This is a genomic window from Moritella viscosa, assembly GCF_900120065.1.
GTDB classification, from domain to species: Bacteria; Pseudomonadota; Gammaproteobacteria; order Enterobacterales; family Moritellaceae; genus Moritella; species Moritella viscosa.
This window is the reverse complement of the sequence record NZ_FPLG01000023.1, coordinates 1-44,113: the sequence shown is the minus strand read 5'-3', so window position 1 is coordinate 44,113 and position 44,113 is coordinate 1. Positions and strand designations below refer to the sequence as shown.

At 39.2% G+C, this 44,113-nt stretch carries 36 protein-coding genes and 1 tRNA gene; 21 read left to right on the top strand and 16 right to left on the bottom strand.

All coding sequences use genetic code 11. The features are described 5' to 3' along the window. The first annotated feature begins 522 nt into the window (after window positions 1–522). The 4 genes from BT797_RS03990 to BT797_RS03975 all read left to right on the top strand — a co-directional run bounded on the left by BT797_RS03990 (window position 523) and on the right by BT797_RS03975 (window position 4,379). Window positions 523–1,674, top strand: coding sequence for an iron-containing alcohol dehydrogenase (locus BT797_RS03990; RefSeq protein ID WP_045111234.1), 1,152 nt, complete (start codon window positions 523–525; stop codon window positions 1,672–1,674). A 222-nt stretch (window positions 1,675–1,896) separates the two neighbouring features. Then, on the top strand, window positions 1,897–2,289 hold the full coding sequence (locus tag BT797_RS03985; protein WP_075471141.1) for a cupin domain-containing protein: 393 nt from the start codon (window positions 1,897–1,899) through the stop codon (window positions 2,287–2,289). A 226-nt stretch (window positions 2,290–2,515) separates the two neighbouring features. Beyond that, entirely contained in the window at window positions 2,516–3,076 is a 561-nt protein-coding gene (locus tag BT797_RS23555; RefSeq protein WP_075471140.1) for a hypothetical protein, read from the top strand. Next, window positions 3,057–4,379: an RCC1 domain-containing protein gene (locus BT797_RS03975; RefSeq protein ID WP_075471139.1), complete on the top strand. Its 1,323-nt coding sequence runs from the start codon at window positions 3,057–3,059 to the stop codon at window positions 4,377–4,379. The genes BT797_RS23555 and BT797_RS03975 overlap by 20 nt, the downstream gene beginning before the upstream one ends. A 453-nt stretch (window positions 4,380–4,832) precedes the next feature. On the opposite strand, the gene malT is transcribed toward BT797_RS03975, so the two are convergent. Next, complete coding sequence (gene malT / locus BT797_RS03970; RefSeq protein WP_045111232.1) at window positions 4,833–7,544, bottom strand: HTH-type transcriptional regulator MalT; 2,712 nt, start codon at window positions 7,542–7,544, stop codon at window positions 4,833–4,835. 387 nt (window positions 7,545–7,931) lie between these two features. Here malT and BT797_RS03965 point away from each other — a divergent pair, with 387 nt between their 5' ends. From BT797_RS03965 to BT797_RS03935, 7 genes are all read left to right on the top strand, one after another. Next, entirely contained in the window at window positions 7,932–10,388 is a 2,457-nt protein-coding gene (locus BT797_RS03965) for a glycogen/starch/alpha-glucan phosphorylase (protein WP_075471138.1), read from the top strand. Window positions 10,389–10,406: 18 nt separating this feature from the next. Further along, the gene (malQ, locus tag BT797_RS03960) at window positions 10,407–12,614 is read left to right on the top strand and encodes a 4-alpha-glucanotransferase (protein WP_075471137.1); all 2,208 of its coding nucleotides are present in this window, start codon (window positions 10,407–10,409) and stop codon (window positions 12,612–12,614) included. Window positions 12,615–12,636: 22 nt separating this feature from the next. Then, window positions 12,637–14,571 (top strand): 1,4-alpha-glucan branching protein GlgB, encoded by a 1,935-nt coding sequence (gene glgB / locus BT797_RS03955; RefSeq protein ID WP_075471136.1) that lies wholly within the window; start codon window positions 12,637–12,639, stop codon window positions 14,569–14,571. Window positions 14,572–15,257: 686 nt separating this feature from the next. Then, entirely contained in the window at window positions 15,258–16,361 is a 1,104-nt protein-coding gene (locus BT797_RS03950) for an OmpA family protein (RefSeq protein WP_075471135.1), read from the top strand. Window positions 16,362–16,600: 239 nt separating this feature from the next. Beyond that, complete coding sequence (locus BT797_RS03945; protein WP_244534129.1) at window positions 16,601–18,250, top strand: response regulator; 1,650 nt, start codon at window positions 16,601–16,603, stop codon at window positions 18,248–18,250. A 171-nt stretch (window positions 18,251–18,421) separates the two neighbouring features. Continuing rightward, window positions 18,422–19,822 carry a methyl-accepting chemotaxis protein gene (locus tag BT797_RS03940; protein ID WP_075471133.1) on the top strand — a complete coding sequence of 467 codons (1,401 nt, stop codon included), beginning with the start codon at window positions 18,422–18,424 and terminating at the stop codon, window positions 19,820–19,822. 89 nt (window positions 19,823–19,911) lie between these two features. Beyond that, window positions 19,912–19,988, top strand: a tRNA-Arg gene (locus tag BT797_RS03935). 114 nt (window positions 19,989–20,102) lie between these two features. Here the strand turns inward: BT797_RS03935 and BT797_RS03930 are convergent. Together BT797_RS03930 and BT797_RS03925 are read right to left on the bottom strand one after the other, a co-directional pair. After that, on the bottom strand, window positions 20,103–20,759 hold the full coding sequence (locus tag BT797_RS03930; protein ID WP_075471132.1) for a nitroreductase family protein: 657 nt from the start codon (window positions 20,757–20,759) through the stop codon (window positions 20,103–20,105). An 82-nt stretch (window positions 20,760–20,841) separates the two neighbouring features. Next, entirely contained in the window at window positions 20,842–21,135 is a 294-nt protein-coding gene (locus BT797_RS03925) for a putative quinol monooxygenase (RefSeq protein ID WP_075471131.1), read from the bottom strand. A 113-nt stretch (window positions 21,136–21,248) separates the two neighbouring features. Here BT797_RS03925 and BT797_RS03920 point away from each other — a divergent pair, with 113 nt between their 5' ends. Next, window positions 21,249–22,166: a LysR family transcriptional regulator gene (locus BT797_RS03920; protein ID WP_075471130.1), complete on the top strand. Its 918-nt coding sequence runs from the start codon at window positions 21,249–21,251 to the stop codon at window positions 22,164–22,166. Window positions 22,167–22,254: 88 nt separating this feature from the next. After that, entirely contained in the window at window positions 22,255–23,472 is a 1,218-nt protein-coding gene (locus BT797_RS03915) for a M24 family metallopeptidase (protein ID WP_075471129.1), read from the top strand. A gap of 107 nt (window positions 23,473–23,579) precedes the next feature. Here BT797_RS03915 and gfa read toward each other — a convergent pair whose 3' ends face one another. From gfa to BT797_RS03895, 4 genes are all read right to left on the bottom strand, one after another. After that, a complete protein-coding gene (gene gfa / locus BT797_RS03910; protein ID WP_075471128.1) occupies window positions 23,580–24,185 on the bottom strand; it encodes an S-(hydroxymethyl)glutathione synthase in 606 nt (201 codons plus the stop codon). A 12-nt stretch (window positions 24,186–24,197) separates the two neighbouring features. Continuing rightward, window positions 24,198–24,593, bottom strand: coding sequence for a hypothetical protein (locus tag BT797_RS03905; protein ID WP_045111220.1), 396 nt, complete (start codon window positions 24,591–24,593; stop codon window positions 24,198–24,200). Window positions 24,594–24,928: 335 nt separating this feature from the next. Beyond that, entirely contained in the window at window positions 24,929–25,663 is a 735-nt protein-coding gene (locus BT797_RS03900) for a glutathione peroxidase (protein WP_075471127.1), read from the bottom strand. 275 nt (window positions 25,664–25,938) lie between these two features. Beyond that, window positions 25,939–26,373: a carboxymuconolactone decarboxylase family protein gene (locus BT797_RS03895; RefSeq protein ID WP_075471126.1), complete on the bottom strand. Its 435-nt coding sequence runs from the start codon at window positions 26,371–26,373 to the stop codon at window positions 25,939–25,941. Between the two features lie 143 nt (window positions 26,374–26,516). Between BT797_RS03895 and BT797_RS03890 the strand changes: the two genes are divergently transcribed. Then, window positions 26,517–27,407: a LysR family transcriptional regulator gene (locus BT797_RS03890; protein WP_075471125.1), complete on the top strand. Its 891-nt coding sequence runs from the start codon at window positions 26,517–26,519 to the stop codon at window positions 27,405–27,407. Between the two features lie 21 nt (window positions 27,408–27,428). Here the strand turns inward: BT797_RS03890 and BT797_RS03885 are convergent, their stop codons facing one another. From BT797_RS03885 to BT797_RS03875, 3 genes are all read right to left on the bottom strand, one after another. Continuing rightward, a complete protein-coding gene (locus BT797_RS03885; RefSeq protein WP_170860713.1) occupies window positions 27,429–28,148 on the bottom strand; it encodes a molybdopterin-dependent oxidoreductase in 720 nt (239 codons plus the stop codon). A gap of 240 nt (window positions 28,149–28,388) precedes the next feature. After that, window positions 28,389–28,772, bottom strand: coding sequence for a cytochrome b/b6 domain-containing protein (locus BT797_RS24780; protein WP_082293668.1), 384 nt, complete (start codon window positions 28,770–28,772; stop codon window positions 28,389–28,391). 90 nt (window positions 28,773–28,862) lie between these two features. Next, entirely contained in the window at window positions 28,863–29,483 is a 621-nt protein-coding gene (locus BT797_RS03875; RefSeq protein WP_075471123.1) for a hypothetical protein, read from the bottom strand. Window positions 29,484–29,598: 115 nt separating this feature from the next. Here BT797_RS03875 and BT797_RS03870 point away from each other — a divergent pair, with 115 nt between their 5' ends. Next, complete coding sequence (locus tag BT797_RS03870) at window positions 29,599–31,053, top strand: HD domain-containing phosphohydrolase (RefSeq protein WP_075471122.1); 1,455 nt, start codon at window positions 29,599–29,601, stop codon at window positions 31,051–31,053. Window positions 31,054–31,217: 164 nt separating this feature from the next. On the opposite strand, the gene BT797_RS24685 is transcribed toward BT797_RS03870, so the two are convergent. The 6 genes from BT797_RS24685 to gndA form a co-directional block, all read right to left on the bottom strand. Next, window positions 31,218–31,367, bottom strand: coding sequence for an IS3 family transposase (locus BT797_RS24685; protein WP_075471121.1), 150 nt, complete (start codon window positions 31,365–31,367; stop codon window positions 31,218–31,220). Further along, window positions 31,349–31,624, bottom strand: coding sequence for a DDE-type integrase/transposase/recombinase (locus BT797_RS03860; RefSeq protein ID WP_075471120.1), 276 nt, complete (start codon window positions 31,622–31,624; stop codon window positions 31,349–31,351). The genes BT797_RS24685 and BT797_RS03860 overlap by 19 nt, the downstream gene beginning before the upstream one ends. Before the next feature lie 178 nt (window positions 31,625–31,802). After that, the gene (gene glmS / locus BT797_RS03855; protein WP_075471119.1) at window positions 31,803–33,635 is read right to left on the bottom strand and encodes a glutamine--fructose-6-phosphate transaminase (isomerizing); all 1,833 of its coding nucleotides are present in this window, start codon (window positions 33,633–33,635) and stop codon (window positions 31,803–31,805) included. Window positions 33,636–33,987: 352 nt separating this feature from the next. Then, a complete protein-coding gene (locus tag BT797_RS03850) occupies window positions 33,988–34,290 on the bottom strand; it encodes an AzlD domain-containing protein (protein WP_075471118.1) in 303 nt (100 codons plus the stop codon). After that, a complete protein-coding gene (locus tag BT797_RS03845) occupies window positions 34,287–35,048 on the bottom strand; it encodes an AzlC family ABC transporter permease (protein WP_045111216.1) in 762 nt (253 codons plus the stop codon). The genes BT797_RS03850 and BT797_RS03845 overlap by 4 nt, the downstream gene beginning before the upstream one ends. A gap of 137 nt (window positions 35,049–35,185) precedes the next feature. Then, window positions 35,186–36,688 carry an NADP-dependent phosphogluconate dehydrogenase gene (gndA, locus tag BT797_RS03840; protein ID WP_045111215.1) on the bottom strand — a complete coding sequence of 501 codons (1,503 nt, stop codon included), beginning with the start codon at window positions 36,686–36,688 and terminating at the stop codon, window positions 35,186–35,188. Between the two features lie 402 nt (window positions 36,689–37,090). On the opposite strand from gndA, the gene BT797_RS03835 reads away from it, so the two are divergent. The 6 genes from BT797_RS03835 to BT797_RS03810 all read left to right on the top strand — a co-directional run. Then, window positions 37,091–38,104, top strand: a complete 1,014-nt coding sequence (locus BT797_RS03835; protein ID WP_075471117.1) for a LacI family DNA-binding transcriptional regulator — start codon at window positions 37,091–37,093, stop codon at window positions 38,102–38,104. 84 nt (window positions 38,105–38,188) lie between these two features. Beyond that, on the top strand, window positions 38,189–38,701 hold the full coding sequence (locus BT797_RS03830; protein ID WP_045111213.1) for a gluconokinase: 513 nt from the start codon (window positions 38,189–38,191) through the stop codon (window positions 38,699–38,701). A gap of 306 nt (window positions 38,702–39,007) precedes the next feature. Beyond that, window positions 39,008–40,024, top strand: coding sequence for a TRAP transporter substrate-binding protein (locus BT797_RS03825; protein WP_075471116.1), 1,017 nt, complete (start codon window positions 39,008–39,010; stop codon window positions 40,022–40,024). A gap of 66 nt (window positions 40,025–40,090) precedes the next feature. Continuing rightward, complete coding sequence (locus BT797_RS03820) at window positions 40,091–40,624, top strand: TRAP transporter small permease subunit (RefSeq protein WP_045111211.1); 534 nt, start codon at window positions 40,091–40,093, stop codon at window positions 40,622–40,624. 1 nt (window position 40,625) lies between these two features. After that, window positions 40,626–41,948, top strand: coding sequence for a TRAP transporter large permease (locus BT797_RS03815; protein ID WP_075471115.1), 1,323 nt, complete (start codon window positions 40,626–40,628; stop codon window positions 41,946–41,948). Window positions 41,949–42,438: 490 nt separating this feature from the next. Then, on the top strand, window positions 42,439–44,113 hold a 1,675-nt coding region (locus tag BT797_RS03810; RefSeq protein WP_175545647.1), incomplete at its 3' end, for an Ig-like domain-containing protein.

Sequence of the window (44,113 nt, the reverse complement as noted above, 5' to 3'; positions counted from 1 at the left end):
AGCATTTGACTAAAATCGAGGAGGTCTTGTTGAGATTTCAAGCCTTTTGCGGCTTCCTTTGCAAAGGCTTCAAGTTCTTGCTTTGTCATAATTACCTATCCTTAATATGATTAAGTTAATGATAGGCAATTACACAGATTTCGGGACAGGATCTTTACCTTATTCAGTCAAAACATCCTTAACTGAATGTTGTTATCCAACTAAGAGGCCAAATTAACTGTACCACTACACATCGCCATCCTATTATTACCTATTTTGTAATAGTCTTTTACCGTTTGCCCTAATTGTTCCTCCAACCCAAAGTAGTAAACTACCCACCAACAAGAAATACTTATTCATTTAAACATCCAAGTATCTCTTTGAGACAAAGCTAAACCCAAGTGGCTGACAGCAATAATTAAATATCACCCATTATGGACTGACACAGGTTCTTACTGAACCATTCCTATTGACTCAAACATCTGCATTGAGCGGTCAGATTTTTGAAATAACATTATTTAACTTTATAAATGGAGAATCATTATGAGCAATGTATTTTACATGCCACCAGTCACCCTAATGGGTCCTAATGCTATTCAATCTTTAGGTGCTGAATTAGCATCAAAAGAATTTAAGAAAGCACTCATCGTTACCGATAGCGTGCTAGTTAAAATTGGTTTGATAAGTGCTTTAACGAATGAACTAAAAGCCCATAACTTAGACTTTGTTATTTATGATGACGTCAAACCAAATCCAACGGAAAAAAACATCGAAGATGGCCTTGGATTACTCGCTAAAAGCCAATGTGACTTTGTAATCTCCTTTGGTGGCGGTTCTTCTCACGATGCTGCGAAAGGTATTGCACTTGTTGCGACTAATGGTGGTCATATCCGTGATTACTCAAAAGGTGTTCACTTATCTAAGAAGCCTCAACTGCCTTTAGTTACCGTTAATACAACTGCAGGTACAGCCTCTGAAATGACTATATTTGCCATTGTGACAATACCTGAAGATGAAACTAAATACCCAGTAGTTGATAAGCACTTTACGCCTATCATTGCGGTAAACGATTCTGAATTAATGGTTGCAATGCCTAAGTCATTAACTGCCGCTACTGGTATGGACGCATTAACTCACGCAGTTGAAGCCTATGTATCAACGGCCGCTACGCCAATTACCGATGCTTCGGCTATTAAAGCGATTGAGTTAATTGTTCAACACCTTGAAACAGCGGTAAACGATGGTGAAAACCGTCCAGCCCGTGACGCAATGCAATACGGTGAATACCTCGCAGGCATGGCGTTCTCAAATGCTTCTTTAGGTTATGTTCACTCAATGGCACATCAGTTAGGCGGTGCTTATGACCTACCACACGGTCTGTGTAATGCGATCCTATTAGCTGAAGTTTCACGCTTTAATGCTCAAATTGTTCCTGAACGCTTTGTTGATATTACTAAAGCAATGGGAATTGATACTACGGGAATGAGTCAACAACAAGCTGTTGATGCCGGTCTTGTTGCAATTGATGCACTGTCTGAAAAAGTGGGGACAAAACAACGTTTAGCAGACCTTGGTGTGACAGAAGATAAACTTGAATTTATGGCTCAAAATGCCTTGAATGACGCTTGTTCTCTGACTAATCCTCGCCAAGCAAGTCTTGCTGAAATTGTTGACATATTTAAAGCTCGCATGTAATGAATATCGACCTAAGGGAACATCACCTTAGGTCTTACGCTATCAAGTAAATGTACGCGACTAAATAGTGTGGAATATTTCAGATATTTACCTTTTAACCACATTGTTTACTTTCAGTAATTGATACTACATTTCAACAAATTCATCCAAGTGAGTGAAAATATCATAACTTGATATTAAAGTATTCACTTGGCTTCATACTAAAATAGAACGGATAATATAATGACAACATTAACGAGTAAGCCAAGCATAACCTTGATTAAAGCAGGTTCTTTTAAGTTAAATGATCTCAGTAAATTACTTGAAATTAAAGACTTAAAAAGTGACATGGCTGAAGTAGCTGTAACAAATAACTGCGCTGCATTGACGGTTGGTCATTTCACCATGTCACCAGGCGTAGAATTCGAATATTGTTACGACGCTGTTGAATATAAAGTAGTGACAAAAGGTAAGATTGTTATGCGTGATATGGATGGTAATAAGTATGTCGCTGAAGTAGGAGATGTTATTTTATTCTCTCCTGACGTGAAAGTAATTTTTGACGCTGAAAGTGATGGTGAAGCTATTTACACTGCACACCGCGAAGCATCTGCAGACTTCGCTCCGGTCAAATAGACTTTTCATCGAATAATTTATTTTAAAGCCTTGAACAAATGTGAAGTGACCCCCTTAATATCCAATTTGGTTGTTAAGGTGGTGATTAATGCTGCGATTTGGTTTTGTGTAGTGTTATAATCTTCACGCAATTGAGTGTGTTAACAACAACCTGAATAGTGAACATGATAGCAATACATACAACAACAGCCTTCATTTTGACTTAATTTCAATTTATGAGTAAGTTATGAATAAATACCTATATGTTTTACTCCCTCTGCTATTAATCGGTTGCGGTGATGGTAGTGGTAGTGGTAGTGGTAGTGGTAGTGGTTCAGGAAAGCCTGTCGTCACAACCTCTAATAACAAAATCCTTCTTACGGACTTTAGACTACAATCTCAGATTTATTTGTCTAACCCAGAGAATGATTATGCCAACAAAGACACCCTAAAAATCCTACCATCAACTAATGCTCTCGATGGTTCAGAAATCGTAGCGTGTTCTTGGGAAATTGGAAATATAAACGTTTCAGATAATTGTGAATATAAACTTGCTGAAAATGAGCACCTTTCGCCAATTACGGTTTCGGTGAAGCTCACTTACAATGGCATGACATCAAAAACATTAACTAAGACCTTTAATAAAGCATTTCCAATTGAGCAAGTATCTAATAGTTATAGTAAAGTGACGTTGTTCAACAATGGCGAAGTGCTTGAATGGGATCATATACTTGATGATAGTGAACTTGCTTATCATGCAGAACATAGATTTGAGAAAATTCCAGTCAATGAAAATATTTGCTACTAACTTTGCATTTGCAGGTATTAAAGAAGATGGCAGTTTTTATCTTTGGGGTCCCAAAACTAAAAATGATGCTCAAATAACTTCTATTAACTCGGAGGGAATCAATAAAGTCCATGCTCTGAATAAAAGTTTCATCATATTAACCAATGTTGGCAATGTGTACCTCATAGGAAAAGACAGTCATGTTGAACAATTGAACATAAGCAACATCATTAATATATTCGGAGTCAATAATAGCATCGCAACGGAATCAAGCAGTGGTGATACGTGCATTCTTAACATCGATAAAGGCACGACAACATGTGCGAGTTTGATTGGCAATATTCGCAGCTTTTCTGAGCTCAACGACTACTATTTAGGTAACTACGCAATCTTAACGGATCTGGGGTACCTCTACCGATGGGGTTCTCTTGCGAAAGAGCCAGCAGAATTAGTTGAACAAAATATAAAGAAACTGATTAATAACGATAACGCATATGCTTACTTAACACTGGATAATAGCGTTGGTGCATGGGGTAATTCGTCTTATGGTGGCTCTTTCGTCTACGATTATTATACGTTCGAGAAAAAACACTTCGAAAAGTCAAAGGTTTGCGTCAGTAAACTTTATGGCGATGATCCGGTTTGCGGATGGGGTAAAAAACAAATCACTGTACCTGCCCATTATAAACCGGTTAAGAAAGTAACCCATTATAACTTAGTTGATGCGTTAATTAATGTTAAAACTATCGTCGCTGCGTCACAATCTTTTGCAGCTTTAACACTAGATGGTAAAGTCATTACTTGGGGTAGTGTGTTTAGCGGTGGAAATATTTATTCCGATACGGTGAATCATACGAATGAACTAAACAATATTGTTGATATTACAGCTAATGTAGCCGGTTACTCGGCAATAGGTGAAGACGGAAAAGTAATATCATGGCAAGGTATATGGGATCTTGATGTCGAAATAGTGTTTGGCGAATACAATAAATATTATTACTACGATAGTAACAGGCCTAGTCACGTTAATTTTTTAGACCTTTACAGTGTGGGAGTAGTGGACGGAGTGAATCAATTCAAGAGCAATGACGGCGCATACTTATTTGCAAAAGAATACCAGTCAACTAAGAACTCTTATTCCATGGTGAACACATGGGGTTATAAAGACTTTGGTGGTGGTTTTAATTTAAAAAAGAAAAAAATTGCCGGTAAAATAGATCGTGTGATTTCTAGGAAAAAGGGGTTCACCATATATACTGACAATGGCAGCATATATGATATCGAGAATGAACGTGGTTTCAGACAGATCGCGACTTCTAGGTAGGAGACTAATATCACTGCACATAACGTAGGTTATTAAGATTCAGAACAAGATTGTGGTTCGCTAAGTGAAATCTAGCGAACTAATTTCCACCAAAAATTATTGCAGGCCCGTAGCTAACGACCATCAAACATCTCAATTAGGAATTCCGTTGTCATACACAACCCTACTTAAACTAGGCTCGTGCCGTTTATTCCGTAACCAGAGAAGGCGTTAACCCGGTTGTTGTTGTTGTTGTTGTTGTTGAACTTGTAGTCCTTTCTGTACAGTTCATAACTTTTTAAAAGTTTACTGAAATCACGCTCGAATGCCGAATTCAAAGCTTCTAATGATTGACACGCGGCCAGATAAACCCGCTATGCTGGCGATGGCAAACATGAATATTTATTCATTATCCTTGTATCTATGCCTTGGCGGATCCTGAATTGATGGGCGATATTAACCGCTCGCTCTCAATTAATAGCCAATCATCTTCAATAAATTCTCAGCAGTTTCAATCGCTTCTCTACGATTAGCAATATTCAACTTTTGATACAGATTACGAATATGAGTTTTGATGGTCGTGGACGCGACATCTAACTCTATCGAGATCTGTTCATTGCTGTAACGAGAATAAATCAAGCCAAGTACTTGCCATTCACGATGTGTCAGCGGGCTGGTGCGGATCAGTTCTGGCAGGTTGTGATTATTCAATAGCTTATGCACAAAGTCTTTATCAAAATAAATCGCGCGGTTGTGACGTTTTATCGACATTTCAGCAAGTAGCTTTTCAGCACGATAACGTTCTAACTCGGCCATATTACCTTGTTTTAATAAGCCGTTAAGTAATTCTGCAATCATTTTGGCATCAATCAAGAAATCGCAAATTGAGCTGGTGGTATTTGCCAATGTCAGTGCGGTTTTTAACTTGTCTAACGCTTGTGTTTGGTCATCGGATTGACTGTAGAACACGGCTTCCAAGGTAGCATTTTTTTGCTGTTCGAAAATCAGTTGATGACGCGTTGCTGCTTGTTGTAAATGATCGAGGATCTGGAGTGCTTGGCTATAGTTCTCCGTTAACATATAAGCGCGTGCCAGATTACGACCGTGACTCTGCGTAAAGTGATTACAGGCATTGTCTGCGACGGGTTGGCTTTGTTGCAACCACTGCTCAACTTGGCTGTTCAGCCCTTTAGCTTGCCAGTATAACAATTGAGAAAAGTTAGCATTGGCTATCCAGTCTGCATGGTAATCTGACTGATCGATAAGCTCGCCACATAAGTCGATATAACGACCTGCTTTATCCAGTTCTCCACGCGATATATGTACGCGCGCTAAGATAGCATACGATTGTAAATATTTAGATTGGCAATATTTAGGCAATACATTTAACCCTTTATGGGCGAACTCTTCTGCTAGATCTAAATGATTCCAACGCCAATAGATCTGACTACGAATACGTTGTAAAAATTCATACAAGGGCAGTTGCTGTAGATGTTGTTTGTCAGCGAGTTGGTCAGCACTGTCGAGTAATTCAAACGCGGATTGGATATGACCTTGGGCAATTAAAATCTCACTTTGTTGTAACAGCGACCATAATGCTTGCGGGTAAACATGGTACTGGCGCGCCATGCGTTCTGCTTGTTGCATCATGGCCAGTGCTCGATCTAAATGGCCGAGTACATGATTTACTTCACCAATTACCGACGTCGCTACAATTCGGCTGCGATAATTACGGGGATCTAATTGTTCTAGGGCATTTTCAGCCAGTTGTAATGCCAGTTCTGGGTTGTTTTGGTTAATTGCTACTTGCGCACGCAGGGCATTAAACTCACCTTGCTCGGCTAAGGTTAACTCGATATTACGCTGTTTTAATTCGATTAATGCTTGCGCGAGTAAATCACCAACTTGATCATAACTGTGTTGACTTTGGGCTAACCAAGCACGTAATAACGGCAGGCGGGGACTTTGGTATAAGGTATCGGGTTGCAGTTGACTAATGGTCGTTTCTAAATTGGCTAATTCACCCTGATTAAACATGTGCCAACCGTGTGCTAATAAGATCTCGGCGGTTAAGGTGCTGTCTTTGGCGCGTTGGGCATGAAACAGTGCTTGTTGGGGATTATCATGTTTTAACCAAGCGCGCGCTGCGTCTTTATGTAATTGCTTGCTACTCTGTGCAAGCTTGGTATGGCGTTGGTGTTTCAAGAAATCAGCAAATAAATTGTGGAATCGATACCAATTCTGTTCACCTTCGAGGGAGTGTAAAAATAACCCGTGTTTATCTAATGACTCTAATAAGTTATTTGCTGCTTCATTATCAAAAAACTCAGTGATTAAACTAGTATTGAAAATGGTAAAAACTGAGCATTGCATTAAAAATACTTGTAAGGATTTATCTAGTAAATCAAATACTTCTTCAGCTAAATAGTCCCACAGGTGGGATTGCTTGATTTGTGAGATCCACTCCGTCGATTCGGCCACACTGTGTTGCTTCTGTTTTACTTGCAGGGCGATTAATTGTAATGCTGATGGCCAGCCTTCAATTTTCAGTTGTAATTTTTGGACTTCAGTATCGCTCATGTTAAAGCCAATACGTTGTTCAAAAAATTGTACAATTTCTTGGTCGTCAAACGCTAATAATTCACTGTCGAGTTCGATAAGTAGATCGCGAATACGCAAGTTTGCGGTATTCAGGGGTGGCAAAGTACGACTGGTGACGACTAACGTGCAGTTCGCTGGCATGTATTTAAGAAAGAAGCGTAAGCCTTCATGGATCTCATCATTATTAATACAGTGATAATCATCTAAGACCAGATAAAACTCACTTTGATAGTTCGCTAGTTCGGCAAACAGTTCACTAAATAAATTAGGCAGCGAGCTATATTGGCGACGTTCGGCCAATGCTTGCGAATTGATGCAGGCTTGTTCGGTGACTTTGTTAATCGCTTGAATAAAATAGTTCACAAAACGAAACGTATCGTTATCGGTTTCATCGATATTAAACCAACCTACTTGACTGTGGTCTTTGAGCCATTGCGCTGCCATGGTGGTTTTACCATAACCTGCAGGTGAACGAAATAAGACTAATTTATTAAATGCTGCGTCTTGAAGATGATCTAAAATCCGGGTACGAGAGATTGAATTATGTAAGCGAGTTGGGCGATTTAATTTTGATGTTATCCACATAAGCTGTTCTTATTTGTCTGAGTATAAAGGCGAGATCGCGACTTGCTGTTTTTGATTTATATTTTCACTACCAATATTTATATAATAACTAAATCAGATATTAAAAACGGTGACAGGACTATCACTTGTTTCATTTTGCTATCTTCATATGCAGTAATAATGAGACTGGAATCACTTAAATTCGTTCATCCTCCCCCATAAATTGCGAACTCTATCACGGTGACTTACATGCCAGCCTAGAAATAGACGAGTCTACGCCTAAACCACTCCTCCTTTAATTTGTCGACGCAGGAGGATGTTGCTGTTTACGGATTAAGGCAAGATTCATCTCATTGAAAATTTATTAGTTTTAACTTTGAACCAGTAGTATTAGCATTAGGATGTAAGATGAAATCGACAGTAAAAAAAAGCTTTGATAAAACAGCATTCCAAGCCGCCGTTAATAAATACTTAACGACAAAATTAGTGACATTACCAGCGCAAGCGAGTGCGCATACGTGGCGCTTAGCGATGGAGTATGCACTAGCTGAAACAACGACGATGAATTTGCTTGCGACAGAACAAGATACCAAGATAAAAAATGCCCGCAGTGTTAATTATCTCTCATTAGAATTCCTTATTGGCCGCCTTACTGGTAATAACCTTATTAGCATGGGCTTGTATGAACAAGTCACAGTCGCAATGGCTGAGTTTGGTCAAAACCTGACTGATTTATTAGAAGAAGAGCGTGACCCAGCATTAGGTAATGGTGGTTTAGGTCGTCTGGCCGCTTGTTTTATGGATTCATTGGCAGCGGAAGAATATCCTGCGGTAGGTTATGGATTACATTATGAATATGGCTTGTTTAAGCAAAGCTTTAATGATGGTCGTCAACAAGAAGCACCGGATGTATGGCGTGATGAAACGGGTTACCCTTGGGAAGTAATTCGTCCTGAACTGGCGCAAAACGTCGGTTTTTATGGCCATGTCGAAGAGTATTTAGATCGTGATGGTATCAGTCAACGTCGTTGGGTTCCGGGTTTACAAGTAGAAGGCATGGCGTGGGATTTACCGATTGTTGGTTATAATAATAATTCTGTTTATCCACTGCGTTTATGGGAATGTCGTGCACCAGCGCCGTTTAATTTGAACCGCTTCGATGAAGGTAATTATGCTGAAGCACAAGCAAACCATATTCAGGCGGGTAATTTGACCAAAGTGTTATACCCAAATGATAATCATGACAAAGGTAAAGAACTACGTTTGATGCAGCAGTACTTCCACTGCGCTTGTTCTGTGGCTGATATTTTACGTCGTCATAAAGCCGCAGGTCACTCGATTATGGATTTAGCTAAGTTAGAGTCTATTCAACTTAATGATACCCACCCAACGATTGCCATTCCTGAGTTATTACGCATTTTACTTGATGAACATAAGCTAAGTTGGGATGACGCATGGGCGATTAGCTCAAAAACATTTGCTTATACCAACCACACCTTATTGCCTGAAGCATTAGAAACATGGGGTGAACATTTGATGAAGATGTTGTTACCCCGACACATGGAGATCATTTTTGATATTAATTTACGTCTAATGGGGATGGTGGCTGATAAGTGGCCAAACGATATTGAGAAATTACGTAAGCTGTCAATTATCCAAGAAGGGGACGAGCGTCGCATACGCATGGCCAATTTATGTGTTGCCAGTACATATGCGGTTAACGGTGTTGCGGCGATGCATTCTGACCTTGTGAAGCGTGATTTATTTCCAGAGTTTAATGCATTATTCCCTGGACGATTACAGAACGTCACTAATGGTGTTACGCCACGTCGCTGGCTGAAATTCTGTAACCCACTGTTGTCAGAGCTAATTAGCAGTAAAATTGGTAGTGGTTGGATCAAAGATCTCGACCAACTAAAACAGTTAGAAGCATTTGCGGATAATCGTGAATTCCAAACTGACTTTATGCGCGTTAAAAAAGCCAATAAACAACGTCTAGCAGATTGGGTTGCTGAACATATGGATATAACCCTTAATCCTGATGCCATCTTTGATGTACAGATTAAACGTCTGCATGAATATAAACGCCAGCATCTTAACTTACTGCATATCTTGTCTTTGTATCATCGTTTAATTAACGATGCTACTTTTACTATGCAGCCAAGAGTGTTCATTTTTGCTTCAAAAGCGGCACCTGGATATGAATTAGCTAAAGAAATTATCTTTGCGATTAATAAGGTCGCAGAAAAGATTAACAATGACCCGCGAATTGGTGATACCTTAAAAGTAGTATTTATGCCTGACTATCGTGTCAGTTTAGCTGAAATCATTATCCCTGCTGCGGATGTATCTGAGCAGATCTCAACAGCGGGTAAAGAAGCCTCGGGTACCGGTAATATGAAGATGGCTCTGAATGGTGCGTTAACAATTGGGACAATGGATGGTGCTAATGTTGAGATCCGTGAAGAAGTGGGAGACAACAATGTCTTTATCTTTGGTCTTAATGTCGATGAAGTGCAAGCACTGAAGGCACAAGGTTATAACCCTCATGATTATTATGACGCTGATAACTTATTACGTGCTTCGCTGGATCTGCTGATAGGTGATGAATTTACGCCCGGTCAACCTGGTCTACTTAATGCGACACGCCATAGCTTATTAGAAGACGGTGACCCGTATCTTGTATTAGCGGACTTTGCTGATTATGTGCAGGCTCAAGCACGTATTGATAAACAATATTGTGACCCACTGGGTTGGGCAAAAATGGCAATTTTAAATACAGCGCGTAATGGTAAGTTTAGCTCTGATCGTAGTATTCGTGATTATGCGAACAACATTTGGCAATTAAATGCGGTTAGTCGTTAAGTATTCATGGAGGATAAAATGGAACAAAGTAATGTGCTGAAAAACGTTGCTGAACAAGCGGGTATTGCAGATAGCTATACCAATGCTTGGGGTAACAATGAAGTCGTCTCTGATGAAACGCTAACACGTTTATTAGCTGCGCTAGGCTATGATACTCAATCTGAAAAGACATTACTCGCGTCGGCGGATAAAAAACACAAAACGCCAATTTTAACGGCTGTAAAAGTGGTTAAAGATGGTGAGCCCATTCATATTGATTTGAATTTGGGACAAAGCGCGAGAGTTAGTGACTTTAGCTGGCAGTTAGAAACGGAGCAAGGTGAACTTGTAGGAGGTTATCTGCAATCGCAAATTGTTGCCGATACGCGTGACGAAGGTGGGGTGCTTACTTTTTCTTTACCGAGTGATCTTACTTTGGGTTATCACAAATTACAGGTATTACGCCGTCGTCGTAAATCGCCTTACGAAATGACGCTGATCATTGCGCCCAAAGCGTGTTACAAACAGTCTTCGATTGAACAAGGCAATAAATCTTGGGGCCCAAGTGTGCAGCTGTATACTTTGAAAACCGATCATAACTGGGGTATTGGTGATTTTGGCGATCTGAAACAGCTGGTGGCCGATATTGCCGCGCGTGGTGGTGATTTTGTTGGTTTAAATCCAATACATTCTTTATTCCCCGCTAATCCGGAAGGTGCGAGCCCGTACAGCCCTTCATCTCGCCGTTGGTTAAATCTGTTATACATAGATGTGACTGCAGTACCTGAATTTGCATTATGTTCAACAGCGCAAGAACGTGTTGGTAGCAATGAGTTCCAGCAAGCCCTACATGTAACTCGTGCCACTGAGTGGGTTGATTACAGTGAAGTGTCACGTTTAAAAATGAGCGTATTACCGCTGTTATTTAGCGAGTTCCAACAACGTCATTTGGCGACTAATAGCTCTCGTGCTCAAAAATTCTTAGCATTCGTGGAGAAAGGTGGGAGTAGTTTATTACATCAAGCAAGCTTCGATGCGCTACATCAACAGTTACATGATAAAGATAAGAGTGTGTGGGGCTGGCAAGTATTCCCTGTTGAATTGCGTGATATTAACAGCGATGCGGTACAAAATTTTATTAAACAAAATCAGTCCTCGATCCAACGTTATATGTACTTGCAGTGGATTGCAGATGAACAGATCGCTGATGTACAAAAATTTGCTTTAGAGCAAGGTATGAATATGGGCCTTTACCGTGACCTTGCTGTTGGTGTTGCCGATAGTGGCGCTGAAGTTTGGGCTGATGAAGGTACTTTGTGTCAAGATGTGAGCATTGGTGCGCCACCTGATGTATTAGGGCCTTTAGGACAGAACTGGGGCTTGCCGCCGCTTAATCCAGCGCAATTAAAAGCAACGGGTTATGATGCCTTTATTCAATTATTGCGTGCCAACATGCAGCATTGTGGTGCCCTGCGTATCGACCATGTATTAGGCCTGCTACGTTTGTGGTTGATCCCCAAAGGTGAGGCTGCGACATCTGGTGCTTACATGTATTATCCGGTTCAGGATATGTTGTCTATTTTGGCGTTAGAAAGCCATCGTCATCAGTGTGCTGTGATTGGTGAAGATCTTGGCACTGTGCCTGATGAGATCGTGAGCTTGTTAAGTAACGCGGGAATTCACTCTTACAAAGTCTTCTTTTTTGAAACTGCCGAAGATGGCGGATATTTTTCACCGGCACATTACCAATCACAATCAATGGCAACACTGTGCACCCATGATATGCCGACACTACGTGGCTTCTGGCATTGTGAAGACCTTAAATTAGGCCAAACCATAGGACTATACCCAGATCAAGCACAGCTGGATGGTTTGTTTGATGCTCGTTGCAAATCGAAACAAGAAATACTCAATAGTGTTTCGTGGCACGGTAACCTGGCGGAGTCTGTGGGGCGCAATGCAAACTATGTTCCTATGGACCAAGCACTGAGTAACAGCTTACAATTACATTTAGCAGCAGGTTCAAGCAGCTTGTTAAGTTTGCAGCTTGAAGATTGGCTAGCCATGGACAAGCCTGTTAACGTACCGGGAACGGTAGATGAATACCCGAACTGGCGTCGTAAACTATCAGCCACATTGGATGACATGTTTAGTTGTCCTAATGTTAATTATTTAGCAGCAGAGTTGACTGCCGCACGTGCGAAAGCCTGTGATGAAGCAGTAAATCGCGAAGTAGTGAACAGCTAATCGTAGTAGAAAGGAAGTTTTAATGCAGTTGGTTGCAAATGTGGCTGTGATCCACAACCTTGAAGCATATTCTGGCTTGATGCCAAGTATGGAAACATTACATACCCCAAAACTTATGCACAAAGAGATGGGGGCGCAGTGTGTCAGTTTTATGCACGACGGTCAGCGGATATCGGGTGTGCGCTTTTTAGTGTTTGCGCCGCATGCCAGTAAAGTTAGTGTGATTGGTGATTTTAATGATTGGAATACTAACGATCATGCCTTGCGTCAATTGGACGCAGGGCTATGGGGTGTATTCATTGCTAACTTAAATATTGGTGAGCGCTATAAGTTTGCCATTGTGGATAGTAATGGTAAGAGCTTGCCATATAAAGCCGACCCATGGGGGGCGCATGCAGAACAGTACCCTTCATTTGCATCCTTGGTGTATCAGCAAGATAGCTATCAATGGCAGGATGATACATGGCAACAACGTGCTGTCACCGAAAAGCACAAACAAGCATTATCATTTTATGAACTCCATGTCGGTTCTTGGCTGCGTGATGCAGACGATGAGTTTTTGAATTATCGTCAATTAGCGGAAACATTGATTCCGTATTTACAAAAAATGCATTATACCCATGTTGAATTGATGCCAATTTCAGAACATCCTTTCTATGGTTCTTGGGGTTATCAGCCGATTGGACTGTTCGCCCCGACCAGTCGTTTTGGTCACCCAGATGACTTTAAACTCTTTGTGGATCAGTGTCATCAGGCTGGTATCGGTGTCATCATCGATTGGGTGCCTGCGCATTTTCCTGAAGATGATCACGGTTTAGCAAATTTCGATGGCACGGCATTATTTAATGATCCAGATCCGAAACGTGGTTGGCACCAAGATTGGCACTGTTATATTTATGACTGCGGTAAAGATCATGTACAGCGATTTTTAGTGTCGAATAGCTTGTATTGGTTAGAACAATTCCATGTGGATGGTATCCGCGTAGATGCTGTTGCGTCGATGCTGTATTTGGATTATTCGCGTAATGAGGGCGAGTGGATCCCTAACTGCGATGGCGGCAATCGTAACTATGATACCATCAAGGTATTAAAGTGGATGAATGAAGAGATTTATAACCATTTTCCTAATGCTATGACGATTGCAGAAGAGTCGACGGCATACCCTGGGGTATCGAAACCTACTTTCTTAGGTGGTTTAGGGTTTGGCTTTAAATGGAATATGGGCTGGATGCACGATAGCTTAAATTATATGAAAGAAGAACCAATTAACCGTAAGTACCATCACGATACTATCACGTTCCCGTTAGTTTATGCATTTAGTGAAAACTATGTATTAGCCTTATCTCATGATGAAGTTGTTTACGGTAAAGGTTCTTTATTGGAAAAAATGCCCGGCGATCAATGGCAAAAGTTCGCTAATTTACGTGCCTATACGGGTTATATGTATGGCCAGCCGGGTAAAAAACTTAACTTTATGGGGGCGGAGTTAGCTCAATCGAGAGAGTGGAACCATGATGGGCAACTGGATTGGGAGCTGCTACAACATGCTAATAATGCGGGTGTACAACAATTGACTGCAGATTTGAATCAGTTGTATCAGACGGAAGTTGCACTGTATCAACTTGATTGCGATCCTGCTGGTTTTGAGTGGCGCTTACAAAATAATAAAGCCGAAAGTGTGTTAGCACATGAACGTATTAGTGAGAGTGGCGAACGTATCTTGGTGATCAGTAACTTCACGCCAATACCAAGAGATAATTTCCGTCTCGGTGTTCCGAATTCAGGTCGTTATGAACTGTTATTAAACACGGACGCCAGATGCTACGCTGGCAGTAATTATCCGGTTGTCGGTAGTGCGGATAGTGAAAAAGTGCAAAGCCAGGGGCTCACAGATTCATTACGATTAACATTACCACCGTTGGCTACTGTATTTTATCGTTGGTGCGCTGCGGGATAAACGATCGATATGAATAGATCAGGATCGTAGCAAATGGAAAGGCAAGCGATTTTTGCCTTCCTTCTGCCGAGAGGTTCCATTAAACGGAAAATTCAGTAGGCAGTTACGATACAAGATTGTGTACTTTGCAACGAAGACTAAGGAAAATATTTTCTAGCGTATTCAGCCGACTTACCAAGTATAAATAGTGATGGAACGATCATCACAAAACCTAAAGAAAATATCAAATTCTGATTTTCTAACAACTCATATGTTGAATAAAAAGCAATGCACGGTAATAGGGAAATATGCAGCCTGTGGAGTTTTGGGTTGGTTATCGAGAATTTACAGTATTTTCTAATCATAATGTCCATCTTGTGATATTTAATGCGTGATATGACGAAGATTATACATATTTAAACATATGTTTAAATATGTATTCATGCTTTAGAGTAAAAATAAGCATTTCTAAGTAGTATTATTCGCTTTATAGATGTAGTTATTTATTAAAACTAGTTTCGACATTAATCATTATTATTCTATTCAATATTGATATTTATATCCTTTAGTTTTAACTGTTTTGTGACACAACACGTCACGTTTATCCTACTTGATTTATACTTATCTTGATTTTAAATATTTTTAAATAAAACCATGTACATTCAATACCTATTAGGTAATATTGTTTAAACAAAAGGAGAGGGTTAATGAAAAATATAAATGGAAAATTAAGTTTGATTATGTGCGCAATGGTCGCATCTGTGCAACCTGCTCTTGCTGAAAAGGCCGGGACGATTTATCTAAATCCCGCCGTCGGTTATCATATGTTTGGTTCAAAATCAGGTGTTGAAGACGGTGCTGCATTGGTTATAGGTGGAGAATATGTTATTAGCCCGAAGTTTGGTGCAGAAGTCAGCTACCTTTATGGTAATCCTGACATTGACGGCTCTTCTGGTGATATAGATAACGCACAATATACGCTTGATGGGCTTTACTACACATCTGAAATCGGAAATTGGCAACCATTTATCAATGCGGGTATTGGTCATGGCACATTTGATTCTGGAGCCTATGACACCAAAGAAACACAACTTAATGTCGGTATTGGTAGTCGTTATCACTTTAATGATAAATGGTCTGCACGATTACAAGCCAAGATGATTAATAGTTTGGACGATGAACGTTGGGATTCATTAATTACTGCCGGTGTGAGTTATGCATTTGGTAGTAAGAGTAAAGCGCCTGCTGTTGTGGTATTGCAGGAAAGCGAGAGTGATGGTGATGGTGATGCAATCTTTGATAAGAATGATCAATGTTTAAATACGCCAAGTGGTGTTTATGTTGATGATAATGGTTGTGCACTCGATCGTGACGGTGATGGGATCCCTGATTACCTAGATCAATGCCCTGATAGTGCGACGACTGATTCTATTGATGAAAATGGTTGTGTAATTGTAATGGAACAACCTGCATCGATGAAACTCGAAGTTCATTTCGCCAATAACTCGGCAGTCATTCCAGAGACTGCAAAAAGTAAAATTAAAGACCTTGCCGACTTGATGACGCAGTTTTTAAATGCCGATGTGGTGATTGAAGGGCATTCTGATAGCAGTGGGAAAGCTGCTTATAATAAAGTATTGTCACAACGTCGCGCCGATGCAGTACGTGATATCCTTATTCGTGAGTATGGAATTGATACTTCACGAGTATCAGCGATAGGCTATGGGCAAGAGCAACCGGTTGCTAGTAATAGTACAAAAGAAGGGCGCTTAGAAAATCGACGTGTAATGGCTGAAATTAGCTATAAATAAAGCGCATTATTGATAGAGGCTATTGTTTCGTTCGATCTAAAGATACGGCGCTCAAAATTAAAAAGCCAGCGAAAGCTGGCTTTTTAATATGTATTATTAATCGATACGAGTGTATTTATGTTTAAAACACTATAACCATAACATTTCAATGATAATTTCTGCTGTAAAATGCCTACTGAACTATATTAATAAGACCTATATTAATAAGAACTATGTTTCAAATGGATTTGGGGGATAAGATGATAAATAAAAAAAGATTTTTAATCATTGATGACTCTATCACTATCATCTCTTTAATGCGTTGGATGCTCAACAGTGCTGGTGTTTCGAATGATTTTATTGATAGTACTACTGACAGTTTAAAAGCCATTCGTTTGTTATCTAAACATCAGTATGATGTAGTTCTCTGTGATTACAATATGAATCATCACATCGATGGTGCGCTTATTTTTGATGAGATCAAACAGCGAAAATTAATTGCATCCAATACCGTTTTTATTTGTGTTACTGGTGATAGTACACTTTCGGTTGTTACACATTTTATTGAATTAGAGCCCGATGATTATTTGCTTAAGCCTTTATGCTCACAAGAGTTTATTCATCGTATTGAAAGCGTATTAGTACGTAAAGCCGTGATCGCCCCGCTATTATTGGCCATGGATAATCAAGATTATCAATTCGCACTGGAGTTATGTGATAACTATCGCACCAATAATATGCAATATGTTAATTATATAGATCGTATCTATGGTGATTGTTTATTACGTTTAAAACGGCATGATGAAGCCTTAGTATTTTATCAAAAATTTTGTGACGAAACGGACTCCATCTGGTCTGAAATCGGTTTAGGTCAAACTTACCAATCGCTAGGTGATTTGGATAAAGCTGAGAATGTGTTCAAGGCAATATTAGCCAAGCACCCCTGTCAACCTGTTGCTCGTCAAAGCCTTGCTAATTGCATGATGGTTAGGGATAAATTACCGGATGCCATTCGTGAATTTAATATTGCGCATAAAGTTAATCCTGCCAATCCACATCGTGAGCTCATACTTGCTAATTTGTATACGGCACTGCAGCAACATGATAAAGCGGCAGGTGGTTTTCAGCGCTTTATTACTAAGGTTAAAGATACTAGTCGTTATAGTTATGGCGTTGCGATGAATACTTATGTGTCACTTTTACTCGCAAGTTTATATACTGAATCGACCCAAGAACACGATGAGTTATTGAGTCAAGCGCAGTATAGAATTCATGAGTATAGTGCGAAATCTGAAGGCGATAGTATCGCTGAGTTTAATTTGTTAATTGGGCTTGGTATTCTTGCTTATATCAATGGAGATATTAAAAACGCTTTGATTGTGGTGCATAAATTAAGTGTTGTTGATAAACCTACTGTGGACTTTTATACTGAATTGAACATTGCAAGGCTATATGGTTTGTGTGGTATTCCGGACTTGTATGATGCCTCGATGTTACGTGCACAGGAACTGTGTAAAAACACCAATGAAGATATCTTAATGTTAAGTCAAATTAAGATGCTTGATGGTGCCAAACATGAAATCCAGCAACGTCTACAAGAAGGTAAAATACTGACCGAAAAAGCACAAGCACAACGTCAAGACAATGCGGCTAATCAAGCGATCTGCTATGCTTATAAAGCTTTTCACAGAGTCCCGTTTAATTATAATAATTGCCGCTTGATTATTGAATTAACGGCATTGGCAACACCCTCAGAATCCCAATCAGAAACCAGTATTCATGAACGTGAAAGTATTCTTAAATCTTGTGACTGGATCTATGAAAATGATAACCGCCCCACAACAGAAGAAAAACGTCGTACACATGAATTGTTTCATTTAGCCATCGATAAGCTGAGTTTACACATATAACGTTATAAATAATGTTGGAGTATTTATATGAACTCGAACATGCACTAACCTTTTTATTAAATATATTATTTTAAATGCGGCTAAGGTATCAGTTTTTGTCTTGTATCTACTTATAATAGTTATAAATCATTTAATTATAGATACTTTATAACATTTAGGAAATAAGTCAGCATGAAAGAGATTACTTTTAGATGGATAGATAAATACCTCATTCACCTTAGGTTACAAGAAAAATTCTATTTGCTATTCCTTCTTCCATTGCTGGCTGTGATTAATATTTCCTTCGTATTGGTGAGTGCTGCTGATAAGCAAAAAATCGATATAACGACAACACAGCTTCAAAGTACCATAAGCTTGTTAAGTAAATACCAAGTAAATGAAACCGATGCACGTTCATTATTAGTAAATAGTAATTTTCAATTTGGTCGAGGTGAATTATCTTCGGAAGTTAGCGGTATGGATTATTCGTTAGCTGTTAAAGATTTACCCCATGTATTTGATTACTTATCTAACTTTCAAATTGGCTTAACCATTGTTGTATTATTAATAGTATTGGCGAGCGTATATTACATAATGACATTCATTGGTGGTGCTATGTTTGGTATGAATCGAGCATTGGGCTTACTGGCTGATGGTGACTTAACTCATCGAATGAACTTTTTACCAGTACGTGATGAGTTTAGTACCATTGCTATTACGCTCGATAAGGTCGCTGAGCGCGAATTGAAAATGGTGCAAGAAATCCAAAATGTGAATGTACTTATTCAACAAATCAGTAACGATTTAAGCCAAAGTAGTACGTTAAGTGAATCAGAATCCGTGGCACAGCAGCGAAACCTTGACTCACTAGCTAGTGCTACAGAGCAAATGGCTGCGTCGATTCGTCAAGTTGCTACGCAAGCACAGCAAACATCAGTACAAACAGATGAAGCTCAGAGCGTTACAGAGCACGGCAGACAGCAAGTGGGTGAGACTAAGTCGGCTATGTCGACATTAGCGTGTGATATTGGAGATGCCGCAACGTCTATTTCTGAGCTAAATACCAATGCCACACGTATTGGTGATGTAGTCACAACGATTGATGCTATATCTGAACAGACGAATTTATTAGCTCTAAACGCGGCAATTGAAGCTGCTCGAGCTGGTGAGCAAGGACGAGGTTTTGCTGTGGTTGCAGATGAAGTCCGAACTTTGGCTGCACGTACTCAAGGAGCAACCGTTGAGATACAACAAATGATTAGCTTGTTTCAAGAAAACAGCGAACAGCTGCTTAATATTATCGGTACGACGGTAAATAAGGCGCGGACTAGCCAGCAATTAATGGACTCTGTGGATAATGAAATTACGCAGATTGCTCTGCGTAATCAACAGATATCAGATCGCAGTTCTGAAATCGCAGCCGCAGCTGAACAGCAGGAATCGGTCGCTATTGATATCGCGACAAACGTTGAACAAGTACGTAATCAATCAAACCAAATTGGTGATGTAATATTACAGTCAACCACATGTATCTTGAAGTTAAAACAGCAGGCGCAGGCATTAAGTTATTTAACTGCTGATTTGAAGATATAAATGGTTAATAATATAGCGTTTTAATGTTTTGGAAGAGGTGAACAGGCTTCTATTTTGTTTTATTTTATATATAATAGATATTATGAAATGTCCTTGTAGCTCAGCTGGATAGAGCAAGCGCCTCCTAAGCGCTAGGTCGGAAGTTCGAATCTTCTCTGGGACACCATTATTTTATGCATATAGCACTTATACATGTAGTACTCATACACACAGGAGTGTGTATGAGTTGATACTTATTTCTGCTATTAATTGTAATTATTGGACTATCACGGTTTAACTTCTATATCTTTACCATCACATCTTCCATTGCTAAACGTGATTTTGGTGGGGCGATATTGTAATCATTTTCAGCATCTCGATAACCAATCGCTAGTGCCACATCACTAACGTAACCATCTAGTTCTACAGCAAACTCTTTACTGATTAATTCGCTATCAATTCCTTCCATTGGCGTTGAATCAATATTCAGGCGTGCTAGCGTATGCATTGTATTACCTAACGCAAGGTAGGTTTGTGCTTTAGTCCAAGGCGCGGTATTGCCATGTTCATCTGTATTTAGTTCAACAAAAGCAAATGCACCAAAGGCGCCTTCTTTGTCTTCTGGCTTAGTACGTTTATCTGCAATACCTTTATCGATAACTGCTTCATAGTTTGCACGGGTATACGCTGGATTATGGGCAAAAATAATAATGTGTGATGCACTAAAAACATGTGGTTGGTTAAACTGAAATTTATTGGCAAAGGTATTATACATACGCTGTTTTGCTTCATCGCTTTCTATCACAATAAACTTCCAAGGTTGAGAGTTAATTGATGATGCAGATAAACGCATTGCTTCCATAACCACGGCAAGTTGGTCTTGCGATATTTTTTTTGATGAATCAAATTTTTTGGTTGTGTAACGATGGCTAAGATCTTTGATAATTTGGTGAGTCATAAATAAACCTTAATAATAAATTGGCACTGTTAATTTGTACTTACTAATAGCGTAAGTCTGAATATTGATGAATGTATGTTACTTATGCAATTTTTGTTATTTCATTTAATGTGAAAGTTGCGACGGCCCCTTCGGTTGTTTGCATATACATTTTTAAATGTGGGCTATTTAGGTGTTTTTGCAATAGCTCATGACTCGCCCAATTTTCAACGAAAGTAAACAGAGCTGGGTTGTTATTGTCTTGATGCAAATCGTATTGGATACAGCCTTCTTCAAGTCGTGTCGGTTCAATCAACTTTAATAATTCTGTTTTTACTAACTCCATTTGATCTGCTTTAGCTTCGATGTTTGCAATAATTGTTAGTGGGGTTGGCATATTATCGTTCCCTTTTATTGACGATACACATTAGTGAATGGGGACATTATCCTTGATTATTGCTATTCTAAAAACATGGTAATTAAACTAACAGTTTCAAAAGTTATTTGATAATGAATATTCAAGATCTCACTCTTTTTGTGCGAACAGCGCAAACATGCAACATCACCGCATCAGCTCTGCAGTTAGAGATGACAGCTGCAGCGGCGAGTGCTGCGTTAAAACGTTTAGAGAAACAACTCGGCGTTCAACTTTTTATTCGTTCGACACGTAAGTTACGCATCACCGCAGAAGGTGAACGCTATTTAGTACATTGTACTGAGGCTTTAGCGGCATTAGAAAAAGGTAAATCCTCATTAAATGAAATGCAGGGTAAAATTGCCGGTGAAATACGCTTATCCGCGTCGTCAGATTTAGGACGTAATATTGTTTTACCTTGGCTAGATGAGATGATGGATGCTTATCCTGAGTTATCTATTCAGTTCAATGTTAGCGATTATTTGGCTGATTTCTATCATGACAAAATTGATATGGCGCTGCGCTATGGCGAACCCGAAGACTCCTCGTTGGTTGCTTTTCTCATTGCTAAAATAGATCGTGTCGTCTGTGCATCACCAGCCTATTTAGCGAAATATGGTGAGCCTAATCATCCTAACGACTTATCACAACACAACTGCCTGCTCTATCGTCTTGGTGAGCGTGTTTATGATACCTGGCCATTTGTTGATAGTACTGGAAACAGTGCTGGAACAAATAGCGGTAAATACAAGGTAAAAGTGACTGGTAATCGATTAAGTAACGATGCTGATGTCGTCCATCGTTGGGTTGTCGCGGGCAAGGGCATTACGATGAAGTCGCGGTTAGATATGGTGGCTGACTTACGTGCGGGTAATGTTGTTGAACTTCTGAGTGATTTTAATTCGCCGCCCATTAACTTATGGCTAATTTGTCCTAACCGTACTCAGGTTACCCCGGCGATGTTGATGTTGCGTGATTTGCTACGCCGTAAGTGTGAAGCTGAATTAAGTTAGCTCAGTCTGGCGCTACATCTAGCCAGTCAGGTATGGTAAAGTGATTTCATCTATATTTTGTTAATTAAGCTGTATAACAAGGACTTTTATGACTATTGGTATTGGTGGTTCAACTGCGGAATTAGAATTAGCTAAACTCGCTGATATGACTGCAGACGTTAAAGCTATCTCGTTACAAGAATTTAATGAACGCATTGAAAGCGCACAAGCAATCATGCAACGTGAAGGCATTAAAGCTGTATATCTTAATGCGGGCACAAACCTGTATTATTTCACGGGTATGCGTTGGGGTGCTGGTGAGCGTATGGTTGGTGCTATTTTACCTGCGCAAGGTGAGTTACAGTTTATCGCGCCACACTTTGAACAAGATACCATTAATGAATTTATGCAGGTACAAGCTCCACTGCATTGCTGGCATGAACATGAAAGTCCTGCACAATTATTTGGTGATATTCTCGCTAAACTTGATATTGCCGACGGCACTGTTGGTATTGACGAAGCGACTGCTTTCTTTATGTTTAACAATATTCGTCATGCGTATCCGCAGTTTGAATATATTGATGCTAAGGTTGTGACGGCTGGTTGCCGTCAGCAAAAATCGGATACTGAGATTGCTTTATTACAACGTGCTAAAGACATGACGTTAGAAGTACATAAAGCGGCTGCACGTATTTTACGTTTAGATATTTGTACGACGGAAGTGGAAGAATTCATTCATCAAGCACATAAAGTGGTTGGTGCACTAAACGGCTCTTATTTCTGCATCGTATTATTTGGTAAAGCCAGCTCGTTCCCGCACGGTGTTAAAGATGCACAATTCTTGAAACAAGATGATGTGGTATTGATTGATACCGGTTGTCAGTTACACGGTTACAATTCTGATATTACCCGCACTTATGTATTTGGTGAAGCAAGTGACGAAGTACGCGCTGCTTGGTTAAGTGAAAAAAATGCGCAACAAGCCGCGTTTGATGCAGCACAGATTAATGTTGCTTGTCAGGATGTTGATGCCGCGGCTCGTGTTTCACTGGAAGCAGATGGCTTTGGACCGGGTTATGATTTACCGGGGTTACCGCATCGTACTGGTCACGGTATTGGTTTAGATATCCATGAATGGCCATATTTAGTCGGTAACGATACCACACCATTGGCGAAAGGTATGTGTTTCAGTAATGAACCTATGTTAGTGATCCCTGGTAAGTTTGGTATTCGTTTGGAAGATCACTTTTATATGACTAATGCGGGACCTGAATGGTTTACTCAACCATCGTATTCGATTGATGACCCATTTGGTTATCAAGCTTAGTTTTTTAAATAATAGTTATAAGTTAAGAGCTATAAATTAAACGTCATAAATTTAAACGACGAAAGCCCGCGAGACTAATTTCGCGGGCTTTTTTTCAACAGTATGAATTATTTGCTGTTAGCAACGTGTGTTGCAATCACATCCATCAGTGTTGGCGATAGGCAATCATAAGATTCAAGACCTAATGCATTCAAACGTGATCTGATTGCTGTCATGTCTTTTGGATCTGTACCTGTTTCAATGATAGATGAAACAAAGGCGGCAAACTCAGGTGCTGACCAACCTTTATCGGCAGATAGCTCGGTATGAACGAAATCTAGACCAAAGAATGGGTGTGTTCTATCTTCAATACGACCATACATGTGTACACCACAGACATTACACGCAAAACGTTGGATTGTTGCTGTGTCATCAACAACTTTTAGTTTTGAACGGTTGCTTGTTACGCTTAACTTATCTTTTGACACAACTGCAACTTGTGAGAAAAGTGCGCCTTTGGGTTTCCAACATTTTGAACAACCACAAGCATGGTTATGTGCTGTTTGGCTGTCGATTTTTACCGTAACTGGATTACTGCTACAGTGACACTGTAATGAGCCACCACTAAAGCCATTCGCCGTTGGGCTTATACCGTTGTCCATTGCTGGGTGGATCTTGGTGCTACTTGTTGGGCAAAATGCGTTTTTATAGGTACTTACAATTTTATTTATCATATTCAATTCCAATTAGTTTGATGCGGGTGCGAAAGATGAATCTGCGTTTCTATGTGCGGTATAGATTGCTTCACCATCACTTTCAGCATCAAAAATAACGGTTACATTAGGAGAGAAAAGGATCACATCGCCAACTTCTGCAACATATTTATTATCTTGCTTGTCACGTACGACTATCTTACCTTTGGTGATAACTTTGTATTCAACGGAGTCGTAAACGTACTCGAATTCAACACCCGGTTGCATAGCAAAATGACCAATGGTCAATGCATTGCTATTTTTGGTTACGGCAACTTCGGCCATTTGGCTTTTTAGACCCTCTACTTCAAGTAATTTACTTAGATCATTTAATTTGAATGAGCCAGATTTAAACAGGAAAATACCAGGTTGAGTTGTTAATGTTGACATCTAATATCCTTTATTTAATCAAATCACATTGTGTGAATTATTTAATTTTTAATGTGGTTTATGTTTGCGATGACAAGCATTCTACATTTGGATAAGAACAAAACAATATGCTAAAACGGTAAAAGATTATTACATGTGTGGTGGTAATTGAATTTTAAGTTATTGTTTGTTTTTTTAATTATCGTTGTTGGCTTGGTGGTTTTGATGACGAATTGATGAGTTTAATTGCTATAATTGAAACAAAAAAGGAAGCGCAATGGCTTCCTTTGTTGACGAATAGGCATGTGAGTATGATTATTCGTTAGTATCTTATCCGATAATATTAAATCGAATGATTAAGCGAAGTGCTTATCTAATTCTTCGCTACCACCGATGTGTTTACCACCGATATAGATTTGTGGCACAGTACTGCGACCTGTTACTGCACGTAGGCTCACTGTTGTTGCGTCTTTACCTAATACCACTTCTTCGTAGTTTAGACCTTGGTCGATTAAGGTTTGTTTTGCTTTTGCACAGAACGGGCAACCCGGTTTAGTAAATACGGTGATTGACTCTTGTACTTTGTACTCAGGAGCTAGATAACCTAGCATAGTATCAGCATCAGAAACGTTGAACGGGTCGCCTGGTTCGTCAGCTTCGATAAACATTTTTGCTACCACGCCGTTTTTAACCAGCATGCTGTAACGCCATGAACGTTTGCCAAAACCGATGTCAGATTTGTCGACTAACATGCCCATGCCTGCAGAAAATTCACCGTTACCGTCTGGAATGAAGGTAATGTTTTCTGCTTCTTGGTCATCTTTCCATGCGTTCATTACAAAGGTATCGTTTACTGATACACATAATATGTCATCAACGCCATGTGCTGAAAATACGTTAGCTAATTCGTTGTAACGTGGTAAATGGCTTGAAGAACACGTTGGTGTGAATGCACCCGGTAAGCTAAATACGATTACTGTTTTGTTAGCAAAAAGTTCTTCTGTTGTGCGGTTAACCCATGCGTCACCTTGGCGAATAGGAAATGTAACTTGTGGAACCGCTTGGCCTTCTTTTGATACTAATGTTGTCATAATATATTCCTTCACGTAGCTATTAATTAAGCTAACTTGTTTGTTTTATATAAAGTAAATTTGGTGAAGACGTTGTGTCTGTGTCGTCTTGATGTAGCTATTATGCAAAAAAAAATGTGATACTCACAATCGATTAAACCTTGACTTTTGATAGGTTACCCCTATTGCTCGCGGTGAACATTGGAATTTTTATTTGTTTTAGCTACGGATTGAATCTTTGAGTGTTAGATCCAACCCATATAGCAGGGGGAATTATAGAAGGAACTGATAGGGAATTAGTGCTGCATTTTTGTTGCTAACGCTATGCGATTCCACATATTAATGGTGACAATTTGCATAATACACTGTGCTAGTTTTTGCTCACCGAGTAATGCAAGGCAACGACTATAGGTTTCATCTGATACACCAGCAGCTGAAATGAGCGTGACTTCTTCTGTTAGAGTCAGTATTGCACGTTCTGTATCACTAAATAGTGATGACTCTTGCCATACTGACAATGCATAGAGGCGTTGTTCTGTTTCTCCATGTTTACGTGCTTGCTCGGTATGCATTTGCACACAGTAAGCACAATTGTTGGTGATCGATGCTTTGATCTTGATGAGTTCTTTTAATTTAGGCTCTAAATCCGTATCACTAAGATAAGACTCTAGGTCTAACATTGCTTGAAAAGCAGCTGGTTCTAGTTCACTGATGTTGATTCTGTTGCTCATAATATTACCTTCATAGTTGCTGTTGGTTAATGATGACGTTATTGTATGGTGTTTCATTTATGACTGGAATATACATAAAAACTGAAACAGTTTTGCGTTTTATACAAAATTGTTTTTATATAAACTACATTAGGACCCATGCAATGCTTAATTTAATCCGTGTATTTATCAAGGTTGTTGAGCTAGGTAGTTTCTCTAAAACTGCAGCCGTTTTGAATATGGCCCCGTCTTCAGTGGCGCGTAATATTGATAATCTTGAGGGCGAATTAGGCGTAACTTTATTTAAGCGCAGTACTCGACAGTTATTATTGACTGAAGATGGTCAGCAATTTTGTGAACGGGCTGAGAAGCTGTTAGTAGATGCGGATGATTTGGTGTTGTCGATGCAAAAAGTAAATCAAGAGCCAGAAGGACTACTGAAGATATCGGTTTTTGAGAGTTTTGGTCGTCAACGAATTTCACCCTTATTACCAGAATTTTTAGCGCGCTATCCTAAGGTTAAAATTGAGATTGAGTTAGATAATCAAGTCATCGATTTGAATGGTGAAAATGTGGATCTAGGTATTCGCATTGGTCGTCCAAGTGATTCAAATTTACATGCTCGTATATTACTGACTAACCATACGATCTTATGTGCGTCACCGGATTACCTTGCGAAATTTGGCGCACCAAAAATACCTGCGGATTTAAGTGAACATAATTGTCTGACATTGGCGAATAGCCGTCAGCGTTGCTATTGGCATTTTAAGAAAAACAAGCAAATAACCAAAGTCGCAGTGCAAGGTAATTTAAGTTCTAAAGACGGTAGTCCGTTATTAGAAGCGGCATTACATGGTGGTGGTATGTTGTTAATGTCAAAATGGATGACGGTGGACTATATAGACAAAGGTACGCTGGTGGAGTGTTTACCACAGTGGCAGGCATCTGCGTACGAAGGGGCGAGCGCTGAAGTGTATGCGGTTTACCAAGGCAGTAAATTTCAACGACCTGCATTAAGGGCGTTTATCGATTTTTTGGTAGAGAAGGTTAAGTAACGTTATTTACGATTATAAAAATTACAAGCCACTAAACCAATTATACCCTTGATCTTCCCAGTAACCACCTTGATGAGTTTTATGGACACTAATACGGGTAATAAATTTTGCATTTTTAAAACCTAATTTGACAGGAATTCTTAGTCTTACCGGGGCTCCAAAAGATTGACTCAAAGGTTGGCCTAGAAAGTTTAAGGCTAGAATAGTTTGTGGATGCATAGCTGATGCCATATCAATACTTGTATGGTAACCGTCAGCGCAATCTATGCGTACAACTGTATTATGAAAGTCAGCCTCAATTCTATGTAGCAATAAATGAAGGGGTACACCTGACCATTGACCTACAGCACTCCAACCTTCAATACAAATCATACGTGTGATCTGTGCCTCTTGTTGCATACTTCGAAGATCAAATAAAGAGAGTGGGGTTTTATTCTTAATTAATCCACCTAATTCTAAGCGCCAGGTATCAGAGTTTAATGCGGGTGCATAAGCTTCAGGATAAAAGCCATTGTAAGGAAAATTTTGAGAAATTTCTGATTCAGTAAATGTTGGTGCCATACGGTCAGCCGATAAAATAATGCCTTGAGTAATATCATTCCATGTTGAAGATGCCGTTAATATTTTTTCACGAAAATTCGGTAGTAATGATAAACTTCCTAGTGTGCCTCCTGTGATGGCTAAAGCTCCTAGTCCGCTCAAAAATCCACGTCGCGATAATGTCAGTTGTTTATAAGTCATTATTAATATTCTTAGTATCATTTACTAAATTTTTATTATTCTGTACGTTTTTTTTCGCAGAAAATATCATGCTAAGTAATGTTGAAGGAACCATAATTACCATAGATAAATGTACAATAATGAAAGTTGAAATACTTACCATTGCCCAAAAATGTACACGCCTCATATTTTCATACCCACCTACAATGTAATTAATTACCTGAAATTGAACTGGCTTCCATAGTCCTAAACCAGACAAGATTAAAACAATAAAAATGCGGTGAGATAAAACATACGTTGAATATGGTTATATTCACCAATGTAATGTTTTAAGTTAAAGGTTAAGACTTGTTGTGTTTCATTAACTATTTTTTTTATTGAAATAGGCCACAAATTGGGTGCTACCGTTAACGATAATAAACGGGAAAGAACAAATAGAATGCTAGAAAAAACAAATAGCCATATTAACAGAAAATGCCATTGCAGTGCTTCGGTTAAATATCCTCCTAAAGATAAACTTACAGGGAAGCTAATAGGATAAAGAGGGGATGCATTAAATATAGCCCAGCCACTCGATATTAAACCGATAACAGAGATTGCATTAAGTGCGTGTAATATACGTATTAACCCAGAATGAATTGGCATGCTCTATCCTTATTTAATATCGACTTATGCATTAATAATATAGAGATAGATCATCCATATGAAAATAGATGAACTATCTTAGTTGTAAAGCTAAATAGGAGGAAGAGTTCCTTTTTCATGAATAGCTATTAGATCTCCTGCTAAGGTACAGCCAGATACTTTTGCAAAGATAATCATGTTGTCGCCGACTTTAATTCTATGATTTTTTGATGGTGCAAAGGTTGTTATTTTCGTTGTTAAAGGCACAAGTACTTTTTGTGTTTCTTCGCCAAAACGGACAAGTAAGATACGTTCATTATTTGAAGTATTATTAACTACTTGTGCAAGTGTGGCGTTCGTCATTTTACTTTCTGAGGTTAAATCCCAGTCTCCAACACCTTCATTAAAGCCGTGCATTGCTTCAGGGAAAACATTTATTCCTAATGCGCGTCTTGAATTTTCACCAAATGGTACTGATGGTATTGATAAATAAGCATTTTTAGGGATGTCTTCAAATTTAATATCTTTGAACAATAAGACAGTAAGGGTATCAAGTAACTTAATTTCAATTTTCTGACCTGATGATGTTTTAATTGTTGCAAAGTTATTATCTAGCTTAACTAACTGACCGCGTATACGTAATCCTTCCGCATTAGCAGTTGAAATAAAGCTCAGCGTAACTAGTAAACAAATTACTAGTAATTTACAGTTTTTTAATAGGTTCGTTCTCATTATTTTCCCTATGGTTTTTTAAAATTTTGCTAGGCCATCGTAGCAAGCTAGTTAATAAGTCGATATTGGGTAAATGCCCTATAGTAATTTACGATGAAAAGTTTAAGATGATTGAATGAAAGAATTAACTTATAAAGAACAATTCGTTGGTGCCATTGCTTTTGCTGGTGATCTTAGTATGGGGCAACCTGTTGAGCATTCACCAAGAGTAACCGTATTAGCGGTAAAATTGGCAAAACATCTTAAAATCAATCCAAGTAATATTGTTAATATTGCTAGAATTTCATTATTACGTTGGGCTGGGTGTACAGCCAATGCAAGAGAGTTTTCATACCTTCTTGGTGATGATATTAGAGGGCGAGCTGAAATGTTAGCTGGAAGAAACCCTTTTGTTAATTCATCAATAGCATCATTATCAGATCATATTATCCCTTTAGCTAATGCCCATTGTGAAGCTATGGCTACCATTGCTGAGCGTGCAGGTATTTATGCTAAAGGCGTATCTAGCGATGAAATGTGCTTAGATGCGTCAATTAATGATTTATTTGAAAATTGGGATGGCTCAGGTTATCCAATGGGTAAATCAGGTGAAGATATTGATCTTTTGTCTCAAATTATTACGGTTGTTAGTGATTTAGAAATTTTTACTAATCAATATGGTGTTCATCGCGCTATTTTATTAATTGATAGTCGAGCAGGTAAAACACATGATCCTTTTTTAGTTAGTACTGTAGTTAAACATGCTTCAAAATGGTTAAGTGAATTAGAACATATAAACTTACTTGATGAGGCTATTCGTTTTGCGGAATTATCATCAACCAATTCAGTTGAAGAACTAGATAATATAGTTACTTTATTTTCAGATTACGCAGCATTAAAGCAACCAGAAGAAATTAAAATTTCTCGTATGTCAGCAAAGTTCGCAGATGATATTGCTAGGAAATTAGGCTTAAGCAAAGAAAAAAGACTTTGCATCGTGCGTGCTGCAAAATTACACCGTTTAGGCTTTGTAGCTCTTTCTAATAGTACGTTATCGGCAAGAACTAAAAACGAAGATTTTCGTTTGGCTTCTTATTGGACTGGGAGAATACTTAATAAAGCACCTGATTTAACTAAAGAATCTCATTTAGCCTCAATGGCATTTGAACGTATTGACGGTTCAGGACATTATCGAGGTTTAGCTGCAAGTTCTTTACCGATTGAAGCCAGAATACTTGCAACATCAGTATTATTATCTGAATTACTTAGCTGTTCGAATATTAAAGAAACTGCCATTAAAAGATTACAAGAGCTTTCATCTCAAGGGAAATTGGATGATAGCGTTGTTGAAATAGCTTGTCTGGTAGTTGATGGTGTAACGACTAGTAATACATCAACTATTAATTTAACTGAGCGAGAACAGGAAGTTTTACAGCGTATTACTAAAGGTTTATCGAATAAAGAAGCGGCAAGGTTACTTGAAATTTCACCTAGAACAGTAGGTGCACATTTAGAAAATATTTATAAAAAATTGTCGGTTTCAGGTCGAACCGCAGCTACAATGAAAGCATTAGAGTATGGTTTAATTTAATAGCCTTATTAGATTTTCATATAAAACAAACAGCAAATAAACCTAGATGTTAAGTCAATTTTTGATGTGGAATTTAAGCACTTGTAAAAAGTAGAGGGAATTTATAGAAAACTTATTAACTAAGCCTGAAGGTATGTAATGGTCAACTCAAATCGGACACTTGCTTAAGCTATTTTTCTTAATATCTGTTGCTCAAATTCCATCGGTGATAAATACCCCAATGTCGTATGTGGCCGCTTGCTGTTGTAATAAGTAAGGTCATCCAAAATACAGAGTTCAGCGTTTTTCTTTGTTCTCAAGCGATAGTAATGCATATGCTCGTGTTTGAAGCTTCTAAAAATCGCTCTGTTGGTGCATTATACCAACACTCACCTTTGCCGCTCATGCTGGGTATCATCTCCATTGTCGAAAGCATGTCCTGGTACTTACCGCTTGCGTATTGGCTGCCTCTATCTGAATGATGCATAACACCAGCATTGGGTTTTCGTCGCCAGTAAGCCATCTGTAGCGCCTGTAAACACATTTCTGGCAATACTTCATCAGCAAGTTTAGCGTTGTCTTTACGTAGCATATCAAGTTCATTATGTTCAGGTAGGTTTAAGCTTTCTTGTTTTTAGCGTCTGAATTGCCATATTTTCTTGATGCCATAAAAAACCGCCTTACTTAGCTTATATATTAAGCATAGTTAAGACGGCTTCAGTATGTGACTTTATTACTCACCCACATTTTTATAATCTTTAAACCAGTTGCTACTCTACAGTTACCGCTTTAGCAAGGTTACGTGGTTGATCCACATCAGTCCCTTTAATCAATGCAACATGATATGAAAGCAGCTGCATTGGTAAGGTATAGAAGATCGGCGCTGTAATTTCACTTACATGCGGCATAGTGATGATCTTCATGCCTTCTGATTCAACAAAACCAGCGTCAGCATCTGCGAATACATAAAGTAGGCCGCCACGTGCACGAACTTCTTCAATATTCGATTTTAGCTTTTCTAATAATTCATTGGTTGGTGCGATAACTACAACAGGCATGTCAGCGTCAATGAGGGCTAAAGGACCGTGTTTTAATTCACCCGCTGCATATGCTTCTGCGTGAATGTAAGAGATCTCTTTAAGCTTAAGCGCTGCTTCCATAGCGATAGGGTAGAACTCACCGCGACCAAGAAATAAAGTATGGTGCTTGTCAGCGAAATCTTCAGCCAGTGCTTCAATGTCTTTATCAAATGATAATGCATTTTCAATTTGTGTTGGTAATGCATGTAGTGCCGTTACGATTTCAGCTTCTTTAGTTGCATCGATAACGTGTTTTTGTTTACCTAATGCGGTTACAAGCATTAATAATGCTGATAATTGTGTCGTGAATGCTTTAGTTGAAGCAACACCAATTTCAGTTCCTGCACGGGTCATAAATGCAAAGTCTGATTCACGCACTAATGAAGAACCGGCCACGTTACAAATGGTCATTACAGCCATGTAACCTTTTTCTTTCGCCAAACGCATTGCTGCTAACGTATCTGCGGTTTCACCTGATTGGGATAACGTGATCAACAGGCTATTCGGACGTGTTACAAATTTACGGTAGCGGAATTCAGATGCGATTTCGACATCACAACTTACACCTGCTAATGATTCAAACCAATAACGGGCTGTCATACCTGCGTTGTAAGACGTACCACAAGCAATGATTTGAATGTGTTCGACTTTCGCTAAGATCTCTGCTGCGTTAACGCCAATACTTTCTGTAATAACGCTGTTAGCTGTCAGGCGACCTTCCATTGTATTGGTTAGTGCTATAGGTTGTTCGAAGATCTCTTTCTGCATGAAATGGCGGAATTTACCTTTATCAGCAGCGTCATGCTCTGCATTCGATTCCGTTACTTCACGTGTTACTGGATTACCATCAATATCAAATACTGACACATCTCGACGCGTAACTTCAGCCACATCACCTTCTTCAAGGTACATGAAACGGCGTGTAACATTAAGCAGTGCAAGTTGATCGGATGCTAAGAAGTTTTCGCCTACACCTAAACCTATCACAATTGGGCTGCCTGAACGTGCCACAATTAATTTACCTGGTTCGAGACGGTTTAGTACTACAGTACCGTATGCACCTTCTAATTGAGCTGCTGTTTTTTGAACTGCATCAAGTAGGCTATCTGTTGAACGTAATTCCCATTCAACAAGATGCGCAATGACTTCAGTGTCTGTTTGAGATTGGAAAATATAACCACGTTGTTGTAATAATTCACGTAACACCTCATGATTCTCAATAATACCGTTATGTACTACTGCAATATCACCTGATACGTGTGGATGTGCATTTGCTTGTGAGGGTTCACCATGTGTTGCCCAACGCGTATGGGCGATACCAGTACCGCCAACAGGCTGTTCAGTGTCAACGGCATTTGCTAGCTCTTGTACTTTACCTAGGCTACGTACACGCTGCAGGTTATTCTCTTGATCAACAATAGCAACACCTGCAGAGTCATAACCGCGGTATTCTAAACGACGTAAACCTTCAACTAAAATTTCAGCTATATCTCTTTGCGCTACTGCACCAACAATGCCACACATGGTCTTCTCCTAAATGTATAAACTTTTTAAACAAGTAATAACCACGTGATAGTGCTGTCTATCGATCCGTGACGACGTTCGTCCTTATACAACTTGTTTTAATGATTTTGAAAGCGAAACTTTTATCATTAAAATATTCAATCGTAACTTAACATTGAATGTATTAGTTACGTTTCATTTAAATATAGTGCGTAATAGTGATTTATCTAGTTTCACTTACCCACTACATGGCTTGATTTAGCAATGAATACCAACTAAGTTTCGTAGTTTCGGTATTTTAGTTTCGTTTGTTTCGTTTGTCCATCTAAAGTTGTAGGTAATAAGTGGTTTGAAACAAAGTAATGAAACAAAGCTAATGAATTAAGAAAAAAAGTAGCATGCTAAGGATCGCTGTCAGTAAGGTATTACGCGTAATCAGAATAAGTAGTACCGCAAAAATAGCACCAATCAGGTAGCTGTTATCCAAATTTAGGTGCAAGGTATTCTCTTGGATAAATACAATCGGCGCTAAAATAGCGGTGAGTACGGCCGGGGCAGAATAACTTAAAAACTTAACTACACTGGGACTAAGACGCAATGGTAACTTAGGTTCAATGAAAATATAGCGACTGATGAAGATAATTACAGTCATTAGTATAATGGTAAGCCAGATCATAAGCCGTCTCCAGGTCTGGTTAATATGGTTTTATTCGGATGCGTTTCATGGGTTAATTTGGCTGTCAACATACCTGCGCTCATGCCAGATAAGGCCGCAATTAATAATCCCCCGGGTATATGAAACAGTTCGCAAAGTACCGCAGTCACTAAAGATACTAATACACTAACTAAAATGGAGGGCGTCTTAATGGAAGGGACGACTAGAGCAATGAAGGTTGCTGCAATGGCGAAGTCTAAACCGAGTTCATCTAAATTAGGGATCCGTTGACCAGCAAAAATACCGACCGCAGAAGCAATATTCCAAATAAGATAAAAACTAAAGCCACCCCCAAATGCAAACCAGCGGTCAAATTTATGCTGTTTGGTTTCACTGCATACGGCAAACAATTCATCGGTGAGTAAGAAACCTAATGTTAATCGCCACCGTAAAGGTAGAGGACTCATTTGATGACGCATGGCCATACCATATAAAAAATGGCGAGAGGTAATGAGCAGGGTAGTTAATAGAATACTCGCCAGTCCAACACCTGATTTGATCATCCCTACTGCAACAAGTTGTGCTGCGCCTGCAAACACAATAGCCGACATCGCTTGGCTTTGAATGACATCTAGCCCTGCTTCAATGGCATAAGAGCCTGCTAAAATACCCCAAGGGATCACCGCAATACTTAACGGCATTGCCGCCGCTGCGCCTTTTAATGCTGATTTTAGTTTAGATGGTGACGCTTGTTCTGAGTTGGACTGTTGATCCTGCATCGCGTTATCCTTGTGATGGCGGTGGTGCACTGTATTCGAGAATATAAAAATACGAAAGGTAATAAAAAACCCAGCGAACTGGGTTTTTAATCGTCATACCTATGAAGATATATTACTTATGATTTATCAGCAATCAATTAGTGCTGCGCTTTGTGTTCGCCGCTGCCAAAGTGCCAATCATAGTGGAAGCTTTGACTTGTATCTTGATCTTTACGACGGTAAGTATGGCCACCAAAGTAATCACGCATTGCTTGAATAAGGCTTGCTGATGAATCTGCTTCACGGTAGCAATCGTAGTAGCTCATTGCAGCGCTAATCGATGGCATCGGCATACCTTGCATGATCGCTTTCGCTAATACTTCACGCCATGCCATTTGGCTTTCAGCTAATGTTGTTGTGAAACGGTCCGCTAACATTAAGTTTAATAACTCTGGTTCAGCTTGGTAAGCTTTCGAGATATCATCTAAGAAGTGAGCGCGGATCACACAACCTGCACGCCATATTTTTGCAATTGCAACGTAATCAAGTGTCCAGTTATGTTCTTTTTGTGCTGCTGACATCAATTCAAAGCCTTGTGCGTAGCTACAAATTTTTGAACAATAGAGTGCGTCAGCCAGTTTTTCTAACCACACGTTGCGGTCTTCGGTTGTTACCGTTGGACCTGCAAGTTTAGTCGCGCCAACCTGGCGGATAGATTTTTGTGTACTTAGGCAACGGGCAAATACAGATTCTGCAATTGCGTTTGCTGGCACGCCTAGCTCGAGTGCTTCACGTGCAGTCCAGTTACCTGTCCCTTTTTGGCCTGCTTGATCCATAATCACGTCAACCATAGGTTTACCTGTTGCTTCATCAACAACTTTAAGGATATTACCTGTGATTTCGATTAGGTAGCTTTGTAATTTACCTTTGTTCCATTTGCTGAATACTTCGCCAACTTCAACTGCAGACATACCTAAGATTTGACGCATGAATTGCACAACTTCAGCAATCATTTGCATATCTGCGTATTCGATACCGTTGTGTACCATTTTAACAAAATGACCTGAACCGATTGGACCGATATATTCAGCGCAAGGTTCGCCTTCTGGTAGAGGCTGATCTACGTGTGTACGTGCAATTTCAATACCTGTGATAGGATCTACTTTCGCAGACATTGCTTGCCACATAGGTTTTAGCCATTCCCAAGCTGATTTGTCGCCACTTGGCATTAACGATGGACCAAAACGAGCACCAACTTCACCGCCAGAAATAGCACAAGTGAAGAAGCTAAACTTACCTGCGTAAGTATCTGCACGTGCAATAGAATCACGCCATTGGCTGTTACCTGTATCAACAACAATGTCGCTTGCTTCTAAGCCTGCTGCAATTAAGTCATTACAAATAATATCAACAACAGGACCCGCTGGAACAGAAAGCACGATTCGACGTGGTGTTTCAAGTTGGTTAATTAGCTCTGCAAGATTGGCAACCGCAATTAATTTTGCTGCTGTTAGAGGTTGATGACGCTTAACGATGTCAGTACGACGGCTTTCGTTAATGTCAAAAGCTGCAACGGAAAATCCACGTTCAGCTAAGTTTAATGCCATGTTGGCACCCATTACGCCTAAACCTATTACTGCAATATCAATATTTTTATTCATCTGGTCCTCTGTGTCTTAGCAAGTCATGAAGGTGAGAATTGGGCTAATGCCTTGTCGTTTAAGGCATGATATAGAAAGTAGAAAAAGATACAATATGAACACTACTGTTATTTACCTTTTTCATTTAAATCGCTATTTTTGATGAGCTAATTTTAAATCATTAAAATTTATATAGTTAATCTGATTATCGAGATGAGATCTGTCTCACATATTCATTGTTAGTTTGAATTTAAGCCTGTCCCTTTCCTGTTCAGTTATACAAGTTTAGCTAAAATTATTTACAGTTATGTCAAAAGTTATACAGACTTTAGTGGTTTAAAGTTAATTAGGAAACTTTACTTACCCCTAATTGTATATAAGTGTAATATGGGTAAGTATTTTATAAATAAGGATATTAGGTGTATGAGTTCCAACAGTCGTAAGTCGGGTCGCGTGACCTTACAAGATGTTGCTAATAAAGTTGGTGTTACAAAAATTACAGTTTCAAGAGCGATCCGTACACCCGAGAAAGTGTCTGAATCATTACGCTTGACGATTCACAAAGCCATTGAACAAATGGGGTATGTGCCAAATCGTGCAGCTAGCATGTTAAGCGCTAAGCAAAGTAAAACGATTGTATTGATTGTTCCTTCCTTATCTAATGGTGTATTTTCTGATGTAGTACGCGGTATTAATGATGTGATGCTAAATGAAGGCTTTCAAATCTTACTGGGTCACTCTGGTTATTCTCTATTAGAAGAAGAACGTTTAATCGAAACTTATTTACAATTTGGTATCGATGGCATCATTGTTTCTGGTACGCATCACACTGAACGCAGTAATCGTTTATTACGTAAATCAAACTTACCGGTTGTTGAGATCATGGAATGCAATGATAATGCGATCGATATGTCGGTGGGGTTAGATCATGCTCTCGCGGGTTATAAAATCACCGAACATCTAATCGGTAAAGGTTATAAAAATATTGGTTTTGCCGGTGCTCGAATGGATTTACGTGCTCAGTTACGTTTAGATGGTTGGCGTAAAGCAATTTGGGAAACTGAATTGAGCGATGAGCGTGTGGTGACCAGTACCTATGCTTCGACTTACCAAATGGGGGCTGATATGTTGACTGAGGTGTTAGGTGAATGGCCTGATACTGACTGCATCTTCTTCTGTAATGACGATTTAGCTGCAGGGGCACTATTTGAGTGTCAACGCCGTAACCTAAAAGTACCGAAAGATATTGCTTTAGTCGGTTTTAACGATCTTGATATTTGTTCTGCGACAAACCCAAAGTTAACGTCGGTATCTATCCCTCGTTTTGATATAGGTGAGCAAGCGGCTAAATTGTTACTTAAAAAAATCAATGATGAACCGATTGAAAATAAGCATTTAGATCTTGGTTTTATTATTTCTGAGCGTGCTAGCACCTAAGTAATACTGATAATGCTTGTGTTTTATTGTGTTAACGGTAACATTGCGTTAGTTGATTTAGAGTGATGTTAAGAAGTAAAGAATATGATAGGCAGAAGTATTATAATCATGGGCGTTTCTGGTAGCGGAAAATCTACGATAGGATTAAAAATTGCACAGCAGCTCGGTGCTAAATTTATTGATGGTGATGACCTACATCCTAAAGTAAATATTTTAAAAATGGCTGCTGGGCAGCCGTTAAATGATATAGACCGTACGCCTTGGCTAGAGCGTGTTCGTGATGCATGTTTTAGCATTGAACAAAAGAATGAAACAGGCGTTATTGTTTGTTCTGCATTACGTAAAGATTATCGTGATCAAATTCGAGATGGTAATAAAGCGGTAACTTTTATCTACTTAGATGGTAGTTTTGATTTAATTTTAACAAGGTTAAAAGCGCGAGCAGGACACTTCTTTATTGGCGATTCCATGTTAAAAAGTCAGTTTAACACTTTGGAGTTACCACTTAAGGATGAAAAATGCGTACTTTCTGTTCCTATTGATGGTACAATTGACGATGTCGTAAGCCTTAGTATTACTGCTTTAACTAGCAAATAGTATTACGATGTTGGACTGATTTTTTACAGGATTTATAAAATATCAGTATCTATAGACCATAAATACAGTCATATTTCAATCAAAATATGACTGTTTTTTTATCTCTGTATTTACCTTTTAAATAAAAGTTAAGTATATGTAACAATAGTGACATAAAAGTTGAAACCATCCGATGATTTGATATCAACATGTAATGTTATCCCTAGAGTTTAGCTCTTTGTAAGAGTAAAATAACCTAGTGGTTATCGGTAACATTACTAATTTGACACATTATCGGGTTTGTCAGAAACAAGGATAGCGCGACCAATGAAAACCATTACTAAAACAATTCTTGCAGCATCAGTTGCAACTATGATGAGTGCATCTGCATTCGCTGCTGAATTTAATTTCAAATTTCAATCATCTGATCCATCGGGTGAAAAAAACTTCCATGTGCAACAAGATTGGGCTAAGCAATTAGAAAAAGATTCTAACGGGCGCATTGATGTGACTATGTTACCAGTAGGTGCCGTAATTAAGCATACAGAAACACTTGATGGTATTAAGTTTGGTGTTTTACAAGGCCACGTTACGGCAACAAGTTTCTTTGCTGGTAAAGATCCAGCATTTGGCTTAATGGGTAACACAGTTGGTGCTTGGTCTGATCCAATACAACTACTGGATTACATGTATAACGGTGGCGGTAACGAGCTAATGCGTGAAATCTATAAACCATATGGTATTTACTATATTGGCGCATCAGCAACGGGTCTTGAAGCATTTGTTTCTAAAGTACCACTTAATGGTGTTGCAGATCTTAAAGGTCTTAAGCTACGCGCACCAGAAGGTCTAGTGCAACAAGTATTTGCAGCAGCAGGTGCTTCACCAGTTAATTTACCGGGTTCAGAAGTATTTACAGGTCTAAGTAAAGGCGTTATTGATGCTGCTGATTACACGGTATTCTCAACGAATCATAAAGCGGGCCTAAATGATGTAGCACCACATCCGGTATATCCAGGTTTCCATTCTTTACCTGCCATTGAAGTTTCAATCAGTGAAAAATCGTGGAACAAGCTACCAGCTGATTTACAAAAAGTAATGCAAGATTCAGTTAAAACATTTGCTTACACTATGGTTGATACACTGAAAAAAGCAGATGCTGAAGCCGTAGCTGAAGCAATGGCAGATTCAAAAATTACAATACATGATTGGCCTGCTGAAGAACGCAAGAAGTTCCGAACTATTGCGCGTAGTCAATGGGAAGTTTACGCAAAACACTCTCCAAATGCACAAAAAGTATATGATTCTGTAACAACCTACTTAAAATCGAAAAACTTGCTGTAATTCAAGTAAGCGTTATATATGAAGGCTGCTTTGCAGCCTTTTTTCCACTTATAAGATGAAAAACTGATGAGTAATCCAGAAGAACTACAGCCAAAAAATCATCTCGATTCAGGCATTATATGGACTGGTAATGCATTAAGTATATTGTTTCTGTTTACGGTATTAATATCGTTTTATGAAGTGCTTATGCGCTACGTATTCAATGCGCCAACTATTTGGGTTCATGAAACGGCTTCCTTTGTTGGTGGGGCTTTATTTGTGATTGGTGGTGCTTATGGATTAGCAGCAGATAAACATGTACGGGTTGTGCTTATTTATGATCATGTATCGGAGCGTACAAAGCAGTACTTGAATGTATTCCACCATATTATGGGTTTATTGTTCACGGTGTTACTTTCTTATGCTGCTTATACCATGATGGAAGGCGCCTGGTATGCACCCTGGGGGGAGATGCGTTTAGAGACATCTGGTTCAGCTTGGAATCCCATATTTCCAGCGCTACTTAAAGCGTTAATTTTTGGTGTTTTATGCTTAATGTCAGTTCAATTTGTGTTGCACCTCATTCAAGAAATCCACGGTTTAGTTAAGAAGAAAAAATAATATGTTTGATCTTTCATCTATTGGTATTGGTTACGGCAGTTTATTAATGCTGGTACTTATGATTGGCCTGTTGCTAACAGGCATGCAGTTAGCATTTGTTACTGGTTTAGTTGCGGTTATATTTACATTCGGTTGGTTTGGACCAGAGGTTTTACCGCTAATCACCAGTCGAATTTATAGTTTTGTTAGTGGGTACGTATTTTTAGCCGTGCCTATGTTTGTATTGATGGCCGCCTTGCTTGATCGTTCTGGTATTGCGCGTGATTTGTTCGATGCAATGAAAAAAGTGGGCCGTAACGTCCGTGGTGGTGTTGCGGTTCAAACGCTATTAGTTGCGGTATTACTAGCGTCAATGTCGGGGGTGATTGGTGGTGAAACAATACTACTTGGTATTCTTGCATTACCGCAAATGCTGCGCCTTGGTTATGATCGTAAATTAGCGATCGGTACAACCTGTGCGGGTGGTGCGCTAGGTACTATGCTACCACCAAGTATTGTATTGATTATTTATGGTCTAACGGCCAGTGTATCAATTGGCGAGCTGTTTAAAGCGTCATTCTTACCCGCCGCGATATTAGCGTTACTGTATATTTTGTATGTGTTAATTCGCTGTTACTTAAACCCGTCATTAGCACCATTACCGACGGCCGAAGAATTAGCTGAAGATGCAGCGAAGGATATTAACTTCAAAAAAGCATTATTATTCCCGATGCTATCTGTTGGGATTGTTCTGGGTAGTATCTACACTGGTATTGCGTCAATTACTGAAGCATCTGCATTAGGTGTTGTCGGTATTGCGATCAGTGCTGCAATCCGTGGTGAACTTAACTGGAACATGCTAAAAGAAAGCTCGATTGCGACTTTACGTACTTGTGGCATGATCATCTGGATTGGCATTGGCGCAAGCGCATTAGTTGGTGTTTACAATTTAATGGGCGGTATTGATTTTGTAAGTGACGGAATTCTGGCTATGAGTGGCGGTAGCCCAATGGGTACTATTCTAATCATGATGGCGGTATTGTTTGTATTAGGTATGTTCCTTGATTGGGTTGGTGTTGCACTGTTAACGATGCCAATTTTTGTTCCGATTGTGGTTGGGTTAGGTTTTGATCCGGTTTGGTTTGGTGTGGTGTTCTGTATGAATATGCAGGTTTCATTCTTATCTCCACCATTTGGTCCTGCTGCCTTTTATCTTAAATCGGTCGCACCAAAAGATATCAGCTTAGGTGAAATATTCAGTGCGCTTGTACCGTTTATCTGTTTACAGGTGGCGGCTTTAGCACTACTTATTATTTTCCCTGAATTGGCATTATGGTGGAAATAAAACCCTCGATATAAAGTATTAGTGCTAAAGCTCTCTGTTAATTATAATAGAGGGCCTTTTTAACAAATTTTTACCCTTTATTACATTTCTTCTATTCTTGATTTAGAACCTATCAAATTTCAGTGAATTACTGGTGTTAACAACCTTAAATCTAATTTATTTCACTTTTATATTGTATTATTACCTATTATTGACTATGTGAATGCGAAAATTAAATAAGCAATATGTTTTCAGATAGTTTACAATTCTTTTAATAATGACAAAGTGTTTAGTTTTTTTTGTTTGTATTAGCATCACCTTGGTGGTTTTCACTGCGATTATGGTGACACTTGTAGACTTGCGTATTAGCGGTGACGCTGATTACTTTAATCGTCTAAAAAGTATTAGCTAAAAGTAAAACGAATGCTTTTTTACTTAATAACTTTTAATGATAGTTCGCGAGAAAATCGTGTTGTGTCAAACAGATCCTGAATCACGGAAGGCTTTATCTATGATCTCATTTATTACCCCACAAAATGCACAAGTAATCAGTGTTACCGGTAAGGCAACTCTCTTCCTTAAACAAGATGAGCAGGTGTTAGTGGATGATTATATTATTCCTGCAGGCGGTAAAATTGACATAACTTCTGGAGCCGAGGTTGTTTTGCAATACGCAGACGGTTCGACTGCTATTATTAATGAACATTATTCAGAGACTAAGGTTTCTACACCTGATGATTCGACTGATTTAGCAAGCCAACAAATAGATGATGAAACATTAAAAGAAATTGAGGCTATTCAAGCACTCATTAAATCGGATGCTGAGTTCATTGATCCTGTTAGTACTGCTGCTGGTAATGTGAGTGATGGGGGTCGTTCTTCTGCGGTATCTTTAGAGCGAAGTGCGTCGGAAACATTAGCTGATGTGGAATTTAATACCACGGCATTTTCTAGTGTGAATGGGGATGACTTTGAAAGCGATGACTCTAGTGATGAAGGGGTTTCAGCTAATCAACTTCCTACATTAACGGTAACACTAGGTAACGATACCGCGGTTAATGATCTAATCACCAGTGATGGAGCTTTAGATATTGGTGGCAAGCTAGATGGCGCCACGATTGAATATAGTATTAATGGTGTCGATTGGAGTGATACTTTTGTTCCTGTTGAAGGTAATAATACGGTTTATGTTCGACAGGTCGATGGCTTTGGGGCTGAATCTTTAACGACGTCTTTATCATTTGAACTTGACACTCAAATATCACCTCCAGTAGTCGTATTAGCAAACGATACTGCTAACAGTAGTGACTTGATTTCAAGTGACGGTACGTTAAATGTGTCCGGTATTGAAAATGGCGCAACAGTTGAATACAGCGTTGACGGTGGTACAACTTGGACTAACAGCTTTAGCCCAGTTGAAGGTGTTAATACAGTTTCAGTTCGTCAAACTGACGTGGCGGGTAATGTCTCTAATAGCAGTGACTTAACCTTCACGTTAGACACTCAAATTGCAGTACCTATAGTTATATTAACTAACGATACCGCTAACGGTAATGATTTTATTTCAAGTGATGGTACATTAGATGTGTCAGATATTGAAAGCGGTGCAACAGTTGAATACAGCGTTAATGGCGGAGATTGGTCGACAGAATATACACCTGTAGAAGGTAATAATAGTGTCGTTGTTCGTCAAACAGATATAGCTGGTAATAGCAGCCAAAGTGCTCCTCTTGAATTTATTTTAGACACTAATGCAACAGACGCCCCGACAATAACCTTTGAATCAACCGGTGATGACGCAATTTATAACGCAGCAGAAGTGGGGGGCGATGGAACTATCACCGCTACTATCACTGTTCCTGATGATGCGGTTGTTGGCGATATTTTAACTTATACAGTTGATGGTGCAGCTCCTATTTCGGTTGAATTGACTGACGTAAATATTGCGACAGATATCAGTGTTGAAGTGGTACCTGGCGATATGGTAACTGCGACGGTAACTGATGTTGCAGGTAATACCTCAGCATCTGTTGATGCTATTGCTGCTGGTGCAGATTTACAAGCCGACGCAGGCACTATCACAATAGCAACGGTTGCTAGCGATGATGTGATCAACGCAGTAGAAGCCGGCGCAGCAACTATTGCTGTGAGCGGTACTGCGACTGGCGGTGATATTAGCACTGGCG

Bases quoted from the DNA above. Each gene is read 5' to 3' on its own strand.
- BT797_RS03990 (WP_045111234.1), top strand. From the start codon at position 523: ATGAGCAATGTATTTTACATGCCACCAGTCACCCTAATGGGTCCTAAT.
- BT797_RS03985 (WP_075471141.1), top strand. From the start codon at position 1,897: ATGACAACATTAACGAGTAAGCCAAGCATAACCTTGATTAAAGCAGGT.
- BT797_RS23555 (WP_075471140.1), top strand. From the start codon at position 2,516: ATGAATAAATACCTATATGTTTTACTCCCTCTGCTATTAATCGGTTGC.
- BT797_RS03975 (WP_075471139.1), top strand. From the start codon at position 3,057: ATGAAAATATTTGCTACTAACTTTGCATTTGCAGGTATTAAAGAAGAT.
- malT (WP_045111232.1), bottom strand. From the start codon at position 7,544: ATGTGGATAACATCAAAATTAAATCGCCCAACTCGCTTACATAATTCA.
- BT797_RS03965 (WP_075471138.1), top strand. From the start codon at position 7,932: ATGAAATCGACAGTAAAAAAAAGCTTTGATAAAACAGCATTCCAAGCC.
- malQ (WP_075471137.1), top strand. From the start codon at position 10,407: ATGGAACAAAGTAATGTGCTGAAAAACGTTGCTGAACAAGCGGGTATT.
- glgB (WP_075471136.1), top strand. From the start codon at position 12,637: ATGCAGTTGGTTGCAAATGTGGCTGTGATCCACAACCTTGAAGCATAT.
- BT797_RS03950 (WP_075471135.1), top strand. From the start codon at position 15,258: ATGAAAAATATAAATGGAAAATTAAGTTTGATTATGTGCGCAATGGTC.
- BT797_RS03945 (WP_244534129.1), top strand. From the start codon at position 16,601: ATGATAAATAAAAAAAGATTTTTAATCATTGATGACTCTATCACTATC.
- BT797_RS03940 (WP_075471133.1), top strand. From the start codon at position 18,422: ATGAAAGAGATTACTTTTAGATGGATAGATAAATACCTCATTCACCTT.
- BT797_RS03930 (WP_075471132.1), bottom strand. From the start codon at position 20,759: ATGACTCACCAAATTATCAAAGATCTTAGCCATCGTTACACAACCAAA.
- BT797_RS03925 (WP_075471131.1), bottom strand. From the start codon at position 21,135: ATGCCAACCCCACTAACAATTATTGCAAACATCGAAGCTAAAGCAGAT.
- BT797_RS03920 (WP_075471130.1), top strand. From the start codon at position 21,249: ATGAATATTCAAGATCTCACTCTTTTTGTGCGAACAGCGCAAACATGC.
- BT797_RS03915 (WP_075471129.1), top strand. From the start codon at position 22,255: ATGACTATTGGTATTGGTGGTTCAACTGCGGAATTAGAATTAGCTAAA.
- gfa (WP_075471128.1), bottom strand. From the start codon at position 24,185: ATGATAAATAAAATTGTAAGTACCTATAAAAACGCATTTTGCCCAACA.
- BT797_RS03905 (WP_045111220.1), bottom strand. From the start codon at position 24,593: ATGTCAACATTAACAACTCAACCTGGTATTTTCCTGTTTAAATCTGGC.
- BT797_RS03900 (WP_075471127.1), bottom strand. From the start codon at position 25,663: ATGACAACATTAGTATCAAAAGAAGGCCAAGCGGTTCCACAAGTTACA.
- BT797_RS03895 (WP_075471126.1), bottom strand. From the start codon at position 26,373: ATGAGCAACAGAATCAACATCAGTGAACTAGAACCAGCTGCTTTTCAA.
- BT797_RS03890 (WP_075471125.1), top strand. From the start codon at position 26,517: ATGCTTAATTTAATCCGTGTATTTATCAAGGTTGTTGAGCTAGGTAGT.
- BT797_RS03885 (WP_170860713.1), bottom strand. From the start codon at position 28,148: ATGACTTATAAACAACTGACATTATCGCGACGTGGATTTTTGAGCGGA.
- BT797_RS24780 (WP_082293668.1), bottom strand. From the start codon at position 28,772: ATGCCAATTCATTCTGGGTTAATACGTATATTACACGCACTTAATGCA.
- BT797_RS03875 (WP_075471123.1), bottom strand. From the start codon at position 29,483: ATGAGAACGAACCTATTAAAAAACTGTAAATTACTAGTAATTTGTTTA.
- BT797_RS03870 (WP_075471122.1), top strand. From the start codon at position 29,599: ATGAAAGAATTAACTTATAAAGAACAATTCGTTGGTGCCATTGCTTTT.
- BT797_RS24685 (WP_075471121.1), bottom strand. From the start codon at position 31,367: ATGCATTACTATCGCTTGAGAACAAAGAAAAACGCTGAACTCTGTATT.
- BT797_RS03860 (WP_075471120.1), bottom strand. From the start codon at position 31,624: ATGCTACGTAAAGACAACGCTAAACTTGCTGATGAAGTATTGCCAGAA.
- glmS (WP_075471119.1), bottom strand. From the start codon at position 33,635: ATGTGTGGCATTGTTGGTGCAGTAGCGCAAAGAGATATAGCTGAAATT.
- BT797_RS03850 (WP_075471118.1), bottom strand. From the start codon at position 34,290: ATGATCTGGCTTACCATTATACTAATGACTGTAATTATCTTCATCAGT.
- BT797_RS03845 (WP_045111216.1), bottom strand. From the start codon at position 35,048: ATGCAGGATCAACAGTCCAACTCAGAACAAGCGTCACCATCTAAACTA.
- gndA (WP_045111215.1), bottom strand. From the start codon at position 36,688: ATGAATAAAAATATTGATATTGCAGTAATAGGTTTAGGCGTAATGGGT.
- BT797_RS03835 (WP_075471117.1), top strand. From the start codon at position 37,091: ATGAGTTCCAACAGTCGTAAGTCGGGTCGCGTGACCTTACAAGATGTT.
- BT797_RS03830 (WP_045111213.1), top strand. From the start codon at position 38,189: ATGATAGGCAGAAGTATTATAATCATGGGCGTTTCTGGTAGCGGAAAA.
- BT797_RS03825 (WP_075471116.1), top strand. From the start codon at position 39,008: ATGAAAACCATTACTAAAACAATTCTTGCAGCATCAGTTGCAACTATG.
- BT797_RS03820 (WP_045111211.1), top strand. From the start codon at position 40,091: ATGAGTAATCCAGAAGAACTACAGCCAAAAAATCATCTCGATTCAGGC.
- BT797_RS03815 (WP_075471115.1), top strand. From the start codon at position 40,626: ATGTTTGATCTTTCATCTATTGGTATTGGTTACGGCAGTTTATTAATG.